The 53,082-nt window shown below is 72.4% G+C and carries 46 protein-coding genes and 3 pseudogenes (1 of these 49 cut by a window edge); 12 read left to right on the top strand and 37 right to left on the bottom strand.

Annotation, left to right across the window (positions count from 1 at the left end):
- Positions 1-1,469: type I polyketide synthase (locus AQJ66_RS29735; RefSeq protein WP_167359196.1), on the bottom strand; the 1,469-nt coding region annotated here is incomplete at its 3' end.
- Positions 1,470-1,876: 407 nt separating this feature from the next.
- Here AQJ66_RS29735 and AQJ66_RS29730 point away from each other — a divergent pair.
- Positions 1,877-2,164 (top strand): hypothetical protein, encoded by a 288-nt coding sequence (locus AQJ66_RS29730; RefSeq protein ID WP_061928168.1) that lies wholly within the window; start codon positions 1,877-1,879, stop codon positions 2,162-2,164.
- 154 nt (positions 2,165-2,318) lie between these two features.
- On the opposite strand, the gene AQJ66_RS29725 is transcribed toward AQJ66_RS29730, so the two are convergent.
- The 12 genes from AQJ66_RS29725 to AQJ66_RS29675 form a co-directional block, all read right to left on the bottom strand.
- A complete protein-coding gene (locus AQJ66_RS29725; RefSeq protein WP_061928188.1) occupies positions 2,319-2,891 on the bottom strand; it encodes a helix-turn-helix transcriptional regulator in 573 nt (190 codons plus the stop codon).
- 792 nt (positions 2,892-3,683) lie between these two features.
- Positions 3,684-5,030: a cytochrome P450 family protein gene (locus AQJ66_RS29720; RefSeq protein WP_208611483.1), complete on the bottom strand. Its 1,347-nt coding sequence runs from the start codon at positions 5,028-5,030 to the stop codon at positions 3,684-3,686.
- Between the two features lie 18 nt (positions 5,031-5,048).
- Positions 5,049-5,420 carry a DUF742 domain-containing protein gene (locus AQJ66_RS29715; RefSeq protein WP_061928167.1) on the bottom strand — a complete coding sequence of 124 codons (372 nt, stop codon included), beginning with the start codon at positions 5,418-5,420 and terminating at the stop codon, positions 5,049-5,051.
- A complete protein-coding gene (locus AQJ66_RS29710; RefSeq protein WP_061928166.1) occupies positions 5,417-5,818 on the bottom strand; it encodes a roadblock/LC7 domain-containing protein in 402 nt (133 codons plus the stop codon). The genes AQJ66_RS29715 and AQJ66_RS29710 overlap by 4 nt, the downstream gene beginning before the upstream one ends.
- Entirely contained in the window at positions 5,815-7,017 is a 1,203-nt protein-coding gene (locus tag AQJ66_RS29705) for an ATP-binding protein (protein ID WP_061928165.1), read from the bottom strand. Before AQJ66_RS29705 ends, AQJ66_RS29710 begins: the two co-directional genes overlap by 4 nt.
- Before the next feature lie 296 nt (positions 7,018-7,313).
- Positions 7,314-7,931: an ATP-binding protein gene (locus tag AQJ66_RS29700; RefSeq protein ID WP_079060508.1), complete on the bottom strand. Its 618-nt coding sequence runs from the start codon at positions 7,929-7,931 to the stop codon at positions 7,314-7,316.
- A gap of 104 nt (positions 7,932-8,035) precedes the next feature.
- Complete coding sequence (locus tag AQJ66_RS29695; RefSeq protein WP_061928163.1) at positions 8,036-8,683, bottom strand: LuxR C-terminal-related transcriptional regulator; 648 nt, start codon at positions 8,681-8,683, stop codon at positions 8,036-8,038.
- Positions 8,684-9,085: 402 nt separating this feature from the next.
- Entirely contained in the window at positions 9,086-11,833 is a 2,748-nt protein-coding gene (locus tag AQJ66_RS29690) for an AAA family ATPase (RefSeq protein WP_061928162.1), read from the bottom strand.
- Positions 11,834-11,836: 3 nt separating this feature from the next.
- Positions 11,837-14,395 (bottom strand): helix-turn-helix transcriptional regulator, encoded by a 2,559-nt coding sequence (locus tag AQJ66_RS29685; RefSeq protein ID WP_061928161.1) that lies wholly within the window; start codon positions 14,393-14,395, stop codon positions 11,837-11,839.
- A gap of 231 nt (positions 14,396-14,626) precedes the next feature.
- On the bottom strand, positions 14,627-17,470 hold the full coding sequence (locus AQJ66_RS29680; protein WP_061928160.1) for an ATP-binding protein: 2,844 nt from the start codon (positions 17,468-17,470) through the stop codon (positions 14,627-14,629).
- 434 nt (positions 17,471-17,904) lie between these two features.
- Entirely contained in the window at positions 17,905-18,033 is a 129-nt protein-coding gene (locus AQJ66_RS40715) for a hypothetical protein (RefSeq protein WP_279617343.1), read from the bottom strand.
- A gap of 80 nt (positions 18,034-18,113) precedes the next feature.
- A complete protein-coding gene (locus AQJ66_RS29675) occupies positions 18,114-19,136 on the bottom strand; it encodes a LacI family DNA-binding transcriptional regulator (protein ID WP_061928159.1) in 1,023 nt (340 codons plus the stop codon).
- 590 nt (positions 19,137-19,726) lie between these two features.
- Here AQJ66_RS29675 and AQJ66_RS29670 point away from each other — a divergent pair.
- Positions 19,727-20,806: a sensor histidine kinase gene (locus AQJ66_RS29670; RefSeq protein WP_061928158.1), complete on the top strand. Its 1,080-nt coding sequence runs from the start codon at positions 19,727-19,729 to the stop codon at positions 20,804-20,806.
- 126 nt (positions 20,807-20,932) lie between these two features.
- Here AQJ66_RS29670 and AQJ66_RS29665 read toward each other — a convergent pair whose 3' ends face one another.
- From AQJ66_RS29665 to AQJ66_RS39120, 6 genes and pseudogenes are all read right to left on the bottom strand, one after another.
- The gene (locus AQJ66_RS29665) at positions 20,933-21,712 is read right to left on the bottom strand and encodes an anti-sigma factor (protein WP_159052666.1); all 780 of its coding nucleotides are present in this window, start codon (positions 21,710-21,712) and stop codon (positions 20,933-20,935) included.
- On the bottom strand, positions 21,699-22,301 hold the full coding sequence (locus AQJ66_RS29660) for a sigma-70 family RNA polymerase sigma factor (RefSeq protein ID WP_079060507.1): 603 nt from the start codon (positions 22,299-22,301) through the stop codon (positions 21,699-21,701). Before AQJ66_RS29660 ends, AQJ66_RS29665 begins: the two co-directional genes overlap by 14 nt.
- A complete protein-coding gene (locus tag AQJ66_RS39125; protein WP_159052665.1) occupies positions 22,298-22,459 on the bottom strand; it encodes a hypothetical protein in 162 nt (53 codons plus the stop codon). The genes AQJ66_RS29660 and AQJ66_RS39125 overlap by 4 nt, the downstream gene beginning before the upstream one ends.
- A 175-nt stretch (positions 22,460-22,634) precedes the next feature.
- Positions 22,635-23,246: a lipocalin family protein gene (locus AQJ66_RS29655; RefSeq protein ID WP_244162979.1), complete on the bottom strand. Its 612-nt coding sequence runs from the start codon at positions 23,244-23,246 to the stop codon at positions 22,635-22,637.
- Between the two features lie 74 nt (positions 23,247-23,320).
- Positions 23,321-23,923: a hypothetical protein gene (locus AQJ66_RS29650; RefSeq protein WP_061928156.1), complete on the bottom strand. Its 603-nt coding sequence runs from the start codon at positions 23,921-23,923 to the stop codon at positions 23,321-23,323.
- Positions 23,924-24,419: 496 nt separating this feature from the next.
- A pseudogene (locus AQJ66_RS39120) lies at positions 24,420-24,515 on the bottom strand.
- 264 nt (positions 24,516-24,779) lie between these two features.
- Here AQJ66_RS39120 and AQJ66_RS29640 point away from each other — a divergent pair.
- Positions 24,780-26,216 carry an FG-GAP-like repeat-containing protein gene (locus AQJ66_RS29640; protein WP_063804103.1) on the top strand — a complete coding sequence of 479 codons (1,437 nt, stop codon included), beginning with the start codon at positions 24,780-24,782 and terminating at the stop codon, positions 26,214-26,216.
- A 44-nt stretch (positions 26,217-26,260) separates the two neighbouring features.
- Complete coding sequence (locus AQJ66_RS29635; protein ID WP_079060505.1) at positions 26,261-27,775, top strand: FG-GAP-like repeat-containing protein; 1,515 nt, start codon at positions 26,261-26,263, stop codon at positions 27,773-27,775.
- A gap of 116 nt (positions 27,776-27,891) precedes the next feature.
- Here the strand turns inward: AQJ66_RS29635 and AQJ66_RS29630 are convergent, their stop codons facing one another.
- Positions 27,892-28,338, bottom strand: a complete 447-nt coding sequence (locus tag AQJ66_RS29630; protein WP_061928153.1) for an anthrone oxygenase family protein — start codon at positions 28,336-28,338, stop codon at positions 27,892-27,894.
- Between the two features lie 262 nt (positions 28,339-28,600).
- Between AQJ66_RS29630 and AQJ66_RS29625 the strand changes: the two genes are divergently transcribed.
- On the top strand, positions 28,601-29,263 hold the full coding sequence (locus tag AQJ66_RS29625) for a Type 1 glutamine amidotransferase-like domain-containing protein (protein ID WP_061928183.1): 663 nt from the start codon (positions 28,601-28,603) through the stop codon (positions 29,261-29,263).
- A 325-nt stretch (positions 29,264-29,588) separates the two neighbouring features.
- The gene (locus AQJ66_RS29620) at positions 29,589-30,566 is read left to right on the top strand and encodes a GNAT family N-acetyltransferase (RefSeq protein ID WP_244162978.1); all 978 of its coding nucleotides are present in this window, start codon (positions 29,589-29,591) and stop codon (positions 30,564-30,566) included.
- Here the strand turns inward: AQJ66_RS29620 and AQJ66_RS29615 are convergent.
- The 4 genes from AQJ66_RS29615 to AQJ66_RS29600 all read right to left on the bottom strand — a co-directional run bounded on the left by AQJ66_RS29615 (position 30,476) and on the right by AQJ66_RS29600 (position 35,003).
- The gene (locus tag AQJ66_RS29615; RefSeq protein ID WP_061928152.1) at positions 30,476-32,242 is read right to left on the bottom strand and encodes an MOSC and FAD-binding oxidoreductase domain-containing protein; all 1,767 of its coding nucleotides are present in this window, start codon (positions 32,240-32,242) and stop codon (positions 30,476-30,478) included. The genes AQJ66_RS29620 and AQJ66_RS29615 overlap by 91 nt on opposite strands.
- Before the next feature lie 172 nt (positions 32,243-32,414).
- The gene (locus AQJ66_RS29610; protein ID WP_061928151.1) at positions 32,415-32,888 is read right to left on the bottom strand and encodes a nuclear transport factor 2 family protein; all 474 of its coding nucleotides are present in this window, start codon (positions 32,886-32,888) and stop codon (positions 32,415-32,417) included.
- Between the two features lie 50 nt (positions 32,889-32,938).
- Positions 32,939-33,847 (bottom strand): DMT family transporter, encoded by a 909-nt coding sequence (locus tag AQJ66_RS29605; protein ID WP_061928150.1) that lies wholly within the window; start codon positions 33,845-33,847, stop codon positions 32,939-32,941.
- 307 nt (positions 33,848-34,154) lie between these two features.
- The gene (locus tag AQJ66_RS29600; RefSeq protein ID WP_061928149.1) at positions 34,155-35,003 is read right to left on the bottom strand and encodes a LysR family transcriptional regulator; all 849 of its coding nucleotides are present in this window, start codon (positions 35,001-35,003) and stop codon (positions 34,155-34,157) included.
- A 106-nt stretch (positions 35,004-35,109) separates the two neighbouring features.
- Between AQJ66_RS29600 and AQJ66_RS29595 the strand changes: the two genes are divergently transcribed.
- A complete protein-coding gene (locus AQJ66_RS29595; RefSeq protein WP_061928148.1) occupies positions 35,110-35,835 on the top strand; it encodes an SDR family oxidoreductase in 726 nt (241 codons plus the stop codon).
- 35 nt (positions 35,836-35,870) lie between these two features.
- On the opposite strand, the gene AQJ66_RS40710 is transcribed toward AQJ66_RS29595, so the two are convergent.
- From AQJ66_RS40710 to AQJ66_RS29575, 5 genes and pseudogenes are all read right to left on the bottom strand, one after another.
- Positions 35,871-36,455, bottom strand: coding sequence for an NADP-dependent oxidoreductase (locus AQJ66_RS40710; RefSeq protein WP_425264314.1), 585 nt, complete (start codon positions 36,453-36,455; stop codon positions 35,871-35,873).
- Positions 36,456-36,476: 21 nt separating this feature from the next.
- Positions 36,477-36,725 (bottom strand): annotated as a pseudogene (locus AQJ66_RS40705) (alcohol dehydrogenase catalytic domain-containing protein); the annotation flags it as partial.
- Between the two features lie 219 nt (positions 36,726-36,944).
- A complete protein-coding gene (locus AQJ66_RS29585) occupies positions 36,945-37,724 on the bottom strand; it encodes an oxidoreductase (protein ID WP_061928147.1) in 780 nt (259 codons plus the stop codon).
- A 91-nt stretch (positions 37,725-37,815) separates the two neighbouring features.
- Positions 37,816-38,640 (bottom strand): alpha/beta hydrolase, encoded by an 825-nt coding sequence (locus AQJ66_RS29580; RefSeq protein WP_061928146.1) that lies wholly within the window; start codon positions 38,638-38,640, stop codon positions 37,816-37,818.
- A 137-nt stretch (positions 38,641-38,777) separates the two neighbouring features.
- Positions 38,778-41,546, bottom strand: coding sequence for a helix-turn-helix transcriptional regulator (locus AQJ66_RS29575; protein ID WP_061928145.1), 2,769 nt, complete (start codon positions 41,544-41,546; stop codon positions 38,778-38,780).
- A gap of 194 nt (positions 41,547-41,740) precedes the next feature.
- On the opposite strand from AQJ66_RS29575, the gene AQJ66_RS29570 reads away from it, so the two are divergent.
- From AQJ66_RS29570 to ligA, 4 genes are all read left to right on the top strand, one after another.
- The gene (locus tag AQJ66_RS29570) at positions 41,741-42,427 is read left to right on the top strand and encodes an NADPH-dependent F420 reductase (RefSeq protein ID WP_061928144.1); all 687 of its coding nucleotides are present in this window, start codon (positions 41,741-41,743) and stop codon (positions 42,425-42,427) included.
- 123 nt (positions 42,428-42,550) lie between these two features.
- Entirely contained in the window at positions 42,551-43,147 is a 597-nt protein-coding gene (locus tag AQJ66_RS29565) for a TetR/AcrR family transcriptional regulator (protein WP_061928143.1), read from the top strand.
- A 286-nt stretch (positions 43,148-43,433) separates the two neighbouring features.
- Positions 43,434-44,357: an alpha/beta fold hydrolase gene (locus AQJ66_RS29560; protein ID WP_061928142.1), complete on the top strand. Its 924-nt coding sequence runs from the start codon at positions 43,434-43,436 to the stop codon at positions 44,355-44,357.
- 176 nt (positions 44,358-44,533) lie between these two features.
- Positions 44,534-46,606, top strand: a complete 2,073-nt coding sequence (ligA, locus tag AQJ66_RS29555) for an NAD-dependent DNA ligase LigA (RefSeq protein WP_244162977.1) — start codon at positions 44,534-44,536, stop codon at positions 46,604-46,606.
- Positions 46,607-47,171: 565 nt separating this feature from the next.
- Here ligA and AQJ66_RS39115 read toward each other — a convergent pair.
- The 4 genes from AQJ66_RS39115 to AQJ66_RS40400 all read right to left on the bottom strand — a co-directional run bounded on the left by AQJ66_RS39115 (position 47,172) and on the right by AQJ66_RS40400 (position 49,745).
- The gene (locus tag AQJ66_RS39115) at positions 47,172-47,816 is read right to left on the bottom strand and encodes a hypothetical protein (protein WP_061928140.1); all 645 of its coding nucleotides are present in this window, start codon (positions 47,814-47,816) and stop codon (positions 47,172-47,174) included.
- A gap of 52 nt (positions 47,817-47,868) precedes the next feature.
- Complete coding sequence (locus tag AQJ66_RS29540; RefSeq protein ID WP_061928139.1) at positions 47,869-48,882, bottom strand: TerC family protein; 1,014 nt, start codon at positions 48,880-48,882, stop codon at positions 47,869-47,871.
- Positions 48,883-48,990: 108 nt separating this feature from the next.
- A complete protein-coding gene (locus AQJ66_RS40700) occupies positions 48,991-49,125 on the bottom strand; it encodes a hypothetical protein (protein ID WP_279617342.1) in 135 nt (44 codons plus the stop codon).
- A complete protein-coding gene (locus tag AQJ66_RS40400) occupies positions 49,125-49,745 on the bottom strand; it encodes a universal stress protein (protein WP_244162976.1) in 621 nt (206 codons plus the stop codon). The genes AQJ66_RS40700 and AQJ66_RS40400 overlap by 1 nt, the downstream gene beginning before the upstream one ends.
- 159 nt (positions 49,746-49,904) lie before the next feature.
- On the opposite strand from AQJ66_RS40400, the gene AQJ66_RS29530 reads away from it, so the two are divergent.
- Positions 49,905-50,243, top strand: coding sequence for a helix-turn-helix transcriptional regulator (locus AQJ66_RS29530; protein WP_079060514.1), 339 nt, complete (start codon positions 49,905-49,907; stop codon positions 50,241-50,243).
- 98 nt (positions 50,244-50,341) lie between these two features.
- On the opposite strand, the gene AQJ66_RS29525 is transcribed toward AQJ66_RS29530, so the two are convergent.
- From AQJ66_RS29525 to AQJ66_RS29510, 4 genes and pseudogenes are all read right to left on the bottom strand, one after another.
- On the bottom strand, positions 50,342-50,863 hold the full coding sequence (locus AQJ66_RS29525; protein WP_244162975.1) for a universal stress protein: 522 nt from the start codon (positions 50,861-50,863) through the stop codon (positions 50,342-50,344).
- A gap of 484 nt (positions 50,864-51,347) precedes the next feature.
- The gene (locus AQJ66_RS39790; RefSeq protein WP_159052664.1) at positions 51,348-51,506 is read right to left on the bottom strand and encodes a hypothetical protein; all 159 of its coding nucleotides are present in this window, start codon (positions 51,504-51,506) and stop codon (positions 51,348-51,350) included.
- Positions 51,507-52,232: 726 nt separating this feature from the next.
- Positions 52,233-53,003: pseudogene (locus AQJ66_RS29515) on the bottom strand (GNAT family N-acetyltransferase); the annotation flags it as partial.
- Positions 53,004-53,047: 44 nt separating this feature from the next.
- Positions 53,048-53,082, bottom strand: partial view of a zinc-dependent alcohol dehydrogenase family protein gene (locus tag AQJ66_RS29510; RefSeq protein ID WP_061928137.1) — the final stretch only. It continues 949 nt past the right edge of the window; 35 of the gene's 984 nt are visible here — the last part of the coding sequence; the start codon falls outside the window, past its right edge; the stop codon is at positions 53,048-53,050.

The raw sequence follows: 53,082 nt of genomic DNA, 5'->3' as shown, positions 1-53,082 counted from the left end.
ACGAAACCGGCCAGCCGGGCCGCCTGCCCCGCCAGACCCTCCACACCCCGGCCCGACACCACCCACGGCACCACACCACCCACCGCGAACACCGGCGAAACAGCCTCACCTTCAGGCTCCGGCACACCCCCCGGCGCCTCCTCCAGCACCACATGGGCATTGGTCCCGCCCATGCCGAAGGAGGACACCCCGGCCATGAGGGATGCGCCGGGGCGGGGCCACGGGCCGAGGGTGCTCTGTACGCGCAGACGGAGGGTGGTCAGGGGGATGGCGGGGTTGGGCGTCTCGTAGTGGAGACTGGGCGGGAGTTCGCGATGCTGGAGGGCCAGCACCGTCTTGAGGAGGCCTGCGATTCCCGCGGCGCCCTCCAGGTGGCCCACGTTCGTCTTCACCGAGCCGACGTGCAGCGGCGCCTCGGTGGCTCGTCCCCGGCCGAGGACCCTGCCGAGAGCCGTCGCCTCCACGGGGTCGCCGACCGGTGTGCCGGTCCCGTGGAGTTCGACGTACTGGATGTCGTGCGGGGCCGCTCCGGCGCTGCGCAGGGCGCGGCGAATGACGTCTTCCTGGGCGCCGGCGTCCGGGGCGGTGAGCGTGTCGCCGCCCCCGTCGTTGTTGACGGCGCTGCCGCGGATGACGGCGCGGACGGGGTCGCCGTCGGCGAGGGCCCGGTCGAGCGGTTTGAGTACGACGAGGCCGCCGCCCTCGCCCCGGACGTAGCCGTTGGCGCGGGCGTCGAAGGTGTAGCAGCGGCCGTCGGGCGAGAGCGCGCCGAAGCGGTGCGGCAGCAGGCTGCCGCGCGGCGCGAGTTGGAGGTTGATCCCGCCGGCGATGGCCAGCTCGCTGTCCCCGCTGCGCAGGCTTTCGCAGGCGAGGTGCACGGCGACCAGCGAGGAGGACTGCGCCGAGTCGAGGGTGAGGCTCGGACCGCGCAGTCCGAGCAGGTAGGAGATGCGGTTCGCGATGAGGGCGCGGTGGGTGCCGGTGAGGGACTGGTGGGTGACGCTGTCCGCGTCGAGGCCGTTGGCCAGGGTCGCGTAGTCGTCGTGGGCGGCGCCGATGAACACACCGGTGCTCGAGCTGCCCGGTCGCCCGGGAACGATGCGGGCGTCCTCGAGGGCCTCCCAGGCGAGTTCGAGCGCGAGACGCTGCTGCGGATCCATGGTGTCGGCTTCGCGCGGCGAGATGCCGAAGAAGCCGGCGTCGAAGCCGGTGACGTCGTCGATGTAGCCGCCCCAGCGGGGAACGTCGCCGGAGGCCGCGTCCTCGCCGGAGGTGGCGTCGCCGGCCGCACCGGTGAGCCGCAGCCGGTCGTCCGGGGTCGGCTGCACGGCGTTCCCGCCGGCACGGAGGAGGCGCCAGAGGGCGTCGGGGTTCGGGGCGCCGGGCAGGCGGCAGGCCAGGCCGACGACAGCGATGGCACACCGGGGCGCGGCGCCGGACTCGTACCGTGTGCGTTCTGACTCGGTCATTCCACTCCACCAGCTTGTCGGCCCAGCCGTGTGGGCCTCGGACGTCGGGTAGCGCGTGCTCAGGGGACGCTCACGGGGCGTGACGCGGTCGGCGGCTCGCACCACCCGGTCGGGGCCGGGCCGCCGGGCCTCGGCCGCCGTCCGGAGCCCGGGCCGCCGGGGACCCCACGCTAGGTGGGCAGGCACTAGGGCGCCCCCTAGATTCCCGCGGCCTCGCAAGGCCCGATCCGGGGCCGTCGGCGCGAGGTTGCGGGAAACGCCCAGACATGCGGAGCGAGGGGGCTTCCGGTGTTGCGCTCCCCGGGCCGCTCCCCCTGAATGAGCGCAGTACCGCCCGCAGGCGGCGGTGTCGCGTCCGGCGTGAGTGCTGGTGTCCTGGCCGGCCGCCCGGGAGAGGGAGGGAAATCATGACGAGCGCGGACCTCGCGGAGATGCGCGACGCCCTGGTGACGCTGCGCCGCAGCATCGAGTCGCTGCGGACCGCCGACGGCGAATCCCCGTACGTTCGGCGGCTGATGAACGACCTGGACCGCTTCCAGCTCGACATGGAGGACATCCGGGGCACGAGGTTCCGGGTGCCGGCCGCACACGGGGCGGTGGGGGCGCGGGAGGTCATCGCGGTGCACGACCGTCCGTACCACCACCAGCCGTGGCAGGACGCGGACGACGAGGGCATCGGCGGCCACCGCCGCTGAGGGTGATGCCCCGGCCGCCGTCGACGTTCCGGCCGGCCGGGCGCCGGGCGCCACGGCCGGCCGGGTACGGGTGCCGAGCAGTACGTGCAAAACGTCGGCTTCCCCGGGCGTGGCGGTCCCGGGGAAGCCGACGTCAGCGCCCGTGAGGGCCGGGTCACTTGATGAAATCGGGTACGGCGCGGGGCGGCCAGGCGCCGACGGTGAGGACGCCGGTGGAGTAGGCGCGTGAGACCAGAGCGGCGCGGTTGGGCGCCTTGAAGCGGCGGAGCATCAGGCCGACGTGGTATTCGACGCCCTGCCGGCTGAGGTAGAGGCGGGACGCGAGCTGGACCGTGGAGGCGCCGGTGGCGACGCCCTCCAGGATGCGCGCGTCGAGGGCGGTCAGGAGCGGCGCGGGTGCGGGCCGCTGCGCCTCGGCCGGCTCGTCGTCCGGGCTCATCAGCACGACGACTCCGGAGAGGTCGTCGCCCTCGCCCTTGACGGCTATGCCGGTCATCTCGGCGGAGAAGACCCGGTCGTGGCCGCGCATGGCGACCACCCGCTCGACGAAGCGGCTGCAGCGGCCGGTCGAGAGATGGGTGAAGTGCTTCGCCAGGACGTTCCGGGCACTCGGGTGCAGGACGTCGTAGATGCTGCGTCCGCAGATCTCCGTGGAGGGCCGTGCGACGTGCCGGAAGAAGTCGGCGTTCGCGGCCTCGATCGTCAGTCCGGGGTCCAGGCTCGCCATGCAGGCGACGTGATGCGGGGAAGCCGGCCGCCGGTCCGCACGGCGGACGCCGCGCGTGGCTTCCGGGTGGCCACTGACCTTTGCCGGCCTGTCGGCGTGCGAGAGCATGGAAATATCGCCTCCTGGACGTCAGGGACATTCACTCGGAAAGCGGTGGGCAGAACATGGGGGCCGCTTCGGTGAAATCGCCCGGATTCTTTTTCTGCGCCGCTGTCCGCGACATTAGGTTGGGCGCGTCCGGGGAGTCAACGCGGGTCTGAGCCCGCCGGAAAATACTGCGGTGTCTCGGGCGGGGAGGTACGGTCCGCACCGGTGGCCGGGGTTCGGTCGGGGGCGGCGGTACGGTCACGCGTGCACCGGCCGGCATCGCGGCGGGTTACGCGCGTTGCGCCCGGGCGCGTCCGGAAGCGGTGGCGCGGTACCTCCACCGTCGGACGGTGGAAACCTTCTGACCTGCGAGTTCATGGTGGGTAACCTGGCCGCAACCGGAGCGCCGGACCGGCGAAACGGAAACCTTGACCGACCCCTGCCCGAAGATCACAACGGAACGGTAACAGCATCGTCCCGCCGGTTTGACCCTGGTGGACGTGGGTAACCCTGCGCTTCGCCGCCGGGACCATCGCGTGCGGGAGCCGTGCGTCGCACGGGAAGTTCGGTACCGCACCGAGAATAGATGAATTCTTGACGGAATGAATCCGACGGAAACCACCTGGCGACACGAATGTGTCAGCCACGCGACAGTTCAGGTATAAGGAGTGGCACACTGCGGCTGCCGTATTCCCGGGCCGTGCCTCAGGAACGGAACATGTCGAGGAAGCTGCTCCAGAATCCCTTCCTCACGGCCGTGTCCCGCCCCCCGGAGGTCGCGCAGGCCGTGGGGCGCGGCTGTTCGGCGGCCGTCGCGGCGGCCGACCGGTCGCGCGGCACGGATGCCGTCCGCACGGCCGGAACCGGGCTGAACCGGACGGGCAGCGAGGCGAGCGCACGGTGGAACGGCCCGGGGCGCCGGCGCAGCCGCTCGGCCGGGACCGCGAGCGTGAGGTCGGGCAGTGCGTTCAGGAGCGTCTCGACGGCCGTGGTGGCGATGGCACGCGCCGGGTCCTTCACCGGGCACGCGTGCGGTCCCGCCCCCCAGGCGAGGTGCGCCCCGGCGTGGTACGCCTGCCGGGCCTCGGCGAGCGCCGGGTCGCTGTTGGCGCCGGCGAAGCTGATGAGGACCGGGGTGCCCGCCGCCACCGTCACGCCACCGAGGTCGACGTCCCGGACCGGGTAGTGCGTGGCGTAGTTGGCGAGGGGCGGGTCGTTCCACAGGACCCGGTCGACGGCCTCGTCGACGAGCAGTCCGGCCCCGCTGGAGCCGCTGTCCGACAGGAGCAGGAGCAGGGCGCTGCCGATGAGGTTGCGTTCCGGCTCGACGCTCGCGCCGAGGAGCATGACGAGCTGGTCCTTCAGCTCGTCGTCGGTGAGGGCGGCGGGATGCTGGATGAGCCAGGACGTCACGTCGTCGCCGGGCCGGAGGCGCTTGAGCGCGATGAGTTCGGCGAGACACGCGGTGAGATCCTGGTCGGCGCGCAGCACGTCGTGGCCGTCGAAGACGGCGGACATCGCCGTGGTGAGGGTGTCGCCGATGTCGGCCGGGCAGTCGAAGAACTTGGTGAACAGCAGAAGCGGCAGCAGCCTGGCGTAATCGTCGATGAGATCGGCGTGGCCGCGGGGACCGAACCGGCCGATGAGGTAGGCGGCGACCGGCTCGACGTCCCGGTGGATGCGGGTGGTGCTCAGCCGGGCCAGACTCTCGGTGACGGCCTTGCGCAGCCGCAGGTGCGCGGCGCCGTCGGTGAACAGGCAGTTGGGCCGGTACGCCATCATCGGCAGGACCGGACTGTCCGCGCTGACGCGTCCCTCGTTCAGTGCCGTCCAGCGCCGGGCGTCGCGGGCGAAGAGCGTGGGGTCGCGCAACACCTCCAGGGCCGTCCCGTGCCCGACGACCAGGGTGGCGTCGACGCCGGGGGCGAGTTGCACGGGCCCCGCCGGACCCCGCGCCCTCACCCGCTCGTACACGCGTTGCGGGTGGGCGGCGAACTCGTCGTCGTACAGGGGGCATCCGGCGTCGCGAGGGCTCTGGTGCTGCCCGTCCATGCGGGGGTCCTTCCACGGTCAGACGAGGGCGCGGAGTCCGTCCAGCACCTTCTCGAGAAGGTCCCGCTCGGCGGGCTCGGCGCGGGGCGGTGCGGCGCGGCGCAGCAGGTGGCCCTGCTCGGACAGGTCGGTGAGCAGCAGCCGGACGACGCCGGCCGGCAGCGCCAGATGGGCGGCGATCTCCGCCACCGACAGGTAGCCGCCCGAGCACAGCTGCCAGATGGCGCGGGACTCGGGACTCTGCCGCAGGGGCGGCTTCCGGCCGGGTGCCAGTGTGATCAGTGTGTGCAGCGCCGGTTCACCGGCGGACGGCAGACTCCGGCCGCCGGTGATGACGTACGAGCGGACGATGCGGCTGGTGACCGTGTCGCCGCCGTACCGCGGGCTCACGTCCGCGCACCGGCACCGTGCCGTGGTGCCGCGCCCATGGCCTCGCGCAGCGCGCTGACGGTCTTCTGCATGCGGAAACTCATGGCTTCCATATCGACGTCCGCGGCCGTGGAGACGGCGAGGTGCGAGCCGTCGCCGGCCTCGACGAGGAAGACCCAGCCGTTGTCGAACTCGATGAGGGTCTGTTTCCAGGCTCCTTCTCCCCCGCCGACGAACGCGGCGACGGCACGGCACAGCGACTGGATGGAGCTCATGGCCGCGGCGTTCGTCTCGGCTTCGTCTCGGCCGATGTCGGCGGAGCGCTCCATCAGCAGCCCGTCCGCCGACACGAGGACCGCGTGCCGGGCGCCGCGCACCTCGAGTACGGAGTTCAGCACCCACGACAGATCGGGCTTCACTGCTCCTTGTGTCCTTCCGCGTTGTTCGAAATCCGGCCGCGCCGCGTTCCCCGCGCGAACGCCCCGATGCGTGAGGCGCTCACCGCGCCGGCGGGCTCTGCCCGGTCCGCCTCGGCTGGCACCGGGGTGTGGGCGTCACTCATCGCTACGGCGGCCGTCGTCTCGCGCCGCCGCCGTCTGGGCAGGCCGCCGGCGGTGGTGCCGGCCACCGGCGACGCTCCGGGCAGCGGCGTCGCGGCACGTCGGGGCGCTCCGTGTCCCCGGTGGCCTCCCTCGGCCACCGGCGGGGGTGTGGCGTCGGCCGTCAGCAGGGTCTGCGGTATGCGGACCACGGCACGCACGCCGCCGTAGGGGGACACCGAGTCGGCGGAGACCGAGAAGCCGTACCGCGAGGCGAGCAGCCCGCAGACCGCGAAGCCGAACCGGGGCGGATCGCCGAGGGCGGTGATGGCGACCGGTCCGTCGCCGGCCAGCAGGGCCGAGCTGCGGTCCTTGACCTCCTGGCTCATGCCGACGCCGGCGTCGTCGACGATCAGGCAGACCCCCCTGGGCACGGTCTGGATGTTGATCTCGACCGGGGTGCCCGGCGCGCTGTACTTCGTCGCGTTGTCCAGGAGTTCGGCGAGTACGACGGCGATGGGCTCGACCGCCTTGCTGACGACGTGGACGCCGCTCTGGGCGTGGATCCCGACGCGGTCGAAGTCCCTGATCCTGCCCTGGGCGCTGCGGGCCAGGTCGTACACGGAGGCGTTCTCCTCTCGTCGCCCCAGCCAGCCGCCGCACAGCACCGAGATGCCCTTCGTACGGCGGCTGAACTGGCTGCCGGTGTGGTCGACCGCCATCAGGTCGGCCAGCACCTCGGAGTCGCCGTACTTGCGCAGCAGGCGGTCGAGCAGGACCTGCTGTTCCTCGGCGAGGGAACTGAGCGTGCCCATAGCCGACTTGAGAACGGACTTCGTGGCCCACTCGGCGTCGGCGCGGACCTCGGCGAGTTCCTCGGCATGGCGGACGTCGCGCGCGCCGCGGTCCGCCCGGAGGTGGCCGAGTTCGCCGCGCGCGCTCTCCAGGTCGCGCCGCAGGGCGGCGTTCTTCCGCCGGAGTTCCTTGTGGGTCCCGCGCGCCCGCATCACCACCAGGAACGCGACGACGGCCGAGACCAGGAGGACCCACGCGAGTGGATCCTCGATCGCTGACGTCATGGGGTGGAGCCTCTTTCCGTGTCGCGCTTCGTCCTGCGCGTCAGGTTCGTGGGGTCGGTGGGCGTGACCGGTCTCGCGGCCCGGGAACCGGTCGGCGGACCGCACTCACTCCTGCGATCGAGACCTGCGGGCCGGCACCTGTGCGCATGCGCGACGCGCCGCCGGCCTGCCGCCAACCAGAATGATCTTAATGGCTGATGTTCCGTCAATCGGCAGTCAAGTCAAGGGATTTCACTAGTTGTCGGACCGGTGGTCGCCCGCACTCCCGCGGACGAGGCCGCCTGGCCGCCGGGCCGTCAGGAGGGAGGGAGGGCCAGGCCCACGAGGGGGAAGCCCTTGAGGACGTATCGAGCGTCGGGCACCGCGGGGCGCAGGCATGGCGGGACGGCGGACGACGGAGCCGGGCCGCCCGACGGGGTCCGGGTCTCCGCCTCCCGGCGCGAGGGGACCGCGGCGGGTCGCCGGGCGGTCCGGCGCCACCTCAGTTCGGCCCAGACCAGGAAGCCGCAGCCGGCCGGGGCCGGCGACGCGCCCCAGGCGGCGGCGACGCGCGACACGATCAGCAGTCCGCGGCCGTATTCGTCGTCCGTCGCGCGCGGGCCGGGCGGCCCGGCGGACCACCCGGGGCCGCCGTCCTGCACCTCGATGCGGAGCCGGGTTCCCGCGAGGCGCAGGGTGAGGAGCACTTCGGGTCCGTCCCCGTGCAGGACGGCGTTGCCGACCAGTTCGGACACGGCCAGTACCGCGTCCTGCACGACGTCGGCGGGGGTCTCCCACTGCGCCAGCACCTCACGCACCTGCCGGCGGGCCGGCCCGGCCGAGGCACCGTGCGCCGGCAGGCGCCATCGTCCGGCCCGTTCGGTCGTGGCGTGCGGTGGTCGGGGGGAAGGATTCTCTGAGCGGTGGGCAGCCATGGAAACCTCTCGGGAGTCCGCAGGGAGCTGGGCGCGACGCGACGGCGACGGCGGGCCCGCCACGGGGTGACGGGGGTCTCCGCGCTTCGGGACGGGCCGGACGGTCACTCCGAGACGAACTCCGGGCGCACCCTGGGCGGCCACTGGCCCAAGGCGAACACGCCCATCGAGTAGCTCTTGGAGATGAGCGCCGGCCGGTTGGTCACCTTCATCCTTCTGAGCAGCGATGCGACGTGGTACTCGACTCCGCCCCTGCTGAGGAAGAGCTTCGTGGCGAGCTGGAGGGTCGACTCGCCGGCGGCCACGCCTTCCAGGATCCGGGCGTGCATGGGGCTGAAGAGCTTCTTCCGGGCAGGCACGATCTGTGGTTCGGTGCCGGACTCGTCGGGGTCGATGAGGACGAGGATGCGGGCCACCCGGCCGGATTCGCCGCGCATCGCGATGCCGGTCATCTCGCCGAGGAACACGGAGTCCTGCGCGTCCAGCGCCACCACGCGGTCGGCGAACCGGGACCTGCGTCCGTCCGCCAGCCGGACCAGTTCGTCCTGCAGCTTGCCCCGCACACTCGGGTGGAGGAACTCGCACAGGTTCCTCCCCGAACCGTGGCCCGGGCCCCATCCGAACTGCCGGACGAAGGGCCGGTTGGCCTCGAGGACCTCGAACTCCGGGTCCAGGTTGGCCATGCACATGGACGACTGCCTGAAAAGCGCCAAGTAGTTTGCCGGGGAGGATTCCGAAACCCAGTCACACATTGCGCCAGAAGGGGTCGTTGCAGTATCAGGGCCTGCACTTTTCATGGCGAGGGTGGGCCACTCTCTCTCGAACCTGATGACCGTCGGACCATTCCGTCGAGCGGAATGCTCTTCCCTCCCGACATTGCCATCCCGAAGAAAAAACTGTCAAGGTCAGGCCGCTTTCACACGCCTTTTTCCGCCTAAGACTACGGTGCCCCGCACCCATGGTTCGGTGCTCATTGCGGTCCTGCGGACGGACATATTCCGGGCGCACGGCACATGCCGTGCGGCAAGCGCTTGCGCAGGTCGCGCGCCACATCCAGGCAGACCGGGCGGCGACGACCACCTGAGATCAGATATTTCTATTTCGTCGGCCGGCCGACGGAAGCGAGACACTTCGAGCGAATCGACGAGACTCCGCTAGCCCCTGCCAAGAGCGCTGGACAATTCACGGCGCCCGGATATGCCGAATTTCCGGTAGGAGCTCGTGAGGTGCATTTCGACGGCACGCACACCGATCCCCAGTTCCCTGGCTATGGCGGCATTGCCGAGTCCCTGGGCGGCGCGCTCCGCGACCCTCGTCTCGGCAGGGGTGAGCCCCACGGCGACGGCCCGGGCAGGCGGCGCCGATCCCGGGCCGATGTCCGCCGTACGGTTCCGCAGCTCGGCGGCCAGTCGCCGCCCGCGGTTCAGCAGCCGGTCGCCCGCCGCGTCCGAGGTGCGCTGCAGCCGTGCGCCGAGCGCGGCGAGGGCGTGGGCGAACTCCAGGCGGCTTCCGCCCGTGCCGAGGATGTCCACGGCCTGCTCGAGGAGTGCGCGTCCGCGCGGCCCCTCGGTCACGGTGCCGAGTACCCGCAGCGAGCGGCCGAGGAGGGTGGGCGCGCCCCACACGCGGGCGCGTTCGTGGCACACCTCGGCCGTGCCGATCGCCTCGGCGCTCCGGCCGAGGCGGTGCTGCACGAGGGCTGTCCGCGCCTGCCAGTCGGCGATCGCCGGATTGAGCCAGCCCGCCCGCTCCAGTACGCGGCCGCAGTCCAGGTAGTGGGCCAGCGCCACCGGCAGGTCGCCGCGCTCTTCGGCCCGCAGGCCCCACAGTGCCCGTTGCAGCGCGAAGATCCGCAGGTCGGCGGAGTACTCCACGGCTTCCAGGACCTGCTCGGCCAGAGGGGTGTCGCCGAGTTCCAGGGCGATCCGGCCCAGGAGGAGGGAGGAGGGCTGCCGCTCCTCGTCGTGAGCGCCGTCCGCGAGGGTGACGGCCCGGTGCCCGCATGCGCGGGCCAGTGCCGCCTCGCCGCGGGCGATCAGCAGCAGACCGCGCTGTGCCTCGACCCGGGCCATGAGGCCGGGAGTGCCCTGCTCCGCTGCGCACAGCCGTGCGGCGTCGAGCCAGGAGGCGGCGGCTTCCGGGTCGTCCACCGTGTAGAACACCGGCGGCAGCAGCTCCAGCGCGGGGCCGGTCAGGGAGGCGTGCGCCGGTTGCCCGGCCAGGACCTGCCGGGCCATGCGTGCGATGTCACCGTGCGGAGCCCGTCCGCCCATGGCCGCGGCGAACAGCAGCACGATCCGCAACTCCCGCTCGGCCGACGACGGCTGAGCCGGCCCTTCGTCCAGTTCACGCAGTCGCCGGGCCGCCGACGCCACGAACCGCGGCTCGTGCAGCCCGGCATAGCGGGCGCGTGCCTCCAGCCGCATCGCCAGGCACGTGCCGAGCCGGTCGGCCTCCGGCGGTGTGCCGAGGGCGGTGGCCGTCTCGTCGACGAGCTCGGCCAGTTGGGGGTCGCTGCGCAGGAGGTGCATCGGGGTGCTGGCCACGACCTCCGCCTGGCGCGTGATCCGCGGCATCAGCCGCGCGGCCTGCACCAGGTGCCGGCCCGCCGGTGCCGACCCCGTCTCCGCCTCCGTGAGGCCCAGTTCGAAGAGCAGTTCGGCCCGTATCCGGCTGCTGGGGGGTACGTCGGCGAGGGCCCGGCCGAGGTAGCGCGCAGCCGCGTCGGGAGCGTTCCTGCGCAGGGCCGCCGCGGCGGCGACGCGCAGTTGGTGGATCTCCCAGGGGCCGCCGAGCCGGTCGACGTGGAGCAACGGGGCGACGACCGCCTCGGGGTCGGCCCCGCACGCGTCGAGCACGGCCGACGCCTCCCGGTGCAGCCGGGAGCTCTCCTCGGCGTCCATGGCGCGCGAGACGATGTCGGCGACCGTGCGGACGGGGTGTGCCGGGTCGTCGTCCGCTCCGCCCGCGCAGACGACGGACAGCGCGTGGCGCACCTGGTCGCACTGGCGCCGGGAGAGTCCGGCGAGCCGTCCCACGAGTTCGTCGGTGGCACGGTCGCCGAGGACCGCGGTGGCCTTGGCGAAGACCTCCACCACCGGTTCACGGCGCAGCAGGGTCAGCAGCCGTTCCCGGCGCAGCGACTCGCCGAGTTCCCTGAGCCGTGCGGTCTGCCAGCCGGGGGCGCCCAGGCGGCGCAGCCGGGCCCGGTCGCACAGCACCCGCAGGTACTTGGGCCGGCCGCCGGTCAGCTCCCGGCAGGTGGCGGCGAACTCCTCGGGGCAGTGCGGGCCGAACCGGTCGGCCACCAGCGTGCGGGCGGCGGCGTGGGACAGGGGGCGGGCCCGTACGTGGTGGGTCGCCGCGGCCGTGATGTCGCGCACGAGCGGGTCGTCGGCGGTGGTGCCGTCCTTGTGGACGACGGCCATCAGCAGACGCGTGCCGTGCAGGCGCGCGGCGAGGTGGGCCAGCGCGTGCAGGGTGGGCGCGTCGACCCAGCCCAGGTCGTCCACCGCCAGCAGCACGGGTCGTTCGGCACTGGTGCCCGCGAGCAGAAGGTGGAGCCAGTGCAGGGCGTCGGCGAACGTGGCGGGGTCCGGTGCCTCCGTGCGGTCCGGGCACGGCGCCGTCCAGGGCAGCGGCGCGGCGCCGTCCGTCTCGGCGAGCAGGGGCAGTACCAGCTGGCGCATGACACCGAAGGTGACGCCGCGTTCCGCGGGGGCGCCGCCGGAGCGCAGGACGAGGACCCCGGAGGACGCCGCGGTGTCGGCGAGCCGATGCAGCAGTGCGCCGGTGCCGGTGCCGGGAAGGCCTTCGACGAGGACGAGCCCGCCGGAACCCGACTGGGTCTCCGCGACGGCCTTGGTGAGGACGGTCAGCTCCTCTTCGCGCTCCAGCAGCATGGCTCAGTCGTTCTCCTGTCCGCCGCGCAGGTGGGCGACGAGGGCGGAGCGGCCCCTGACGCCGAGTCTGCGGTAGATCTTGGTGAGTCTCAGTTCGACGGTCCGGGTGGACAGGCCGAGGCGCTCGGCGATCTCCCGGTTGCCCAGGCCGCACACGACGAGGCCCGCCACGGCGCGTTCGGCGTCGGTGAGCTGCCGGTCGTCGGCCGGCTCCGGCGATTCGGCCGGTTCGTCCGGGGCGCGGGGCACGTCGACGCCGGACCGGGCGAGCACGGCGTAGAGGTGGGAGCGCGTGCCGGCGAACGCGTCGGCGGTGCCCCACAGTTCGGCGTCGCGGTCCTCGCCGGCGAGGCATTCGGCCGCGGCGGTGGCTGAGCCCAGCCGGCGGTGGGCCGCGGCGGCGGTGCTGCGCCACGGGATCAGCATGGGGTTGAGCCACCGCCTGGAGCGCAGCAGGCGGCCGCACTCCTCCAGCAGGAGCAGGGCGCGTTCGGCGTCACCGCCGATCAGGGCGAGTTCGGCCCGCGCGTACAGCAGGAACGCGAAGGCGACGCCTCGGTCCTCGCGTCTCACCCGGGCTCGTGCGGCCACCTCCCGGGCCTCGGCCACGCGTCCGCACCGGATCAGGGCGAGCACCTCGGCGGCGGTCAGCCTGGGACTCAGCAGGGCGTGCCAGGAGCTCGGCGGGAGTTCGCGGGTCGCCGCGGCCAGGGCACCCAGGGCGTCCTCCGAGCCGCCGAGGCGGACGGCGGCCTCGGCCCGGGCCAGCAGGGCCTGCGCCGCGGCGGCGTGGGCGCCGGCCCGCCGGGCCTCGACGACCACGGCGTCGAGGCTGCGCAGTCCACCGTCGACGTCGGCTGCGCACAGCAGCGTGCGGGCCGCGGCGATGCGGCACATCAGGGGGACCGCGGCGGGTGCGGCGAGGGCGGTGCGGGCGAGAGCGCGGGCGCGGACGCTGTCGTCGGCGCGCACGGCCAGGTTCCAGGCGAGTACGGCGGCCTCGGCCGGGTGTCCGGGATGGTCGGAGTGGACGGGTGGCGAAGCGCCCAGCGGCGGGCCGCCCTTCTCGTTCCACGCGAGCCGGCCGAGAGCACGCAGGGGGCGCAGCTGGGCGTCGGGTATCGAGGCGAGGGCACGCTGGTGCACGTCGGCGGTCATCCAGCGGGTCGTCTCGGCATCACCCCGGCTCAGGAGCAGGTCGGCGGCGTGCAGGACGACGGGCCAGGTCTGCGGGGTGACGTGGCGGAGCATGATCTGGCGGAGCCGGCCGTCGCCGGCCTGGGGGGCGGTGACCGCTTCGACGGCTGCCAGCTTCAGCAGCAGCCGGGCCCGGTCCGCCTCCGTGACGGACTCGCCCAGGGCATGGCGCAGTGCGTCGGCGGTGACGTCGGCGGGTATGCGGCCGGGCTGGGCGTCGTCCGGCGCCGTCCTGGGGCGGACGACCCCGGAGACGGCGCCCAGCATGTCGGCGACCGTGCCGATGCGCGTCCTGCCGCCGCCCCGCACCGCCGCGGCCTTGAGGTGGAGGATGTCGCGTTCGGCGGGCGTCATGCCGGCCAGTACCTCGTCGGCGAACCAGGGGCGGCTCAGCCGGGGCGGCCCGTTCCCGGCGAGCAGGCCGCAGGCGCGCAGGGCGTCCACGGCTTCCTCGAAGGCGGCCGCGTCCAGACCGGCGACGGCCGCGGCGCCTCCGGTGTCGAGCAGGTGACCGACGGCGGCCACGACGCGCAGCACGTCCATGGCGTCGTCCGCGAGGCCCTGCGCCGTGGACAGGGCGCGGGCGGACCAGACGGCCCGGGCGGTGGCGGTGAGCCCGGGTAAGGCGTCGGTCCGTGTCCGTGGGCCGGAGGCGGCGAACCGGTCGGCGACGGTGCACAGGACGGCGGGCGCTCCCCCGGCCACGGCGTTCACGGCCGCCGCGGACGCGGGGGCCGGCCGCCACGCGCGGCTCGCCAGCAGGGTGCGCGCCTCGTCGTCGGTGAGCGGGTCGAGGCGGAGGGTGTTCACGGGGCAGGTTCGGCCGCTGTCGCGCACGCCCGCGGTGGAGCGGACGTGGCGGAGGGGTAAGGGCGAGGTCACCACGGTGAGGACGGGGCCGGAACGCGGGCGTTCGGCCAGCGATATCAGCCGGCGCAGCGAGTCGGGGTCGGCGAGGTGGAGGTCGTCCACGGCCAGCATCACGGGCCGTCCGGTCGCGTCCTCCAGCGCGGCGTCGCACATCCGGGCGACGGCGGCCGTCGGCCGTGTGCCCGAGGGGAGGCCTCCGGCCAGCTCGGCGATCCGGGACGGCGGGCACAGGGTGGCCAGGAGCTGCGTGAGCGTGGCGTACGGGATGCGGGACTCGCGGCGGGAGCAGCGGGCCACCGCGACCGGAATGCCGGCGGCGCCGGCCCGGGCCACGGCCCAGTCGAGGACCGCGCTGCGTCCGGAGCCCATCGTGCCCGTGACGACGGTGAGTCCGGAGGCACCGTCGTCCAGACGGGTCACGAGCCGGTCGAGGACGCCGAGCACGGCGTCCCGTCCCACGAGCCGGGTGTCGGCGCGGGCGGGGGGCGGTGTCATGGGAGGACCTGCCGGCCGGCGTGGTGCCCGCCGGGGAGGGCGGAAAGCGGGAGACGGCCGGCGAGCGGCTTCGGAGGGTTTCGCATGCGCACCTCTCGTCTCACGGCAGCCGAGTGACCTGGCGTTTCCCGGGTGTCGGAGATTACCGAGGATTCCGGACAATCGCAGGCTGCTTCCATGGATTCTGAGCCTCTTTTGAGGTTACCGGTGATTCAACATCGCGCAGGCGGTTCACTGCGCCGGTTTCCAGGGCTCGTCGAGGGCGTCCGCGAGCTCCTGGCGGCCGCCGATTCCGAGCTTCCGGTAGACGCTCGTCAGGTGGAACTCGACGGTGCGCTGGGTCAGGAACAGTGATTCGGCGATCTCCCGATTGGTGGCGCCGGCCGCGGCCCGCTCGGCGATCTGACGTTCGCTTCCGCTAAGTGCCTCGGTGGGCGACTGGGTGCTGTGCCGCAGTCGCCCGCCGGCGGCGGACAGTGCGGCGACCGCCTGGTCGAGGAGAAGCCTGGAGCCGCACCTGACGGCCGTGTCGATCGAGCGGCGCAGCCGCTCACGGGCGCCCGCGGCGTCCCCGTGGTCCATGAGGCGCCGGCCGAGCAGGTATTCCGCGCGGGCGCTCTCCAGTTGCCCGGCGCTGTTCTCCAGAAGGCGGGCGGCTTCGGTGAGTTCCTCGATGCCGGCGGTCCCCGGGGCGAGGACGCCGCGGCAGAGGTGGAGCATGCCGAGCGCCCGGGGCGTGCCCCAGCGCCGGACCGAGGGCGCCACCCGTTCGACGACGGCCCGTCCCTCCTCGGGGCGTCCGAGTCCGGCGAGGATCTGCACGGCGTCGAACCACCAGGGGGCCAGGACCGGGTTGCCGATGCCCGCGTCGGCGAGGCTGTCACCGCACCGGTTGAGGTGGTGCAGGGCTCCTTCGAGGTCGCCGAGCGCCGCTCGCACCCGGCCCCGGGCCATCAGGTAGGTGTGGTACTCGAGCGCGAACCGGTCGAGACCGGGCCTGGCGACCAGGTCGACGAGCTCCTGCGCGCGGTGCGGGTCGCCGCGGTGCACCAGGGCTTCCGCGAGGGCGCACTGCGGACCGACCGCGCTGGACACGCGCAGGAGCCGGTGCACGAGGTCGAAGGCCAGTTGGGCGTCGGACAGCGCCTGGGTGATGTTGCCCGCCCACAGGTGCATCTGGGCGCGGGTGGAGGAGGCCACGCCGCAGGTCCAGGCCTCGCCGCGGATCCGGGACTGTTCGAGCAGGGCGGTCAGGGCGAGGTCGACGGGCTTGATCTCGTCGGCGAGGTAGAGGGTGAGGCTGGCCCCGAGCGCTCCCCAGCCGCCCAGCGACACGTCACCGACGCACAGCACGCGTCCGGCGGCCGGCACGACCTCGGCGGCGGGCCTGCCCTCGAGGGTGCCGAGCGCGCACAGCATTCCCAGCAGCAAGCGCTCCTCGGCCGTCTCGCCGGCCGGTGGCGTGCGGTCGCGGAAGCGTTCGCCGACCTGGCGCACGGTCGTCTTCTCGTCCAGGCCGGCCACCAGCACCATGGCCTCCACTCGCGTGCGCAGCGCCTGGTCGGCCGGGGAGTCGCCGAGCTGTGTCGCGCACAGTTCCACGGCCTCGTTGGCGAGTTCGAAGGCGCGCGGAGAGCGGTAGGCGCCGAGTGCGGTCACCACGTACTGGAGGATCAGCCGGCAGCGGGCGCGGGGCTCGGTCACCAGCGTCAGGGCGTGTTCCAGTCTGCCGAGCGCGGCACCGGAGTCGCTGTGGGCGAGGGCCCTGGCGGAGGCGGACAGCAGCTCCACGTCGTCGGGGTCGTGGCGCAGGGCACGGGTGAGGTACTGCCCGGCGACGGCGGGCGCGCCGCGCTGCTCGGCACCCAGAGCCGCGGAGCGCAGCGCGGTGACCATCCACGGTTCGGGTATCTCGGGCAGGCGCATCAGCTGGAGGGCGACCTGCTCCGCGGAGCTGTGGGAGTCGTTGAGCAGACGGGCGGCCCGCTCGCGCAGGTCGTCGCGCTCCGCCGGGGGTACGGCGTCGAGGACGGCCTGCCGGAAGAGATCGTGCCGGTAGCCGAGGGAGCCGGGCAGCAGCAGGCCGAGGTCGCGGAGGTCCTCCAGGGCGCGGCGGGCGAGGCCGGGCCGGGTGCCGGCGAGCGCGGCGATCAGCGCCGGGTCGTCCGTCTCCAGGATCGCCGCCGCCCTGGCCACGGCCGACTGGCCGGGCGTGAGCCGGTCGATGTGGAAGCGGGCGACCGCGCGCCGGCCGAAGCCGTCGGAGAGCGCGGCCGCGTCCGGTGCCCCGCCCGGCGCCACCTCCGCCAGCTCACCGGCCAGGAGGTGGACCAGGAAGGGCGTTCCGCCGGTGATCTCCAGGCAGCGGGCCACCACGGCCGGTGCCGGCTCGGTGCCGAGGGCGGCGGTGAGGATCTCACGGACGGCGTCGTACGGCAGCGGTGCCACGTCGACGGTGAGGCAGGCCGCGGCGTCGGCGATCTCGTCGAGCGCGTCGGGCGCCGGGGCGCCCGTCTCGGTGCGCAGGGTCACGAACAGGGCGATGGGCAGGTCGGCGGCGCGCCTGACGAGGAAGCCGAGCCACCTCAGGGACGCCTCGTCGCACCACTGGACGTCGTCGACGGCCAGCACCAGGGGCTCCTCCGCCGCCAGTCCGGCGGTCAGCCAGTACAGCCCGTGCATGACGGCGTAGCTGTCGGCCGGGCCGGCCGGGCTCCCGGCGGGCGCCCGGTCCGGGGCCAGGGCGGGCAGCGCGAGGCGCGCGCTGCCGCTGAGCAGCGGGCTGCCCGCGGGGTCCGGGCCCGTCAGGCCGAGCGGTGCGAAGAGCGCGCGGACGGCCTCGAAGGCCGTTCCTCCGCCCTCCTGGCACTTGACGGTCAGGACGCGGACGTCACCGCCCGTTTCCGCGAGGGCCGCGGCCATCAGCCGGGTCTTGCCCACACCGGCCGGCCCGCGCAGCAGCGCGGCCCGCATGGCGCCGGCCTCCCGCATGTGCTCGCGCAGGAGCGAGAGCTCCACGTCCCGTCCGACGAGCCCGGGTGCGCCCGCCGCCTCCAGCCCGATGAGTGAGGCCACCGCGACTCCTTTACCGCCCCCTCCCGCAAGGGAGTTGGGAACGCTCTCAACCGTCCTCGACTTGTCTGATCGTAAGCACATGACGGCTCCCGTCCGGCGGTATCGCGCAATCGTGACCAAAGACGCATATGCCGCGCGAGAAGCGATCCCGAGGCCGACGGTGCGAATTTGCAGACGTCAATCTTTGGCAGGATGGGGGAAGATCGCGACTACGGCGGCACGAACGGCCCGTTAATCCTGCGCACCTTTCCCGCGCCGAAAGTGAGAAAGATTCACCTTGCCCCGGGCCGCATTCCGCGCCGCCACCCGGGAGAAGGCCACCGAATCTGGGAGTTTCTCCAGTTTCAACACCCGGCGGCGCGTTACCGGTAATGCACGGCCTGACGCGTGGACGCCGGGGATTCCCCGCCGGGAGGACGGAAAGGCACGGAGAGTCAGCCCTCGCCGGCGGCACTGGCCCTCATCGTGCCGCTGCCGCCGCAGGCGGTCAGCGCGGCCGGGGGAAGGGCGAGGGCCAGGCCGGTGCACACCGCGTGCCGGTGCCGATTACTGACTGCGCTCATGGCTGTGGTGCCTCCATGCCGAGGTGGGGGGTGCGTGGTCATGCGGCGTCGAGAAGGGAAGTGCGGTGATCCTGGCCCGGTCAGGGGCTCCGGTGCCGCGGGTCCGGCGGAGCGGTGGTCTCACGCAGGACCAGGTGGATGGGCATCTGCACCTGCCGGGGCGGCGCCGCGCCCGGCTCGTCGAGCTGCCGCAGCAGCAGCCGGGCGGCTTCCTCGCCCTGGCCGGCGACCGGTTGGGCGATGGTGGTCAACCCGATCACCTCGGCGAGCTCGTGGTCGTCGAAGCCGATCACGGACACGTCGTCGGGCACCTTGAGCCGGTGCCGGCGCAGGGCGCGCAGCGCTCCCATCGCCATCTCGTCGGACTGCGCGAACACGGCGGTCGGCCGGCTGCGGCCGGCCAGCAGCTCGGTCATGGCGCGTTCGCCGCCCTCGACCGAGTAGCCGCCGTCCGCCTCCAGCGCGGGGTCGTACGGGAGGCCCGCGTCGGCCAGCACGTCCAGGTAGGCCTGACGGCGCTCGATCGGGGTCGTCCAGTGCAGCGGCTCGCTCGCGCCGGAGAGCATGCCGATCCGGCGGTGACCGAGGTTCACCAGATGCCGCACGGCGCTGGTGGCACCGGCGTGGTCGTCGATGCCGACGACGCTGAAGCCGTCCCTGGCGCCTCCGACGATCACGGCCAGCGGGATGTCCAGCGAGCGCAGCGCGGCGGCCTCCTCCTCGTCCGGGATCAGCAGCGACAGCAGCGCGTCCACCCGCTTGCGCACCGGAAGCCGGGTGAAGAAGCGCTTGCGGGTCTCGGGTGAACCCAGGTTGTACAGCAGCACGTCGTAGCCCGCGGCGCTGAACACCCGCTCCGAGGCGTCCACGACGGTGCCGAAGAACCAGCGGCCGACGTAGGGGACGATGACCCCGATGGTGCGGGTGCGCCCGCTGGCCAGGCTGGAGGCCGACTGCGAGGCGGTGTACCCCAACTCCGCCGCGACGGCTTCGATCTGAGCCCGCACCGGATCCGAGACGCCCGGCCGGCCGCGCAGGGCACGCGAGACGGTGGATGCCGAGACGCCGGCGGCCCGGGCTACGTCGGTGATGCTCACCGTCACGGGTCCAGTCCTCCATCGGTCACGTCGTTGTGAGGGGGGTGGCGTGACCGTAGACCCGGCCAACTCCCCTGCGCAAGCGTTTGCGTTCATATTCACTCGGGCCGATTTGACACGGGGAAGGGCAGGTGTCCGTGAACAGCGCACACGCTTGAGCGCTGTTCCGGTCGGCAGGAACACGCATGTGAGGACGACGGCACATACAGGGTTCTGCGTCCGCGGGGTCCTTGGACGCAGGGGTCCGGCCACTTGCGGATGGGGACGGACGGGCGGTGGTACCGCACCGGGGAACGGATGGGCCGGCGCGCCGCCGCCGGACGGACGGCCTTCCCGGGAGCACGGAAAGACTAGGGAATCCCCTGGTCTTTCCCTGGGTATCGTGCGGCCCGACAAGCCTTCTTCTCGTCGCTTTCACGCCGCGACGTGGATTGGACGATGAGGTGTTCACTCGACGGCCTGCCGAGCAAACCGCCGTACCGGCTGATCACCCCTGGTACCCGGCTCGGCAACGGCGCGGACACGCGGGGCTGCGGCTGCTGCTGCTCGTGGTCCCGGCCCTCATTCTGTCCTCAGGGCTCCGCCAGGACGACCCCATGGCGCAACTGCTGTGGCGCCGGCAGCAGACGGAGCCCCTGCGCATCTCGGGCAGCACCCGGCACGTCCGTGCGGCGACGGCGCTCCCGCCGCTCACCGCCGTCACGGCGCGGATGCCCAGGGCCACGCCGGCCGAAGCCGCTCCCCCGCACGAGGCGGTGCCGGCGGCCTGCGGCGACGGCGCCGGGCGGCACGCAGCGGTGGCCGGCGGTTGCCGCCCGGAGGCCGTCCTTCCGCCAGGCGTCCGCGCGGGGCCGTTGACGGCGGCGCCTGCGGCCCCGCCGCGCGTCGGCGCGGGCATGGTCCTCACCACGGCCATGCTCCTCGTCCTCTCGCTGGCGACCGTGCTGCTGTGCGTCCGGCTGCGCCGGGAACGCGCCGGCCGGCGCAGGTCCGAACAACGGCTGCTGGAACTCCTGGCCACCGCGGGACACGAGTTGCGCACCCCCCTGACCGCCATCTCCGGCTACGTCTCACTGGCCCGGATGGGCGGCCTGGCCGACCCCGACAAGTTCGACGTCGCCATGTCCCGCATGACCGACGAAACCCGCCGCATGTCCGCCCTCATCGACGAACTCGTCCTCCTCGCCCGGCTCGACCTCGGCCAGTCACTGCACCGCGAACCCGTCAACCTCGCCCGCCTCTGCCGTGACGCCACCGCCGACGCCCAGGTCTCCTCCCCCCACCACCCCATCCGGCTCACCATCCTGCCCGGCCGCTACACCGTCCTCGGCGACCGCGACCGCCTCTACCAAGTCGTCACCAACCTCCTGGCCAACGTCCGCCACCACACCCCCCACGGCACCCGCACCGTCCTCGGCCTCGGCAACGAGGACGGCCACCGCGTCATCGAGATCATCGACGACGGACCCGGCATCCCCGCCGAACTGCGGGACTCCGCCTTCGAACGGTTCGTCCACGGCGGCAAACTGCCCGCCCCCGTCGCACACCCGGGCACAGGAGGCGGAAACGGCCTCGGACTGAGCGTCGCCGCGGCCATCGTCGCCGCCCACGGAGGCGACCTGACCCTCGAACCCTCCGCACGCGGAGCCTGGTTCCGCATCCGCCTCCCCGCCTGAGACCAGCACCGCGCCGGAAGGCGGTGCCGGACCGTGACCACGGCCCTTCCGCGGGTCCCCGGCCCTTCTGCCGGTCCTCGCCCTTTCCGCAGGTCCTGCTGTCCGCCTGTTTTCTCCGTGCCTCCGTCAGCCCGAGTACGGTCCGCGGACCACGCTGTTGCCCGAGTGCGCGGGCGTGCCGTTGTACTTCTGCACGGACACGTCGACGACCGCGTACTCGTCGAGGTCGACCGTCGTGGGCACGGGCAGGGCGGCGTGCCCGTCGGCCCCCAGGACACCCATGGAGATCAGCTTCCTGTGGGAGCGGTCCATGAGCCAGACCTCGTAGTAGCCGGAGGTCCGCGGCAGTCCCCGTACCGTGATGTCGAGGGCGCGCCGGCCCCGGTCGGCGGAGAGCCGGGCGTAGCCGGTCGCGTGCGGCACGAGCGCGGCCAGCCTGGTGCCCCGGCCCGCTCCGTCGGCAGGTCCCGGTCGGGCGCTGGAGGCGGTGCCGTCGCGCAGTGCCCACCAGGTGGCGCCGCTGCCCGCCGCGGCACCGGCCAGCGCGGCGCAGGCCGCCAGCGCGAGGGCGAACCTCCTGCCCCTGGCGAGTGCGCTGCGCCGCGATCCGGACGGCGGGCGTTCCACGCCGCCCGGCGCATCGGCACCGGGTCCACTGCCGGGCGTCGCGCGGTCCGGGGCGCTGGACAGACCGAGTTCACCGGCGACGGAGTCCCACAGTCCGGGAGGCGGCTCCAGGAGATCGGCGGGTCCCGGCGCCGACGACTTCCCGGCACGGACGACGCGCCGGTAGGCGTCGAGTTGTTCGGCGCACCTCGGGCAGTGGCGGAGATGCGCGGTGGTCGTGGGCGAGGAAGGCTCACCGAGGGCGACCATGGCGAGCGTCTCCTGGTCAGTGTGTTCCACTGTCCGCCTCCAGTCTGCGCTTGAGCCTGCTCAGTCCCCGTCGGGTGTGGCTCTTGACCGTACCCAGCGGAAGTCCGGTGCGCTGTGCGATCTGTGACTGGGTGAGGTCTTCGTAGAAGGCCATTTCGAGGACGGTCCGCTGCTGCGGCGGAAGCCGTTGCAGTTCCTCGGTCAGCAGCACCTGGTCGATGACCTGGTCGGCGGTCGGTGGCACCGAGTCCGGTGGGGCGGACGCCGTGACCGCGTCCACGTCTCTGCGGCGCCGCGAGGACTGGGTCAGCGCGTCGGCGATCTTCTTGCGCGTGATGCCGATCAGCCACGTCTTGAGCGCGCCGCGCTCGGGCGCGTAGTGGGCCCGGCCGCGCCACGCCCCCGCGAACACCTGCTGGGTGACGTCCTTGGCCTCCTCGGCGTCCGCCAGGGAGCGGTGGGCGAGTGTGTAGACGAGGGCCGCCCAACGTCGGTAGGCCTCCTTGAGACACGCCTCGTCCCCCGCCGCGAAGCCCCGCGCCAGGTCCTCCTCCTCGACCGCGCTCGGCCGCGCGCCGTCGGCGGCGATGACCTGCGCCCCGCCCCACAGCGCGCTCATGTCGTCTCCGGGGCCGCGGCGGCGACGGCCGTGTGCCGGGCGGCCCTGCGGTCGGTACCTCTCAGGGCCGGGCGGGTGAAGGTGCCCGCCACGGCCGGGTGGTCGGCGCGTATGCCCGTGACCGGGCTCGGAATGGCGCCGGCTGCCACGCGGTTCATGGTCTCGTTCCTCCCGCTGTGCTCCGCTGCCGCATGCGCAGTGCATTCCGTCCGGGACGCGAATCCGGTTGCACCGCACGGCCGTTGCTTGCCGGGGGCGGAGGCGGGAGGGGAAGTGCCCCCGGTCCGGTCCGTGCGGCGTGCGTACGCCGGACGGACCGGACCGGGGGCCGGATCAGCAGAGGGAGCCGGTGGCGGCGGCCCCGTCGTCCTGGCGGGTGACACGGAACCGGCACGGGTCGAGCCCGGCACTCCTGATCGCCGACAGGACCGCGGACCGCTGCCCGGAGGTGAGCGAGGGGGTGCGCGACAGCACGAAGCCGGAGCGGCGGTCGCTGTCGGTCACCACGGCCCAGCGGTAGTCGGGATCGAGGCCGGTGACGATGTAGTTGGCCCGATCGGTGTGCAGGTAGGTGCCGCCCAGTCCGAGGAAGCTGACGTTCAGCCGGGCGTTCGTGGCGTCGAGCGGCCTGGCGTCGCCCGTCACGCTGCTGGTGGTGTTCAGCCACGTCGTACAGGTGTTGCGCACGCCGACGGTGCCGGCCGCCGTCCGGGTGTACGTCGCCTTCACGTTCCTGGCGCACTGCAGCTCGAACAACTGCGGCAGCGCGGCCACCTGGTACCAGCTCCCGAGGTAGCGCTCCAGGTCGACGGCGGCCACGGCCGCCGGCGCGCCGGAATCGGCGCCGGCACGCGAGGGTGCGGCCGTCGCCTGTCCCGCGCCGGCGCCGACGGTGAGCAGCAGAGCGGTGGCGGACAGGGTGGCGAGGCGTTTCACGAGTGACACGGACAGTCCCTTCTTCGGCTGTGACGAACCCGATGGCGTGGGGCGGCGCGACACCGGCGGGCGAACGGACCGGTTCAGAACCGGGCCCGGGTGTCCGCGGTGCCGACGGTCAGCCCGTCGGTGAACACCTGCGTGTGGAGGGTGGTGTTCAGGGCGCTCGCGGCCGTCCCGGTGAGCTTCAGGGTCACCTTGCGGGCGTCGAGGGCGTGCTTGCCGAGGGTGATCCGGGCGGTGGAGGTGTCGAGCGTGAAGACCGGGACACGGGTCCTGGTGCCGGCCAGGCGCCCGGTCAGCCGGCCCGTGTCGAGGTCGATGGTGAAGTTCCTGACCTCCAGGGCCCGGCCGTTGAGGACGTTCACGAACTTCAGGCCACCGCGGTGCTCGACGGTGCCGCCGAGCGGCTGCGCCGTGAGCCGGCCACCGGTGACGGGGTACGTCGCCGTCAGCGTCGGGCGCTGGTCGACGAAGCCGAGTCCGGGGCGGCCCGGCCGCGTGACCCAGGGCACGATGCCCCGGGACAGCAGTGCGGTGGTGACGGCGGGAGCCACGGTGACCTCGGTGGTGCCGGACGTGACGTGGACGGTCCTCGGCGCGGCCGAGGCGGGGGCCGCCGCCGCGACCGCGCACATGGTCGCGGTCGTGACGGTCACAGCTGCGAGCGCCGTGCGCTTGAGCATGTCTCCTCCTGGTGGAGTCGAGGATGGCCGAGCGTGTGAGAAGGCGTTCGCCGACGCCCGCTCGCTCGGATGCACCTCGTTGCGGGGCACGTGCGGCCGTTAGCCGTACCGCTGATCGCGCTCGCCTGTCCCGCACGCAGGCCCGGGAGCGCGCCACGCCCCGTCTGCTCGGGCCGCACCACCGCGTGGCCCGTGCAGGCGCCCCGCGGGAACAGGTCCGCGCGGTGGTGCACGCTCTCCGGGTCGACGGGGCCGAGCAGGCGGTCCGATGCGGCGCGGTGCCCGGCGTCCAACTCCTCGTCGACGGTGTGCCGCAGCCGGGTCGGGGTGGGGGTGAGGTGGGCGCGGTCCGGTCGGTGGCCGGGGCGGTCGTCCTCGTCGCGTCGGGCGCTGACCGTGCGGGGTCGTGCCTGCCCGGCCGCTGTCACGGCTCCGCGTCACACCGCTGAGTCCGCTCCGCTGCGCCGAAGCACACGGATGATCGGAAGGGTCACGGCGGAGAGGGCAGGATTCGAACCTGCGTGGGCCCCGAAGGGGCCCGACCGTGAGCCGAGCTCGCTGGTCCCCGATCAACCACTCCGGGCACCTCTCCCTGATCCCGGCTCTCGGTCTCCCGTGCCGGTCACAGGAACGACAGTGCCAGGAACCGCTGACCGCGCCCTGACACGACACTGACGAAACCGGCCGCGCCGGCGCGGGGTTCATCGCGCGTGGGACTACTCCTCCGTCCCGTACAACCGTCCCGTCCCCTCAGCGGTCTTGCGTGCGCCGTCCCTGACGATGACATGCCAGGAAGTGCTTTCACGTAGGTCGGCGCGTCGCCCTTCGTGTCGCATTCCCCCCGTTGGAGGAGTCCGTGCGTAAACGCACCCTGCTGATGTCCGCAACACTGCTCGCCTCCGGACTTACGCCCGTGTTCACGGCGAGCGCCGAGGCCGCCGTCGGCACGCAGGGCGACCTGAACAGGGACGGCTACCGCGATGTCGTCGTCTCCGCCCCGGACGCTGCGGTGGCCGGTCGCGCCAAGGCCGGTGCCGTCGTCGTCCTGTACGGCACCGCGCACGGCGTCGATCCGTCCAGGCGTACCGTGCTGACACAGAACTCCACCGGTATCCCGGGAACGGCGGAAGCCGGTGACCGCTTCGGCGCGGCCGTCGCCGTGTACGACCTGAACCGGGACGGGTACACGGACTTGGTCGTGGGCTCCCCGGGCGAGGACGTGGCCGGAGACGAAGGCGGGGGTTCGGTCACCGTCGTCTACGGCACCGCTTCCGGCCTGACGAAGGCGAAGACGGCCGGGGACCCGTGGCCGTACTCGCACGACGCGTACGGGCGGAGCGTGGCCGTGGGCACGTTCAACGGCCTCAATCCGGTGAACGACGGCAAGCCGTCGATCGTCGTCGGAGCCAACGACGCAGAGGTCACGTTCCTGCCCGCCGACCTGTCCGGGCAGTCCGGCACGTCCGGCAACGGCTACGACTTCAATCCGGCTTACGGCATCGTCGCCCTGACCCCGGTCGACGTGCCCGGCAGCGACGACGACCGTTTGATCGCGCATGGCCGCGGCATGTCGGACGGAGGCTGGGGCTACGACGGGACCGGCGACGACCCGCACGCCTACTTCGCCGACCCGGCCGGCTTCTCGGGCGCCGACCTGCCCGCCGGAACCACGTCCGCAGTGGGCGACCTGAACGGCAACGGCACTCCCGACCTCGTCATCGGCAACCCCGAAGACCCCTCGCAGAGTCCGGGCACCTCGCTGGGCGGCCAAGTCACCGTCTACTTCGACGCCGGCAACTCGGGCTCCCCCAGCCGCGTCCAGACCATCACGCAGGACACCCCGGGCGTACCCGGTTCCGGCGAGGCCGAGGACCGCTTCGGCGCATCGGTCGCGATCGGCGACACCGACAAGGACGGCCACGCCGACCTCGTGATCGGCACGCCGGGCGAGAACGGCGGCAGCGGTGCCGTCACCGTCGTACGCGGCACCACGGGGCAACTCGACGCCGCGCACGCCCGCACCTGGACGCAGAACACCTCCGGCGTGCCGGGCACGTCGGAGACGGGCGACGCCTTCGGCGCTGCCGTACGGATCATCGACACCGACAAGGACGGCTACGCGGACCTGGTCGTCGGCGCCCCCGGTGAGAACGGCGGCGCGGGAACCATCTGGTCGCTGCGCGGCTCGGCCTCGTCCGTCACCGCCGCCGGCTCGGTCAGTGTCGGCACCAGCGGTGCGGGCCTCGGCTCGGCCGGTGCAGCCCACTTGGGAAGCGTGGTGACCGGTCCGTGACCCTCCCCCGCCCTGTCCCTCATCCTTCCCCTTCCGGAGCCGTCATGTCCTTGCCCGCCTCCGTGCGCGCCGGTGCCCGTGCCCGACGCACGTTCGCCTCGCGTTCCCTGGCCTGCGCCATCGCCGTCAGCTCGGCCGCCACGCTGACCGTCGTCCTGCTGCCGGCCGGTCCCGCGGCGGCCGCTGCGCCCTACCGGGGCGCCAACACCGCCGCGGTGCAGGACGACTTCAACGGTGACGGCTACCGCGACCTGGCCGTCGGTGCCCCCGGAGCCGCCAACGGCGTGGTGGACGCGGCCGGCGCGGTCGTCGTGCTGTACGGCTCGGCGACCGGGGTCTCGGCCTCCCGTCGTACGGTCGTCACCCAAGCCACCTCCGGCATACCCGGTACAGCCGAGGAGTGGGACCAGTTCGGTACAGCGGTCGCCTCCGCGGATCTGGACCGCGACGGCTACGCCGACCTGCTCATCGGCACTCCGGACGAGTCTGCGGGCACCATGGCCGGCGTCGGCTCGCTCACCGTGGTGTGGGGCGGCTCGGCAGGCCTCGAAGGCGGGGCGTCGATCTCACCGCCGACCGGTCTGGACGAGGGCTGCGGCTTCGCCGCGGGCCTCGCGGTGGGAGACGTCACCGGGGACGGAGCTCCCGACGTCTCGGTCACGGGCAACTGCGGTGGCACGACCTACACCGGGCCGTTCACCCGCTCCGGTGCCCCGGTGAGGAGAAGCTTCGTCAACGCTCTCGGCACCAACCGCGGAGTCGTCATGGGGGATGTCGACGGCGACGGGCGAGCCGAGCGCTTCTGGCTGCCCGGACCCACGGACGGTGACGTGAGCGGACCCGTCCACCTCGAGGAAGACAACGGCACCTACACCGAACTCCCTCTGGCCGACGGTCTGTCCGGGCAGATCGGCGACATCAACGGCGACGGCTACGGCGACCTGGTCACCGGAGTGCCGTACGACGCGTCCCTGACCTCCGGTTCCACCCCGGCCCACCGCGGCGGCGAGATCCAGGTCCTCTACGGCAGCGCGCAAGGCATCAGGCCGGACCAGAAGCCGAAGACCATCAACCAGGACACCGCGGGCGTGCCCGGTACCGGGGAGGACGGTGACGAGTTCGGCATGTCGCTCAGTGTCGGTGACACCAACGGCGACACGTACGCCGACGTCCTGGTCGGCGCCCCCGGAGAGGCCGTGGGTTCCGCCAGGGGCGCGGGCCGGGCGACGTTGCTCCGCGGTTCGGCCTCCGGTCTCACCACGAGCGGCTCGCTCTCCTGCACGCAGAACACCAGCGGCGTTCCCGGAAGTGCCGAGAGGGACGACCGCTTCGGCGCCGCGACCCACTTGGTCGACGTCACGAAGGACGGCAGGGCCGAGTCGATGGTGGGCACCCCCGGTGAGAACGCCGATGGCCTGCTGTGGACGGCCCGCGGATCCTCGACAGGGCCGGCGGCCGGCGGATCGACCGCGATCGGCGGAACCGAAGCCGGCCTCAAGTACCGCTACTCGGACATCGAGTTCGGCGCGGCACTTCCCGGCGCGCGCTCAACGATCTGACCGCCGGGTCAGTCCCGGGTGGCAGGTCCACCGACCAGATGTCGGTAGGTCGGTGGCCCGCTGCCGCCCGGGAAGCGGGGGATCGCGCGCCACCAGCGCGGTGGCGGCCCGCGGGCTCAGACGAGGGCGGCGACCAGCAGGGCGAAGGAGGCGATGATGACGGCTACGCGGACGTAGTGGAAGCGGTCCCAGCGGTTCATCTGCTCCTTCCAGTCCTCGGGCCGGTTCTCGGGCGTCCACGTCTTGCCCCGGTTGTTGATCGGGACGAGCAGCAGGAGCGACATGACCACGCTCGAGATCAGCAGCGCGCCGGCGATGACGACGAGGCCGGCGCCGTCGTGGTGCCATCCGACGATGGCCCAGACCGCGCTCAGGACGAGCGAGCCGATGTACCAGACCGGCATCAGGGCGCCGAGCATCCGGCCCCCGTGGGCGCGGCCGAGCAAGCCGCTGTCCTCGGGGAGTGCGTTGAGGATCGGGTTGATGACGAAGGCGACGGAGAACTCCACCCCCACCATCAGGCCGACGACCACAGTGGTGACGACCTCAAGTGCCTCGAACATGACGACCCCTCCATGGATCTAGCACCGCTAGGCGATGAGGCAACGCTAGACCTGCTGCCGCTCTCTTGTCTAGCAATGCTAGGATCGAACCGGGTCGGCCCAGGAAAGCGGGGAGCGCGAACGGACGGGACGCCTGCCGCCGGAGGGCACGCGGCCGGAACCCTCAGGCCGCGCTGCCTGCCTGGCGGCACCGTTTCCGCATAAGCTGCGGTGCTCACTGCTCACGACCCGATACGCGCCCCAGTACCTCGGGAAGGACATGATGAAGCTTCTCCTCACCGACTCCGGGATCAAGAACGCGAGCATCAAGGCTGCGCTGGTCGACCTCCTGGGTAAGCCGATCGCCGAGTCCAGCGCCCTCTGCATCCCCACCGCGGGGTACGGGAGCCCCGACGCCGATCCGGGCGGACCATGGCGATTCATCAGCGGACGATCCCCCCACCCCATGACCGGGCTGGGGTGGAAATCGGTGGGCGTGCTGGAGCTCACGGCGCTGCCCAGCATCGACAAGGCGCGCTGGGTGTCCTGGGTGAGGGAAGCCGACGTCCTGCTGGTCAACGGCGGTGACGCGCTGTACCTGTGCCACTGGATGCGGGAGTCCGGTCTGGCCGACCTCCTGCCGTCGCTGCCCGACACGGTCTACGTGGGCCTCAGCGCCGGGAGCATGGTGATGACCCCCCGCATCGGGGAGGACTTCGTGGGCTGGAAGCCGCCCGCCGGCGGCGACAGCACGCTGGGCGTGGTCGATTTTTCGATCTTCCCGCACCTGGATCATCCGGCGTGTCCGGACAACACCATGGCCGCGGCGACACGATGGGCGGCCGGGATGCCGGGTCCGGCGTACGCGATCGACGAGCAGACCGCCATCAAGGTCGCCGACGGGACCGTCGAAGTGGTCTCGGAGGGCCACTGGAAGTTGTTCTGATGACGGACAGGGCACGTCAAGCACTTCGGGAGGCGCCGCTGTCCGGTGCCGTTCGATGGCAGCGCTGTCGCCGGACGGGCCGGAGATCGGGTGTCGCTCCGGTTAATGCTTTGATCCGCCCCAGCCGGAGGGGAACACTGTCGCCGTGCCGTGCCTGGCCGGCGACCGCCGGACCGTGCCCGATCCGACGTCCTGGGAGAGTCCACCGATGCCAGACCTCGTGCCCGGCTTACCTCCGGGCTATCGGGCGGCCCCAGCGACAGCCGAGGACATCAGCGCCATCCATCGCCTCGTCGCGGCTTGCGAGCGTGAGGTGCACGGCCGGGTGCGGACCGACCCCGGGGGCATCGCTGCCGTCCTCGCCCGGCCGGGACTGATCCCGGAGCTGGACACCCTGCTGATCCACGACGAGGCGGGCCGGCCGGCCGCTCGTGCCTGGGTGAACCGGCGCTGCGAGGTGGACGTCCACCCCCGGCACCGGGGCCGCGGTCTCGGGACCGTGCTGCTGGACTGGGCCGAGGCCAGGGCCCGCCAGGCAGGGAGCGAACAGATCGTCCAGACCGTGCCGGACGACGACACGGACGCCGTCGCACTGCTGCGCTCCCGCGGATACGAGCCGATGGTGACCGAATGGCTGCTGGAGTTCGCCATGTCCGACGAGCCGGCGGTACCCGAGCCGCCTGCGGGCATCATGGTGAGGCCGTTCCGCTCCGGCGACGAGCATGCCGCGCACCAGCTCGTCGAGGACGCCTTCGACGAATGGCAGCAGCGGCGCAAGTCCTACTCCGAGTGGGCCCAGCACACCGTCGAACGCCCCGCTTTCGCCCCCACGATGTCAGCACTGGCGTTCAACGGCACCCAACTGGTCGGCGCCGCCATCTCGTTGGACCTCCCAGAGAGCGGCGAAGGCTATGTCGAGGAGGTCGCCGTGCACCGTGACCACCGGAATCGGGGCATCGCCCGCCTGCTGCTGCGTCACGCCTTCCGCGCCTTCCATCGGCAGGGCAGGCGGACCTGCACCCTCGCGACGCACTCTGACACCGGGGCGCTCGCCCTGTACCTACGTGTGGGCATGACGGTTCGGCACAGCTCCACGGTCTACCGCAAGAACCTGCGGACCTCCTGCACACCTCTTCGCCGCCGGGCCGGCTTCGTCCACGGGCCGGCGCCCCGCTGCCCCGGTTCGCCGATGCCGCGGGAGAGGTCCGGGCTTCACAGGTCCAGTACGGAATCCGTCGACGGCTGGGAGCAGCAGGGCAGGACGTTTCCCTCCGCGGGGACGTCGATGGGTTCGGGTGAGTAGTCGACGCTTCCCGAGAGGAGGGCCGTCTCACAGGTGTGGCAGACGCCCGTCCGGCAGGACCACCGGGTCGGTACGTCGCACGCCTCGGCGAGTTCGAGGAGGGTGTGGTAGCCCGCGTCCCATGGGACGGAGAGGCCGCTGCGCGCGAAGGAGACCATGGGCCCTGTCCCCGGACCGGGTGGACGAGCAGGCCGGTGCGGAGCCCGCGGAGTTACCGCCGTCACCCCCGGCCGGATGGCGGAAAGAGTTCCGAAGACCTCGGTGTGTATGCGCTCCGGCGCGATACCCAGGCCTGTCAGCGCTTCGGACAGGCTGTCCATGAAGGCGACCGGTCCGCAGAGGTAGGCATCGGCATCGGCGGGCAGTCCGATACCGCTGATCTGGTCCGCGGTAAGACGTCCCACGGCCGCGTAATCCACGCCGAACCGGTCTTCGGCCCGCGGACTGCTGTAGGCGATGTGCATGTGAGCGGAAGGCAAGCGTTCCAGCAATGCGCGAACCTCTTGCCTGAACGGCTGACTTACGCTGTTCCGGGCCCCGTGCAACCACCAGACCTGGCGCTGCGAGCCCGCTTCCGCCAAGGCGTGCAGCATGGCGAGGACCGGGGTCGCTCCGACGCCGGCGGACACGAGCAGGACCGGATTTCCGCCTTCGGCAAGGATGAACGTGCCGCGGGGCGCACCGACGTCCAGGAGATGCCCCTCTCTGACGTTCCGGCGCAAGTGCCCGCTGGCGGCTCCGTGGGGTTCCTGCTTGACGCTGATGCGGTACTCGGGGGCACCCGGCTGACCGGAGAGGGAGTACGTGCGGATCAGCGGCGGCCCGTCGGGTGCCGGCCGGAGCCTCAGCGTGATGAACTGCCCTGGTCGGCCGGGCGGCAGGGGATCGCCGTCGGGCGACGTGAGGACAAGAGAGAAGATAGTGCTGGTTTCCGGTTCGATGCGGGCGACCTTCAACGGGCGGAACCCTGGCCAGGCCGGCGGTGGACTGGTCGCCGCGCCGGTGAGCCCGCGGTTGCCGGCGGCGGGGTCGCCGGCCCCGTCCAAGAGGGCTTGCAGGGACGACTTCCACCCTGGGCTCAGCGCGGGAATGCGCAGCCCGCGCATGAGTTCCGCTCGCGGGTGGCCCGGCAGATAGAGCAGACCGTCCATGTCGGCTACGGTCATCTTCTCGGGCCCGTCGGCGATCTTCACGATCTCGTCGCCGGCCTCGATCTCTCCTTCGGTGAGGACGCGCATGTAGAAACCGGGGCGGCGATGAGCCACCAAGAGGGCCGCCATCCGCGGTTCACGCAGGCGCATACCCACGCGATAGCACGTCACGCGAGGCTGTGTGACCTCGAAGGTCGCATCGCCGATGCGATACCGGTCGCCGATACACACCTCCGCGTCCGACATGCCCTCGACGGTGAGATTCTCACCGAAGTTCCCGTGGGTGAGATCGTCTCTCCTCAGTTCTTGCCGCCAGTACTCGTACGACTCGAGTTGGTACACCAGGACGGCACGCTGCTCTCCTCCGTGGCCGTTGAGATCACCTTGTCCGTCGCCGTCTATGTTGAGACGCCGGACCATTCTGGGGCCGTGCACGGATTGCTTCCACACGCCCGTGTGGACGGTGGAGCCCTGCCAGGAAACGTCCTTGGGTGTTCCGACGTTGACGGAGATCAAAGTCGCCATCGGCTCCACCTCCGGATCGGTGGGTCGGTGGGTGGGTGGGTCGGTGGTGGGAAACTGCTCCCCGCCCGGGCCGACGGGGCGTCCGCGCCTCGCGTTCTCTCCCGCCCATGCTCCCACCGCGCACGACTCGCGGCCACAGCGTGCGCCCTGTCCCCCGTTGAGCCCGGGTCGGTCAGAGATCGAGGTCGCTGAGACCCGGGTGATCGTCCGGGCGGCGGCCCAGCGGCCAGTGGAACTTTCGCTCGGAGTCCTTGGTGGGCAGGTCGTTGATGGATGCGTGACGGCGGCGCATCAGTCCGTCGCCGTCGAACTCCCAGTTCTCGTTCCCGTAGGAGCGGAACCAATTACCCGAGTCGTCATGGCACTCGTAGGCGAAGCGCACCGCGATGCGGTTTCCGTCGAACGCCCAGAGTTCCTTGATGAGCCGGTAGTCGAGTTCGCGTTTCCACTTGCGCGTGAGGAAGGCGATGATCTCCTCACGGCCGGTGACGAATTCGGCGCGGTTCCTCCAGCGGGAATCCACGGTGTAGGCCTGGGCGACCCTTTCGGGGTCCCGGGTGTTCCAGCCGTCCTCGGCCAGCCGGACCTTCTCCACGGCGGTCTCCCGGGTGAACGGGGGAAGCGGGGGGCGGGGTTTCTCGGACATGGCGTCTCCCATCGTGCGCGCAACTGCGGCCGGTCACCGGTCTGTCGATCTCAGGCCGGGGCGTGTTCTGCTGTGTCACGGGTCTGCTCGCCCGCCTCGTCCACCTGGAGACAGTTCGCCATGCAGCGGGTACGTGAGAGCGCGAAGACTCCGTAGGTGAGCAGGCCGAACCCCAGTAGGGCCGGGACGAGCCACATTCCCGTTCGGGATTCCTCGCCGTAGATCGTGACGCCCAGGAGGACACCGGTCACGGCATCCGTCAGCGTCAGCGCGGGCTGCGAGGCGATGAGGGGGCCGGCCTGCATGGCGGTGCTCAGGAGGAACAGGGAGGCACCGCCGATCACCGCGAACGCATACGTCTGCCACAGCAGGAGGAAGGCGCCGAGCCCCCGATCGCTCAGGACAGCCATGGCCGATTTCATGAGTGCGGCGGTGAGGGCGTTGCCGAGCGCCGCCCCCGCGGCCAGGCAGGCAGCGCGCACCATGCCCAGCGGCCTGCGCGCTCCGACGAGCACGAGCACCGCAGCGATGCCACCGACGACCAGGAGCGTCGGCACCCACCACAGTCCGGGCACCTGGTCGCTCCCGCCGGAAGGAGCGAGGGAGAACAGGAACAAGGCCAGTCCCCCGGCGATGCAGGCCACCGCCCACCATGCCCTGCGGGAGCGGTGCACGTGGAAGACGGCACCGCCGATCACGAGAGCCAACGGCAGTTCGAGGATGAAGACGGGCTGCACCGCGGCGAGCGAGCCGGAGACCAGCGCCAGGGCCTGAAGGATCGCGGAGGCGATGACGCCGACGATGCCCGCCAGCCAGATCGGCGTCCGAAGCAGATCCAGGAGGAGGCCGAGCCGCAGGGACGTCGATGTCGGCACGGTCAGCGCCGCCCGCCGCTGCAGGACTGTCCCCAGCGCGTTACTGCACGCCGCAAGGACGGCGAGGATGACGGAAAGAACCATGGCCGGTACTCCTTGGTCGGTGCAGTTTCCGCTCGCCGGACGTACGCGGAGCAGCGTGCTGCTCGGATCAGTACCGCGTCCAGCCTGCGGCACCGGGGCCGGAGGGGCAATCGTGACCGGTCAGGAGGCCTGCGCGACCGTCCTGCCGAAGCGTGGACCGCGCAGGTCGGCGATGACGGAGGGGACCTCGCCGAAGACGCGGACACCGCCGACCGGCGTGGCGACGGCCTTCCGCACCGGCCGAGCCGGCGGGAGCGGCAACCACCTCGCCGCCCCGCTCGCATGGGCCTCGGCCGGCAGGCGGCCCTCAGAGACGTGTCGCGGCACGGACGAGTCCGGCGACGGCTCGGGACCGGCTGTGGGGCGGCCATGCGATCACGGTCGTGACCGTCGGCGCGTCCGGCACCGGTACGGCGACGAGATCGTCGCGCAGTTGGGCCCGGCACGACTCCGGCGCGATCCAGCAGGCGCGGCCGAGCGCGATCAGCTGGAGCAGTTGCGCATGGTCCCGAGCCCGCGGACCGGGACCGTCCGGGTACGTGCCGTCGCGGCCGGGCCAGCGCGGCATCGGCAGGTCGGGCAGGTCGCTGACCTCGGCCACCCGCACGTGGGACCGGGTGGTGAGGGGGTGCCCGGCCGGCAGGATGACCACCTGTCCCTCCGTGCGGAGCACCTCGGTGTCGAGCCCGGCCGTCGAGTCGAACGGCCGGTGCAGCAGAGCCACGTCGGCCTGGCCATTGCGCAGCAGTCGTTCCTGTTCGGCGGGCCCGCACAGGACCAGGTCGACGGTGACCGCATCGGTCTCGGCGGCGTAGGCGTCGAGCAGTTTCGCCAGCAGTTCGCTGGACGCGCCGGCCTTCGTGGCGAGGACCACGCCGGCGTGACCGGTCGCGGCGAGGGCGGCGCGGCGGGTCCGCCGCTCGGCGGCCTCGACCGCGTCCAGCGCCGCCCGGGCCTCCCGAAGGAGCACCGACCCCGCCTCCGTCAGGACCACCGTGCGGCTGGTGCGTTCCAGCAGCACCGCCCCGAGACGTCGTTCGAGCTGGCGGATCGCCCGTGACAGGGGAGGCTGCGCGATCCCGAGCCGCTGCGCGGCCCTCCCGAAGTGCAGTTCCTCGGCGACGGCGACGAAGTACCGCAGCTCTCGTGTCTCCACGCCGTCATGGTACTTGGCGGCCCTCCCGGATCGATACCCGTGCGGTATCACTGCCCACTCGATCGGTGTTGGCCCGCTCCTGCCGCACCCGGACAGGATGGGCCGTATGAGCGAACAGACGATCGCGCTGGTCACCGGCGCGAACAAGGGAATCGGGTACGAGATCGCGGCCGGTCTGGGCGCCCTCGGCTGGACGGTCGGGGTAGGTGCCCGGAACGAGGAGCGGCGCGAGTCGGCCGTGGCGAAGCTGAGGGCGGGAGGCGTCGACGCGTTCGCCGTACCGCTCGACGTGACCGACGACGCGAGCGTGCGCGACGCCGCCGGGCTGATCGAGGACCGCGCCGGACGCCTCGACGTGCTCGTCAACAACGCCGGGATCACCGGCTGCGCGCCGCAGATGCCCACCAGCGTCGACGTCGCGACGGTGCGGGCGGCCGTGGAGACCAACGTCATCGGCGTCATTCGAGTCACCAACGCGATGCTGCCGTTGCTGCGCCGCTCCGCGTCGCCCCGGATCGTGAACGTGTCCAGCAGCGTCGGCTCCCTCACCCTGCAGTCCACTCCCGGCGCCGAAACGGGTCCGATCTCCGTGGCCTACGCGCCGTCGAAGACGTTCCTCAACGCCGTCACCGTCCAGTACGCCAAGGAGTTGCGCGACACGAACGTCCTGATCAACGCCGCATGCCCCGGCTTCTGCGCGACCGACCTCAACGGTTTCCGCGGCACCCGCACCCCGCAGCAGGGCGCGGCGACCGCGATCCGGCTCGCGACCCTGCCCGACGACGGCCCGACCGGCAGCTTCTTCGACGACGCGGGGGAGGTGCCGTGGTGACGCGAAGGCCGAGGGCGTCGGCGTGAGAGCAGCCTTCAGCCGCCGATGCGCAGGACGACCTTTCCGCGCCGGTGTTCGCGCTCCAGGGCCTCGTAGGCTGCCCGTCCCTCGGCCAGGGGCAGCACGCGGTCCACCGCAGGCATCAGGCGGCCGTCCTCGATGAGCCGGGTGATCGACTCCAGGCCGGTCCGGTCGGGCCGTACGACGAAGAAGACCGCGCGGACGTCGCGGCGCTCGGCCTCCAGGGGGTCGGGGGGTGCCGCGATGCCGACCAGTACGCCGCCGGGTGCGAGGACGTCCCAGGACCTGGCCGGTGCCGGTCCTCCGACCAGGTCGACGACGACGTCCACCGGGTCGATCAGGTCCTCGAAGCGCTGGTGCACGTGGTCGATGGCCGTGGCGGCCCCGAGCGAGCGTACGAAGTCCAGGTCGTCGGGGCCCACGGTGGCCGCGACGTCGGCACCGAGCGCGGCGGCGATCTGCACGACGAAGGACCCCACCCCGCCGGCGCCACCGTGCACGAGCACGCGCCGGCCGGCGCGCAGGTGGGCGTGGTCGACCAGGGCCTGCCAGGCGGTCAGCGCGGCCAGGGGCACGGCCGCGGCCTGCTCGTGGGTCAGGGAGGGCGGTTTGGCCGCCGCCAGGCCGGCGGGCAGGGTGACGTACTCGGCCGCGGCGCCGTCGCGGGTGAACGGGATCAGCCCGTACACCTCGTCACCTCGCTGCCATTCGGTGACGGCGTCACCGCGGTCGGCCACGACGCCGGAGAACTCGTGCGAGGGGATGGTGGGGGTCCGGTCGCGGCCCGAGCCGTCGAAGCCGTCGGTCCAGGTCGCGTCCCAGCCGAGCTCACCGGCGGTCACCGACGCGGCCCGCACGGCCACGAGGACCTCGTCGGGACCGGGTTGCGGGCGGGGGCCGTCTCGTGGACGAGCCGCTCCGGGCCGCCGCGGCGGTGTGCCCGGATGGCGTTCATCTCGATCATGATCGTTCCTTCGCTTCGCTGCGGGAGTGCGCCGGTGGAGGAGTCCGCCGCCGGGCCGGCGCCGTCCCCTGGCGTCGGGGACGGGCCGGCCGGGCGGACGTACGGCTTGCCGCCGCCTGTGCGGTCACCAGGTCGGGACGAAGCCGCCGTCGATGATCATGTCGCTGCCGGTGATGTTGCCGGCCCGGTCGCCGGCGAGGAACAGGACCAGGTCGGCGACCTCTTCGGGGGTCGAGAACCGGCCGGTGGCGGTCGAGCCGGCCACCTGCGCGACCACGTCGTCGGGGGTGACGTCCGCGGCGGCGGAGACGGTGGCCGCGACCCCGTCCTGGGCCAGCCACAGGTCGGTCCGCACCGGTCCGGGGCTGACGGTGTTGACCCGCACGCCCTGGGGCCCGACCTCCTTCGACAGCGCCTTGGAGAAGGCGACGAGGGCGGCCTTGCCGGCGCTGTAGTCGATCACCATCGGGTCGGGCAGGGTGGCGTTGACGGAGGCGACGGTGACGATCGAGCCCTGACCGGCCTCCAGCATGAGCGGGAGGGCCGCTCGCGTGACCCGGACGGCGCTGAGCAGGTTCAGGTCGAGGACGTGCTGCCAGTCGGCGTCGGTCACCGACAGGAAGCCACCGGTCCGGGCGGGTGCGGCGCCGACGTTGTTGACGAGGATGTCGACGCGCCCGCCGGCATGCCGGACGAGCCGCTCCGCGTCCTCGGGGTTGCCGAGGTCGACGGGGACCCAGGTGACCGCCGCCTCCTTCACCAGCGCGTCCAGTTCGGGTGTGGAGGTGCGGGATCCCGCGACGACGGTCGCCCCGGCCTGCGCCAGAGCTGCGACGACGGCCAGCCCGATGCCCTTGCTGGCGCCGGTCACCACGGCGGTGCGGCCTTGCAGTGGGGTGTTCATGTGTGCTCCTAGCTGTTCCGGTGCGGATGTGCACCGGTGGTCGGGGGGTGGGCGGGCGCCGGGGGAATCGCGACGCCGGCGGGGTACCGGGTCAGGCGTACGACGTGTCCTGGCCCCTGGCGCCCTGGCGGGCCAGCCACTGGAAGGCGTGGTCGGCGACGACGGGCCAGCCGTGGTCGATCACCAGGGAGTGGCCGCGGTCGGGGAACTGCTTGAGTTCGGTGACGGCCGGCGAGTTGCCGTACAGCTTGTACGCCGAGCGGGTCACCGAGTCCGGGACGGTGTGGTCGGCCTGCCCGGAGATCAGCAGCAGCGGCCCGCGCTCGGCGTTGCCGGTGGCCACCGCCGCGGGCGAGGTGCGGCTGAAGTTGGCGAACGCGGCCTCGAACAGCGGCCTGCCCGGCGAGGGGACGGTGAACCGCGCGTGCAGGTCGTCGGACTCCTCGCGGGACAGGGCGTTGCCGAAGCCGTAGGCGAACTGCGCCGGGGTCAGGGACACGGCGCGGCGGCGGTTGGCCGGGTTGCCCAGGACCGGGAAGCCGGCCCTCAGCTGGGCCGGCGGGAGAACCTTGACGCCCCTGATCTGGGCCGGGTCGATGGCGACGGCGGCGCACGCCAGGCCCTCGCCCAGCAGCTTCTGCGCGATCAGGCCGCCGAAGGAGTGCCCGATGAGCACCGGAGGGCGGTCCAGCGCACGGATGACGCCGGCGTAGTGGGCGGTGACGTCGTCGATACCGAAGCCGGCGACCGCTTCGGGGTGGCGGCGCGCCTCGTCGACGGTGGCGGCCTCACCGGGCCAGCCCGGGGCGACCGGGGCGTAGCCGTGATCGGCGGCCAGGTCCAGCCAGGGCTGCCAGGAGGAGGCGTGCAGCCACAGTCCGTGGAGGAACACGACGGGAGTGCGTGAGTCGGACATGACCGTCTCCTGGGACTCGGGAACCGCTTGGGCGGCTTCACTGCGTCCAGACTCCGCCGGCAGTCATGACCCCCGCATCAGTCGATCGACCGCAGTCACCGACTGACGCGCCCTACGAGCGTGAGCGGGCCGGGCCGTCACTCCTCGGGTTCCGCGTCCGCCGTACCGGTGAGGGCATCGCGCAGCGCGGCTCTGGAGGTGATGCCGAGTTTGGGGAAGACCCGGTAGAGGTGAGCGCCGACGGTGCGCGGTGAAAGGAAGAGCTGGGCGCCGATCTCCCGGTTGCTCAGCCCTCCGGCCGCCAGTTCGGCGATGCGCCGCTCCTGTGCGGTCAGCGCGGCCTGCCCCGGGGCGGGGCCGCCGCCCGGCGCGCCGGTGGCTCGCAGCTCGGCCTGTACCCGCCGCGCCCAGGGAGCGGCACCGAGGCGTTCGAAGGCGTCGGCGGCCTGGACCAGGACCGTGCGCGCCGCCGCGCGCTCCCTCGCTCTGCGCAGCCACATGCCCTGCGCCAGACGGACCCGGGCCAGTTCGAACGGATGGTCGGCGGCTGCCGGATGCCGCGTGGCGCGCTCGAAGGCGGCGCGGGCAGCCTCGCCTTCGGCTGTCATGGCCTCGGCTGCGGCGGTGAGGAAGTCCAGTCGCGGGGAGATGGCGGGCAGGCCCTGCTTCCGGGCGGCGTCGGTGTGGGCGCGGGCCTGCGCGCCGCGGCCCGTGTGGACGGCGGCCTCGACCAGGTCCAGCAGCGTCCTGGGGGCCTGCTGGGAGTAGGGGGTGAAGGTGCCGGGCGCGGTGAGGCCGCCGGCGTAGGCGTAGGCGCTTTCGTAGTCGCCCTCGGTGAGGCCGGTCGCGGCGCCGATGGCCTCGGCGAGCTGGGTGAGGTATCCGACCCCGCGGGGCCGGGCCCACCGGTCCAGCCGGTTCATCGCCTCCCTGGCCCGCGCGGCATCTCCCCGCCAGGCCGCGATCAGCCCCAGGAAGCCGTGGTACTGGTGCTCGAAGAGGGTGTAGCCGTGCCGGGTGCTCAGCTCCAGGCCGCGCTGCCCGGTGCGCTCGGCGGCGTCCCAGTCACCGCCGGTGATCTGGTCGAGCATGACCACCTGCAGCATGGTCATGGCGTTGGTGACGGCACCGCTGCCGACCTCCCGTTCGGCGACCTGCCGGACCAGGAACCGGTAGTCGCCGAGTGCGTCGAGGTAGTAGGCGGCCACGCTGAGCCGCATGACGTCCCACGGCTGTTCCTCGTCCAGCCGTGCGAAGAGCTCCTGCAGCCGCTCCCGGGCGCCGTGGCCGCGCCGGGTGATGTCTCCCCAGACGTCCCGGTAGAGCAGGGTGGTCTCGTCGGCACCGCGCCCTTGGGCGTCCACGAGGCCGTCGCTCACGCTCCACAGAGCCGGGTCGGCGCTGAACAGGCTGATGGCCAGGAGCAGGTTCAGCAGGCGTGTCCGGACGGCGGACTGGGAGTCGGTGCCGGTGTCCGTACCGGTCCTGGTCCCGGTATCGGATGGCATGGTCCGCAGTGCGTGGACGACGCGGCGGTGGGCCGACCGCACGTCGCCGTGCTGGTACAGGGCCGTGTAGGCGGCGGTGACCACGGCGGCGGGAGAGGGGGTGCCCGCCGCCAGCCGGTCCGACGCCTGCCGCAGTTCGTCGGCCGTGTCCAGCAGGGCGGACTGGGCGGCGACGAAGGCCGCGTCCCCCAGGCGGCGCGAGCGCGGCCCGGCCGCGGGGCTGAGTTCCGCGGCGCGGGTCAGCAGTGCCACGGCCGCCGTGGCGCCGCCGCGGGCGCTGGCCGAGCGTGCGGCACGCTCCAGGACGGCGGCGACGGTTTCGTCCGGGTCGACCGTGGCGGCCGCCAGGTGCGTGGCGTGCCGCTCCAGGTCCGCGCGATGCAGTTCGGCCAGCCGCGCGTGGGCCGCCCGGCGCTCATTGGGAGTGGCCGTCTGCAGCAGCGCCGAACGCACCAGCGGATGCCGGAAGAGCAGCTCACCGGACGCGGCGTCCAGTACCAGCAGGCCCCTGGCGACCGCCTCTTCGGCCTGCTGCAGCCGGTAGCGCGGCCGCCCGGCCGTCGGCGTGCCGGCTCCGCCGCCGTCCAGTGCGGCCAGGAGCAGACGGGTGCGTTCGGCGGCAGGCAGGTTCCGGATCCGGTCGCCGTACATGTGCTCCAGGCGGCGCGGCAGGGGCAGCTCGTCGGCCGTCATGCGGCCGGCGGTGCCCTGCTCCACTGCCTGCGGCAACTCCGTCAGCGCCAGCGGGTTGCCCTGCGCCAGTTCCAGCACACGGGTGCGCACGGCCGGTGGCATACCGGGGGCGCGCATCCGGAGCAGGTCGGCGGAGGACTCGGGGCCGAGCTGAGCCAGTGACAGCTCCGGCACGGCGGCGGAGTCCCAGGCCGAGGGCGTGTCGGCACGGACGGCGGTGATCATCCGTACGGCATGTCCGGCAAGACGGCGGGCGATGAATCCGCCCACTTCGGCGCTCTGCGGATCGAACCAGTGCCCGTCGTCCACGATCAGGAGCAGTGGCACCTCGCCGGAGGCCAGGGCCAGGACGTCGAGCACGGCGATACCCAGGGCCATCACGGAAGGGGCCTGGCCCGTCCGCCGCCCGAAGACCGTGTCCAGGACCGCCTGGGTGGTCTGGTCGAGACCGGACATCGTGTGCAGCAGCGGGTGCAGTATCTGGTGGAGACCGGCGAAGGGCAGCGCCATCTCCGACTCCACGCCCGTCACCCTGATGACGCGGTGCCCCAGGGCCCCGGCCTGGTCGGCGGCCGCGGCCAGCAACAGGCTCTTGCCCATTCCGGCCTCGCCCCGTACGAGCACCGCCTGCCCGTGGGACGACGCCACCAGCCGTGACAGCTCACCGAGTTCGGTGTCCCGGCCGACTATCGGATGCGGCTCCATGGCGTTCCCGTCCTCTGCCCGGCGATGCGGCTGCGACGGCAGCCGGCGCTGCGGCGGCCCTGCGTACAGCACATCACACGCCCTTGTGGGACGGGCCGCCACCCCCTACTTTGAAATACCGAACCACTCGGTTTAGTTTTTATGAGGCACGGGAGCACACGCGCCCGCCACATCACCCGGAAGGAACCACCTCGATGCGTTACGCAGTCCTCGGCACCGGCATCGTCGGCCAGACCATCGCAGGGAAGCTCGCCACCCTCGGCCACGAGGTCGTCCTCGGCACCCGCGACCCCGAGGCCACCATGGCCCGCACCGACCTCGACCCCTACGGCAACCCGCCCGCCGCCCAGTGGCTGGCCCGGCACCCGCTCGTGCGTCCGCTGTCCTTCGCGGACGCCGCCGCCTTCGGCGAGGTCGTGGTCAACACCACGGCCGGCGCCGCCTCGCTGCAGGTGCTCGAGACAGCAGGCCGCGACAGGCTGGCCGGCAAGGTCCTCATCGACATCGCCAACCCCCTGGACTTCTCCGCGGGCATGCCGCCGGCCCTGAACCCGGTCAACACCGACAGCCTCGGCGAGCGGATCCAGCGAACCTTCCCCGAGACGAAGGTCGTCAAGACCCTCAACACCATGAACGCGGCGGTCATGGTGGAGCCGTCCCGCGTGGCCGGGACGCACCACGCCTTCGTCTCGGGCGACGACACCGACGCCAAGAAGCTCGTCACCGGCCTCCTGACCGAGTTCGGCTGGCCCACCGGGAGCGTGATCGACCTCGGCGACATCAGCACCGCGCGCGGTACGGAGATGCTGCTGCCGATCTGGCTCCGCCTGTGGGGCGCGCTCGGCCACGCCGACTTCAACTTCCACATCGCCGGCGCCTGAACCGGGAGCCGACGGGCCGCGGCCGCCGGGCACCACCCGGACCGACCGCCGGCCCGCCTCCGCGATGGCCCCGGGCGCATACCGAACCGAACCACTCGGTGCGCCTGCCCTTATCCTGCGGCAATGGGCGAGACGAGCATGAGCAAGGGTGCCGGACGGCCGCGTTCCGCGGAGAAGGACGCGGCGATCCTCCGCGCGGCCCTGGAACTGTTGGCGACCCACGGCTACACCCGTATGAGTCTGAGCCAGGTGGCCGCGTCGGCCCAGGTCAGCAAGTCCACCATCCACCTGAGGTGGAAGACCAAGGCCGACCTGCTGACAGCGGCCCTCGCCGCCGTACGCATGGCGGACGCCCCGCCCGCGGTCGGCGACACACGACAGGACCTGGTGGCGATCCTGGAGGACTTCGCGGCGACGGTGCAGCGCGTGCGCGGCATGGCCCTGATCGGCACCTGCCTGGCGGAGGAGGCCCACACCCCCGATCTGCTCGCCCTGCTGCGCGAACGGACCGTGCTGCCCCGCCGGGCCCTGCTGCGCGAGGTGCTCGAACGAGCCCGGGAACGGGGGGAGATCCGCCGGGACGCCGATCTGGAGGCGGCCGTCTCCGCTCTGCTCGGACCCTTCTACGCCGACTACATGGCCGGCCGCGGCGGCCGCCGGACATGGGCCGAACAGGCCGTGGACCTCGTCCTGACCGGACTGCGCACGCCAGGCGCATGACCCCGGTCGTGCCGCTCCGCGCGGCCGAGTTCGGCGGTCCAGGCGGGCCTGGCTCCCCCCGCGGGATGACCGCGGAGGGACGTGGTCGATGCTGTGGCCTGTGACAGCTGATCCTCACCGAGCCGAAGCCGAACCGAGGGACGGAGACGGGGAGAGAGGCGGAGGCGGAGGCGCGGGTGCCCGTCCCGCATCCGCTCCGCCGTCGCCTCCTGCCGAGAGCGCGCACCGGCCGCACCGCCCCCGGCTGCGGCGATGGCTGCGGCGCGCCGCACTCGGCTGTGCCGTCGTGCTCACGGTCGTCACGGCGGCCTCGTTCGTCTACAACGGCGTCACGGCCGGGCGCGCCGCGCCGCCCCGGGGGCTCAGGTACGTGCAGGCCGCCGACATCCGCACGCGCTTCCAGACCTGGGGTACGGCGGGCCCACCGGTCGTCCTGGTGCACGGCGCCTTCGAATCCGTGGACACCTGGTCACGCCTTGTCCCGCTGCTCGCCCGGGACCACCGGGTGTACGCGCTCGACCTGACGGGCGACGGATACAGCGAGCGCCACGGCCCCTACACGGTGGACCACTTCACCCGGCAGCTCCTGGGTTTCCTGGACGCCGTGCACCTCGGCGGTCCGGGCGAGCGCCCGCTGCTGGTGGGGCACTCCAGCGGAGCCGCCGTGGTCACGGAGGCCGCCTTGCGGGCCCCCGGCCGCCTGGGGGGTGTGATGCTCCTCGACGGCGACGCCCTCGACACGGGTGCCGGGCCGCCGCCGGCCTTCAAGTACGCGCTGATCGACCCGTACCGCACCAGCCTGCTGCGGCTCGGGCTCGGCATCGACGCGCTGATCCGCGGCGTGTACCAGGCACAGTGCGGGCCCGCCTGCCCGCGGCTGGACGCCGCCGGTCTGGATCAGTGGCGACGCCCGCTCCGGGTAGCGGGCGCGGAGGACGCGCTCTGGAGCATGCTGGCCGCGGGTGTGCCGGGTCTGCCCGCGGACCGCGTGGCCCGGCTCGCCGGGGTGCACCTGCCCAAGTCGGTGGTGTTCGGTGCCGACGACGACGTGTTCTCCCGGCAGACGCCGCAGGAGACCGCCCGGCGTATCGGCGCACCGCCCGCGACGCTCATCCCGGGCGCCCGGCACCTGACGATGATCTCCAGCCCCGAGGCGGTGGCGGTGGCCGTGGACCGTCTCACAGCGGCATCGGCCGCGGCGTCCCGGTGACTCCCACGACCACCGCTCCCCCGGTTCCGCACCACCACCGAGGGTCGCCCGGCGCCACGGACCTCGCCGGAGCGCGGCGACGGCGGGCACCACGACATCGGTGCCGGTCGTGACATCCGACCTCCTCGGACCGGCTCCTGGCCCTGTTGTCAGTGGTGGGCGGCAGGATGCCGGTCATGACAACACCTGCAGCAGTGCTCGTGGATGCCGCCGCCTACGCGCAGGCGGTCGAGGACGCCGTACGGGCGGCGGCCGCGTACTACGCGGGCGGCACCTCGGCGCTGGACGATGACGCCTACGACCGGCTGGTGCGAGGGATCTCCGCTTATGAGGCCGAGCACCCCGATCAGGTGCTGCCCGACTCCCCCAGCGGGAAGGTGGCAGGCGGCGCGGTGGAGGGCGACGTGCCGCACTCGGTGGCGATGCTGAGCCTGGACAACGTCTTCTCCGCCGAGGAGTTCACCGCCTGGACGGTGTCCCTGGGGCGCCGTATCGGGCACGAGGTCACCCGTTTCGGCGTCGGGCCGAAGCTGGACGGGCTCGCGATCGCCGCCCGCTACGAAGGCGGCCGCCTCACCCGGCTGGTCACCCGCGGGAACGGGACGGCCGGGGAGGACGTCTCGCACGCGATCGGCACCATCGAGGGGCTGCCCGGGCACCTGGCCGAGCCGGTCACCGTGGAAGTCCGGGGCGAAGTCCTCATGACGACCGCCCAGTTCGAGCACGCCAACGAGGTGCGCACCGGCCACGGCGGGCAGCCGTTCGCCAATCCGCGCAACGCCGCGGCGGGCACGCTGCGGGCCAAGGAGCGCCTCTACACGGTGCCGATGACGTTCTTCGGCTACAGCCTGCTCCCCTTGCCCGGCACCGATCCGGATCTGACGGAGCGGCTGAACGCGGCCGCGCACAGTGACCTGATGGGCCTGGCGGCCGAGCTCGGCGTGCACACCAGCGCCCGCACCGCGGTCCCGGACACCGTCGCCGAGAACGCGCAGCAGGTGCTGGCACGGGTGCAGGAGATCGCCGCGCTCCGTGCCGAACTGCCTTTCGGCATCGACGGCATCGTCATCAAGGCCGACCTCGCCGCCGACCAGCAGGCCGCCGGATCCGGCTCCCGTGCGCCGCGGTGGGCGATCGCCTACAAGCTCCCGGCAGTGGAGAAGATCACCCGGCTGCTGGAGGTGGAGTGGAACGTCGGGCGTACCGGGATCATCGCCCCGCGCGGCGTCCTCGAACCGGTCGTCATCGAAGGCTCCACCATCACCTACGCCACCCTGCACAACCCGGCCGACATCACCCGGCGCGACCTGCGGCTGGGCGACCAGGTCATGGTCCACCGCGCCGGCGACGTCATCCCCCGGATCGAGGCTCCGGTCGCCCACCTGCGCACCGGCGACGAACAGCCCATCGTGTTCCCGGAAGTCTGCCCGCGCTGCGGATCGGCCATCGACAGGAGCGGGGAACGCTGGCGGTGTGCGCAGGGCCGCAACTGCCACCTGGTCGCCTCCCTCTCGTACGCCGCCGGCCGCGACCAGCTCGACATCGAAGGCCTCGGTCGCACCCGTGTCGTCCAGCTCGTCGACGCCGGCCTGATCACCGATCTCGCCGGCCTGTTCACCCTCACCCGCGAGGCCTTGCTGGGCCTGGACCGGATGGGCGAGACCAGCACCGACAACCTGCTCGCCGCGATCGAGAAGGCCAAGCAGCAGCCGCTGTCGCGAGTGCTGTGCGCGCTCGGGGTGCGAGGCACCGGCCGCTCCATGTCCCGGCGTATCGCCCGCCACTTCGCCACCATGGACGCCCTCCGCGCCGCCGACGCCGACGCGATGCAGCGAGTCGAGGGCATCGGCTCCGAAAAGGCTCCCTCGATCGTCGCGGAACTCGCCGAACTGGCCCCCCTCATAGACGAGCTCGCCGCCGCGGGCCTCACCATGACCGAGCCGGGCGCCACCCCTGCCCCGGCCGCCGACGAGACGCCCGCGGCCGCAGCGGAGGGCGGCCCGCTGGCGGGCATGGCGGTGGTCGTCACCGGCGCGATGACCGGGGCCCTGGAGAAGCTCTCCCGCAACGAGATGAACGAGCTCATCGAGCGGGCCGGCGGTCGCTCCTCCTCCAGCGTCTCCAAGAGGACAGCGCTCGTCGTCGCGGGCGAGGGGGCGGGATCCAAGCGCGCCAGGGCCGAACAGCTCGGCATCCGCCTCGCCACCCCCGACGAGTTCGCCGCCCTGGTCGCCGGCCTCCTGACCTGAGCCGCCGACCGCGCGCGCAGGGGGCCGTACCAGTGCGGTACGGCCCGTACACGCCCGGCACAACCGGCCGCGGCGGTTTCCGTTCATCCCCTGTGGATCACCTTGGACGGCGATAGGATCACCGGCAAGGCGGGGTCGTAGCACAGAGGTAGTGCGCCGCGACATCATCTCGGAGGACGTCGGTTCGAATCCGGCCGCCCCGCCCCTCAGAGCACGGAGCGAAAGCGTTGACGGGCCGGACGAGGCACTGCCTACGTCCGGCCCGTTCGTTCGCCGCCAGAGATCCAGCTGGTGCTGCGGTGTCGTGTGCGTGTGCGTGGGCGTGTGGCCGAGACTGTCGTTGATCTGTGTCATGTGCGTGTTGCTGTCGGCTTCTCTGTCAAGTTCAGCAGGTTGAGCCGAGGCCACGCTGGGGCCCAGGTGCCGTTGCATCTTCATGGCTAGATGTCGGGCCGTGCATGGGCTGACGAATCCCCGTACGGAGGGCACAACCCAGTTGGTGGCGAGCGAACCAATGGCCGTAGCTCTTGCCAGACTCGTGATCCGGACGTCTCCGTCATCGACGTCAATGCCGACGACGACGGAGACGGGTGAGGGCCCCGGGACTTCGAGGCAATTGACGTCCCGTGGCCCTCTTTCTACCGGCGGCCGGTTCAACCGGAGAGGCGAATGGGGCTCCGGGCCCGGCCTGCCGGCGGGTCACATGGCGCGCCTGGTGCGCACCGCGTTCGCGCTGTTCAACGAGGCTGGAGGGTGCGGGCGGGTCGGCGGTGCGGGCCGCGGTGGCTGCTGTGTCGGGGGTGAAGCGCTGGCCCGGCGGGTGCAGGAGCACAGAGGTGATCACGGTGGCGGATCCGGTGCGGTGGGCGAGCCGTTTGCTGGTACGGGTGGGCAGGCGGTGGTAGGGGTTGGTGCGGGCCGGGAGCACGGCGATGGTGCTGCGGTAGTGGCCGGCGGCGATCAGAGCGTCGGCGTGGAGGGCGAGGACGGCGTCGGCCTGGTGGGTCAGGCGGCAGTTGCGGGCGAGGTGGAGCAGGGCGTTGATGCTGAAGCCGGTGGAGCGGAAGGCGACCGCGGCGGTGATCTTGCGGCCGGTGCGGGCTGCCAGCTGGCCTGCGCAGGCGGCCACGTCCGCGTCGGCGCGGGCGCCTGTGAGGACGGCCAGGACGCCACCTGCGGACGGCCGGCCGGTGACGGTGTAGGCGTGCACGCCCTGCTGCAGGGTGCGGCGGGTGGGTTGCGGCGGCTGGGGCTGAGGGTGGTCATGACGGTCGTCCTTCCTGATGGTGCGGGCTGGTGCCGGTCACGTCGTCCGCCTCGTGCCTCGCCTCGTCGCTGTCATTGCCTCCGCCGCGGGTGGCGATCAGGGACCAGGCGATGGAGACGGTGATGGTGACGACGATGACACCGAGGGTGAGGGGGATGGGCAGCTTGCCGACGGGGGTTTCGGACAGGATGAGCTTGACGCCGGCGAAGGCGAGCAGGACCGCGAGCCCGTAGTGCAGGTACTGGAAGCGGCGCAGGAGTCCGGCGAGGCAGAAGTACAGGCTGCGCAGGCCGAGGATGGCGAAGGCGTTGGCGGTCCAGACGATGAAGGTGTTGGTGGTGATGGCCAGGACGGCGGCGACGGAGTCGACGGCGAAGATCAGGTCGGTGGCCTCGACGGCGACCAGCACCACGAACAGCAGGGTGGCGATGCGTTTGCCATGCACGCGGATGAAGAACTTGCCGCCGTGGAAGCGCGGGTCGGTGGGGATGAGTTTCTTGACCAGGCGGACGACCGGGTTGCGGTCGGGGTGGACCTCTTCGTCCTTGGAGAGGGCCATCTTCCAGCCGGTCCAGATCAAGAACGCGCCGAAGAGGTAGGCGGTCCAGAAGAACACCTGCAGCAGCTCGGCGCCGATGAAGATGAACACCAGCCGGGCCGCCAGCGCCCCGATCACACCCCAGAACAGCACCTTGTGCTGGTAGGCGTCGGGGACGGCGAAGAACGAAAAGACCAGCGCGAACACGAAGACGTTGTCGATCGAGAGGGCCTTCTCGATCAGGTAGCCGGCGTAGTAGGTGGAGGACGCCTCGCCGCCCTGCCAGGCGAAGAGGATGAGGCCGAAGCCGAGGCCGATGGCGATCCACAGACCGCTCCACAGGGCGGCCTCGCGGAAGCCAATCACGTGGTTGTCGCGGTGGGCGATCAGGTCGACGGCGAGCATGACGCCGATGCCGAGCGTGACCGCGGCCCACACCCACAGCGGGACGGCGAACGACAGTTCATTCATGGTGGATCGGCTTCCTCGGGCTGGGTGTGAAGGAAAGGATGGTGCCCCGGGCCTGGCGGCTTACGGAGGGCTGCCGGGCCCGGGCGCTGATTCAGTTCGCACAGGCGTTCACCTCCCCGGTTCAGGCGGGTCGCCGCACGGCGGTGCGGCGGGGCGGAGGGCGAGTGCGACGCACAGGCCGCCGACGACCAGGTCCACCAGCGCCGGCAGCCACCACGGTGCGAGCGTGTGCAGGCCGTTCATCACGCCTGCCCGGGGCGGGGGGCGGGCCGGCGGCGCTGGGCGAGCGTCCATACGTTGCGCACCCCGGCCGGGGACAGGTCGGCCGGCCCCAGGCCGGCGCTGGCGACGGAGACCGTCCAGCGGGTGGGGGTGACGGCGTAGACGAAGGGCCCGCCGCGTACGGCGGAAGCTTCGATCAGGCTGTGTGCGTCCAGGCCGGCCGGTCCCCGGATGGAGGCCACCACCAGCGGAGAGTGATGGCGAGCGGCCAAGGCGAGGACCCCGCCTGCGGCCCGCAGCCGCATCTGTCCGCCGCCGTCGGCCGGGGCGCGGTGGGCGACGGGGATGTAGCCGACCCCGGCAGCACGCAGCCGGGGCAGCACGCGGGCCAGGAACACCCGGGCCGCCTGCGCGTCCGCGCGGGCACGCTCCGGGATCTTCGACGGCGCGGGCAGGACGGCGACCAGCAGCACCGGTGCCTTGCGCGGTGCGGCCAGCCGTACGGCCGCATCGACCACAGCCAGGTCGTCGGGGCGGTTGGTCACCAGCGCGGTGACCGAGTGCGGCAGGGACAGCGGCAGCACCGGAGATCCGGTGTCCGCGGGGCGTGTCAGGGGCGGGGCGGAGGTCTGGGAGGACATCGTGACCCCCTTTCAGCAGGGTCGTGGAGGGTTATGGGGGTGTGTCCAGCGTCACCTGACCCTTTGATTCCCGTCAGATATTACGCGAAAACTTTTTCGCCAATTATTTTTCGCGAAATGATGTTGGTTATGCGAAGCCGGGTTCGTATGATGAAGGCCATGAGCCAGCCCTCCAGCCCGCGCGGCGACCAGTGGACCTTCCTGACCAACCACGCCCGGGTCCTGATCACCCTCGCCCGCGACCCCGAAGCGCGCGGACGCGACGTCGCCGACGCCATCGGCATCACCGAACGCGCCGTCCAGCTCATCGTCGCCGACCTCGAAGCGGCCGGATACCTCACCCGGACCCGCGTCGGGCGCCGCAACCGCTACACCATCGATCCCACCGTCGCCCTGCGCCATCCCAGCGAGGCAGGCCACCCCGTCGGCGACCTCCTGGCCACCTTCCTGCACCGCGAGGACACCCCCGCCGACGACCGCGAACGCGCCGCCTCGTAACCGGCACGCGCCTGGACGTGGCGGCGCTCCGGTGTGCAGCAGCCGGTCCCGGCCGCCCTCTCCAGTGGGGCGGCCGGGACCGATCCTTTGCCCGAGCCTCAGCGGCCGGGGCAGGGCACGGCCAGCGCCGCCCACGGCACCGGCGAAGCCGCGTGGACGAACGGGCCGCCGCGGATGACGGCGGCCTCCATCACCGTGCACGCATCCAGGCCCGTCGGCCCGCTGCGCGAGACCACCAGCAGCGAGCAGCCGTGCAGGACCGCCGTGTCCAGCAGGGCCTTCGCCGCGTGCAGCCGCCCGCCCCCGCGAACGGCAGGGCGGTGGTAGACGGCCGACCGGTGGGCGATCCCCGCGCGCGCCAGGCGCGGCAGGGCCCGCCCCAGCACCGCGCGGGCCGCCGCCGAGTCCGGGCACACGGCCCCGGCCCTGGGCGGCGGCGCAGGCATGACTGCGATCAGCAGCAGCGGTGCGCCGCGCGCGGACGCGAGCCGGACGGCCACGTCCACCACGGCGGTGTCATCCAGACGGTCGGCGAGCACTGCGGCCACCGGGAACCGCCGGCGGGCGACCGAGGAGGCGGCACCCGGGGCGGGCGAGGAGTTCGAGCGGAAGGTATCCATGACGGTCGCGCTTTCCGGGAGGACGGAAGGAGGGGCACTTCCAGCGTCCCCGCCACCCGAAATTCACGTCAATACTTACGCGAAAGATTTTTCGCGTATATCTCATCGTATGTCTCGGGTCGGGTGTCCGCCTTCTGCCACGGGTGTGTCGATTTCCTGCGGAGCGGGATCAGTGACGCTGCCACGTCAGCGGGTGATCACTTGAGATCGGGCGACGCGGGGTGGGCGGTGTCCCTGGTACGGGGTTGAGCGGGCCGTACCCGGACCACGCCGGTACCGTCGGCCAACTGCCGCCTCAGTCCCCGGTTCTCCACTGTGGACTGGTGGAGGGCACCGATTAGCGCTTCCACGTCGGCTTTCATCCCGGCGATCTCTTCGGTATCCGCGGCCCTCAATTCCTTCAGCCGCCGGACCTGCCTGCGCAGCCGCTTCTCGCTGTCCGGGATCTGCCCGCGGGCACGGACTTTGTCATAGAACTCGTTCTTCAGGTCTGGGCGGCGCTGGGTGAGCGCGTTGCGGGGACACCGGCTTCACGTGCGAGGGCGACGATGGTCAGGGCGCCGTTGGAGTGCTCGGGGCGGCCGTCCAGGATGCGGTCCATCGCCGCGCAAGTGCGGTCGCGTTCGTCCAGGGCTGGGCTCATGAGGTCGGCTCCTGCGGGTGGATGCGGTCGTGTTCGTGGCGGTCGGCCAGCGTGCGCAGCAGGGCAGCGCGGCGGGCGAGGCGGTCAGCGAGGGGGCCGGGAACCGTCTCGGAGGCGGCCTGCTTCTCCAGGGCCTGGGCGTGCTGAAGGAGCTGGGCGGCATGATGGTCGGTGCGCGCGTCGTTCGCGCACCGACGGCCGGCAGCGGTCCAGCCGCAGCGCGTCGTCGGCGTCCAGACGGTGGCACAGGGCCCGATCCCGGTTGTAGACGCACATCAGCAAGGAGCGCGGGTTGTCGTAGACGGTCAGGGCGGGGTTGCCGAGGATGTCGCGGGCCTGGCGGTGGGTGCGGATGGAGCCGGCGAAGGCCGGTGCCTGCGCCGCGGCGTGGATCGCGCGGCGCGCGGCCGGGCCGGAGATGCCCAAGAACAGGCAGTAGTCGTCCGTGTAGTTGCGCTTCGTCTCCTGCGCGAGACGGGCGAACGATGACCGGCACAGATACCGGCTCAGTACCTCGTCGATCCGGTAGTCCGGAGAAAGAAGAATCGGATCCCAGGATGAATCCCAACGCGATCGTCACGTACGGCCAGGTCCTCCCACCCGGCCAGAACGGGCACCCGGTCCAACGCCACTTGGCGATCTGTTGGCACCCAGAACGTACGCCAACCCAGCACTTATCCACCCCCTGCTCGATCCGCTTCAACACGCCAATCCAACAGGGAAGACGGCGATGTCGGTCAGAAGGCCACCCAGGTCCGGATGAAGCGCTCGGGCCTCTCGGATCGACTCGGCCTTCATCCATCGGCCGAGGCCGTGTCCCCGGTGCTCGGGCAGCACACCGGTGCCGTAGTGCCGGCCGTCACCGGTGCCGTCGCCGGGGATGACGAGTTCGGTGAACCCTGCGATCGAGCCGTTGGAGACGTCGACGGCGACGTCGGTGTGCAGCCGGTCGCCGCGCTGTTCGACGGCCTTCGCCGCGGCCTTGACGCGGTCCACGTCCCAGGTCAAGGTGCCGTGGTCGGTAGCGTCCATGGGCATGTCGTCCGTGGCACGACGGGAGGCGGCGAACGTCTGGGCAAGGCAGTCGGGGACGGTTCCCTGCCACGACATCAGCCGGTAGCCGGTATGCGGATGCTCGATGATCTCGTCGAGGGCGGCGGTGTCCACTTCGGCCAGGGGCAAGCGGGCGAACCTCAGGGTGAGGACCTTGCGGAAGCCGCGCGCCGACAGAAAGTGGTCGCCGGGCGATCCGGCCTCGGCCTGCGCGACGACGCAGCGTCGGACATTGTCCCGGGCCGTGGCCACGGCCGCGTCGAGGAGCCGGGAACCGACGCTCTTGCGCCGCTCCCCGGGATGGACATGGAGGGTCAGTTCGGCCAGATGCTCTTGTCCAGGATCGGTGGACAGCCGTAGAAAGGGCGTCCCGACAGGAATGGAGGAGTCGGCGTCGGACGCCAGCCACGCGAGACGCCGGCTGTGCGGTCCGTCGGCGGGGTTGACGAAAGCCCCGTGCGTCGCCGCCGCTCATTCGCGCTGCACGGTCAGCCGACGTCGACCACGATCTTGCCCTGCGCGG

Origin of the sequence: Streptomyces bungoensis (genome assembly GCF_001514215.1) — a bacterium.
Lineage (GTDB): Bacteria > Actinomycetota > Actinomycetes > Streptomycetales > Streptomycetaceae > Streptomyces > Streptomyces bungoensis.
The sequence above is the reverse complement of the archived record's forward strand: the minus strand, read 5'-3'. Positions and strand labels throughout refer to the sequence as shown.

Coding starts and splice junctions, on each gene's coding strand:
- AQJ66_RS29730 (WP_061928168.1), top strand. CDS start 1,877: ATGACGAGCGCGGACCTCGCGGAGATGCGCGACGCCCTGGTGACGCTG.
- AQJ66_RS29725 (WP_061928188.1), bottom strand. CDS start 2,891: ATGGCGAGCCTGGACCCCGGACTGACGATCGAGGCCGCGAACGCCGAC.
- AQJ66_RS29720 (WP_208611483.1), bottom strand. CDS start 5,030: ATGGACGGGCAGCACCAGAGCCCTCGCGACGCCGGATGCCCCCTGTAC.
- AQJ66_RS29705 (WP_061928165.1), bottom strand. CDS start 7,017: ATGACGTCAGCGATCGAGGATCCACTCGCGTGGGTCCTCCTGGTCTCG.
- AQJ66_RS29700 (WP_079060508.1), bottom strand. CDS start 7,931: ATGGCTGCCCACCGCTCAGAGAATCCTTCCCCCCGACCACCGCACGCC.
- AQJ66_RS29695 (WP_061928163.1), bottom strand. CDS start 8,683: ATGTGTGACTGGGTTTCGGAATCCTCCCCGGCAAACTACTTGGCGCTT.
- AQJ66_RS29690 (WP_061928162.1), bottom strand. CDS start 11,833: ATGCTGCTGGAGCGCGAAGAGGAGCTGACCGTCCTCACCAAGGCCGTC.
- AQJ66_RS29685 (WP_061928161.1), bottom strand. CDS start 14,395: ATGACACCGCCCCCCGCCCGCGCCGACACCCGGCTCGTGGGACGGGAC.
- AQJ66_RS40715 (WP_279617343.1), bottom strand. CDS start 18,033: ATGAGCGCAGTCAGTAATCGGCACCGGCACGCGGTGTGCACCGGCCTG.
- AQJ66_RS29670 (WP_061928158.1), top strand. CDS start 19,727: ATGGCGCAACTGCTGTGGCGCCGGCAGCAGACGGAGCCCCTGCGCATC.
- AQJ66_RS29660 (WP_079060507.1), bottom strand. CDS start 22,301: ATGAGCGCGCTGTGGGGCGGGGCGCAGGTCATCGCCGCCGACGGCGCG.
- AQJ66_RS39125 (WP_159052665.1), bottom strand. CDS start 22,459: ATGAACCGCGTGGCAGCCGGCGCCATTCCGAGCCCGGTCACGGGCATA.
- AQJ66_RS29650 (WP_061928156.1), bottom strand. CDS start 23,923: ATGCTCAAGCGCACGGCGCTCGCAGCTGTGACCGTCACGACCGCGACC.
- AQJ66_RS29635 (WP_079060505.1), top strand. CDS start 26,261: ATGTCCTTGCCCGCCTCCGTGCGCGCCGGTGCCCGTGCCCGACGCACG.
- AQJ66_RS29630 (WP_061928153.1), bottom strand. CDS start 28,338: ATGTTCGAGGCACTTGAGGTCGTCACCACTGTGGTCGTCGGCCTGATG.
- AQJ66_RS29625 (WP_061928183.1), top strand. CDS start 28,601: ATGAAGCTTCTCCTCACCGACTCCGGGATCAAGAACGCGAGCATCAAG.
- AQJ66_RS29615 (WP_061928152.1), bottom strand. CDS start 32,242: ATGGCGACTTTGATCTCCGTCAACGTCGGAACACCCAAGGACGTTTCC.
- AQJ66_RS29610 (WP_061928151.1), bottom strand. CDS start 32,888: ATGTCCGAGAAACCCCGCCCCCCGCTTCCCCCGTTCACCCGGGAGACC.
- AQJ66_RS29605 (WP_061928150.1), bottom strand. CDS start 33,847: ATGGTTCTTTCCGTCATCCTCGCCGTCCTTGCGGCGTGCAGTAACGCG.
- AQJ66_RS29595 (WP_061928148.1), top strand. CDS start 35,110: ATGAGCGAACAGACGATCGCGCTGGTCACCGGCGCGAACAAGGGAATC.
- AQJ66_RS29585 (WP_061928147.1), bottom strand. CDS start 37,724: ATGAACACCCCACTGCAAGGCCGCACCGCCGTGGTGACCGGCGCCAGC.
- AQJ66_RS29580 (WP_061928146.1), bottom strand. CDS start 38,640: ATGTCCGACTCACGCACTCCCGTCGTGTTCCTCCACGGACTGTGGCTG.
- AQJ66_RS29575 (WP_061928145.1), bottom strand. CDS start 41,546: ATGGAGCCGCATCCGATAGTCGGCCGGGACACCGAACTCGGTGAGCTG.
- AQJ66_RS29570 (WP_061928144.1), top strand. CDS start 41,741: ATGCGTTACGCAGTCCTCGGCACCGGCATCGTCGGCCAGACCATCGCA.
- AQJ66_RS29565 (WP_061928143.1), top strand. CDS start 42,551: ATGGGCGAGACGAGCATGAGCAAGGGTGCCGGACGGCCGCGTTCCGCG.
- ligA (WP_244162977.1), top strand. CDS start 44,534: ATGACAACACCTGCAGCAGTGCTCGTGGATGCCGCCGCCTACGCGCAG.
- AQJ66_RS29540 (WP_061928139.1), bottom strand. CDS start 48,882: ATGAATGAACTGTCGTTCGCCGTCCCGCTGTGGGTGTGGGCCGCGGTC.
- AQJ66_RS40700 (WP_279617342.1), bottom strand. CDS start 49,125: ATGAACGGCCTGCACACGCTCGCACCGTGGTGGCTGCCGGCGCTGGTG.
- AQJ66_RS40400 (WP_244162976.1), bottom strand. CDS start 49,745: ATGTCCTCCCAGACCTCCGCCCCGCCCCTGACACGCCCCGCGGACACC.
- AQJ66_RS29530 (WP_079060514.1), top strand. CDS start 49,905: ATGAGCCAGCCCTCCAGCCCGCGCGGCGACCAGTGGACCTTCCTGACC.
- AQJ66_RS29525 (WP_244162975.1), bottom strand. CDS start 50,863: ATGGATACCTTCCGCTCGAACTCCTCGCCCGCCCCGGGTGCCGCCTCC.
- AQJ66_RS39790 (WP_159052664.1), bottom strand. CDS start 51,506: ATGAGCCCAGCCCTGGACGAACGCGACCGCACTTGCGCGGCGATGGAC.